The sequence below is a fragment of the Paraglaciecola sp. 2405UD69-4 genome (genome assembly GCF_047525415.1).
In the GTDB taxonomy this organism is placed as follows: domain Bacteria; phylum Pseudomonadota; class Gammaproteobacteria; order Enterobacterales; family Alteromonadaceae; genus Paraglaciecola.
In genome coordinates, this window is record NZ_JBLIXM010000002.1 from 288,358 (window position 1) to 346,028 (window position 57,671).

58 protein-coding genes (2 of these 58 only partly in view) are annotated in these 57,671 nt (G+C 39.2%); 27 read left to right on the forward strand and 31 right to left on the reverse strand.

Features of this window, described 5'->3' with window-relative positions:
* On the forward strand, nucleotides 1-876 hold the 3' portion of the coding sequence (locus ACMUMK_RS07820; RefSeq protein ID WP_414700572.1) for a DUF342 domain-containing protein. It extends 780 nt beyond the left edge of the window; only the last 876 of its 1,656 coding nucleotides appear in the window; its start codon lies beyond the left edge, outside the window; its stop codon occupies nucleotides 874-876.
* 53 nt (nucleotides 877-929) lie between these two features.
* On the opposite strand, the gene ACMUMK_RS07825 is transcribed toward ACMUMK_RS07820, so the two are convergent.
* Together ACMUMK_RS07825 and ACMUMK_RS07830 are read right to left on the reverse strand one after the other, a co-directional pair.
* Complete coding sequence (locus ACMUMK_RS07825) at nucleotides 930-1,691, reverse strand: methyltransferase domain-containing protein (RefSeq protein ID WP_414700573.1); 762 nt, start codon at nucleotides 1,689-1,691, stop codon at nucleotides 930-932.
* 16 nt (nucleotides 1,692-1,707) lie between these two features.
* Nucleotides 1,708-2,469 (reverse strand): Nif3-like dinuclear metal center hexameric protein, encoded by a 762-nt coding sequence (locus tag ACMUMK_RS07830; protein ID WP_414700574.1) that lies wholly within the window; start codon nucleotides 2,467-2,469, stop codon nucleotides 1,708-1,710.
* A gap of 127 nt (nucleotides 2,470-2,596) precedes the next feature.
* On the opposite strand from ACMUMK_RS07830, the gene ACMUMK_RS07835 reads away from it, so the two are divergent.
* The 8 genes from ACMUMK_RS07835 to ACMUMK_RS07870 all read left to right on the forward strand — a co-directional run bounded on the left by ACMUMK_RS07835 (nucleotide 2,597) and on the right by ACMUMK_RS07870 (nucleotide 9,108).
* Nucleotides 2,597-2,905 carry a hypothetical protein gene (locus tag ACMUMK_RS07835; protein WP_414700575.1) on the forward strand — a complete coding sequence of 103 codons (309 nt, stop codon included), beginning with the start codon at nucleotides 2,597-2,599 and terminating at the stop codon, nucleotides 2,903-2,905.
* 171 nt (nucleotides 2,906-3,076) lie between these two features.
* The gene (locus ACMUMK_RS07840; protein WP_414700576.1) at nucleotides 3,077-4,297 is read left to right on the forward strand and encodes a pyridoxal phosphate-dependent aminotransferase; all 1,221 of its coding nucleotides are present in this window, start codon (nucleotides 3,077-3,079) and stop codon (nucleotides 4,295-4,297) included.
* Between the two features lie 2 nt (nucleotides 4,298-4,299).
* Nucleotides 4,300-4,911, forward strand: coding sequence for a 5'-deoxynucleotidase (yfbR, locus tag ACMUMK_RS07845; RefSeq protein ID WP_414700577.1), 612 nt, complete (start codon nucleotides 4,300-4,302; stop codon nucleotides 4,909-4,911).
* Nucleotides 4,912-5,021: 110 nt separating this feature from the next.
* Nucleotides 5,022-6,347 carry an anti-phage deoxyguanosine triphosphatase gene (locus ACMUMK_RS07850; RefSeq protein WP_414700578.1) on the forward strand — a complete coding sequence of 442 codons (1,326 nt, stop codon included), beginning with the start codon at nucleotides 5,022-5,024 and terminating at the stop codon, nucleotides 6,345-6,347.
* A gap of 99 nt (nucleotides 6,348-6,446) precedes the next feature.
* Entirely contained in the window at nucleotides 6,447-7,451 is a 1,005-nt protein-coding gene (gene msrP, locus ACMUMK_RS07855) for a protein-methionine-sulfoxide reductase catalytic subunit MsrP (protein ID WP_414700579.1), read from the forward strand.
* Entirely contained in the window at nucleotides 7,452-8,054 is a 603-nt protein-coding gene (locus tag ACMUMK_RS07860) for a protein-methionine-sulfoxide reductase heme-binding subunit MsrQ (protein ID WP_414700580.1), read from the forward strand. It begins immediately after the preceding gene.
* Between the two features lie 102 nt (nucleotides 8,055-8,156).
* Nucleotides 8,157-8,537, forward strand: coding sequence for a hypothetical protein (locus ACMUMK_RS07865; RefSeq protein ID WP_414700581.1), 381 nt, complete (start codon nucleotides 8,157-8,159; stop codon nucleotides 8,535-8,537).
* 91 nt (nucleotides 8,538-8,628) lie between these two features.
* Nucleotides 8,629-9,108, forward strand: a complete 480-nt coding sequence (locus tag ACMUMK_RS07870; protein ID WP_414700582.1) for a YchJ family protein — start codon at nucleotides 8,629-8,631, stop codon at nucleotides 9,106-9,108.
* 48 nt (nucleotides 9,109-9,156) lie between these two features.
* Here the strand turns inward: ACMUMK_RS07870 and ACMUMK_RS07875 are convergent, their stop codons facing one another.
* The 13 genes from ACMUMK_RS07875 to yceD all read right to left on the reverse strand — a co-directional run bounded on the left by ACMUMK_RS07875 (nucleotide 9,157) and on the right by yceD (nucleotide 19,573).
* Nucleotides 9,157-9,930, reverse strand: coding sequence for a TatD family hydrolase (locus tag ACMUMK_RS07875; protein ID WP_414700583.1), 774 nt, complete (start codon nucleotides 9,928-9,930; stop codon nucleotides 9,157-9,159).
* Nucleotides 9,931-9,951: 21 nt separating this feature from the next.
* On the reverse strand, nucleotides 9,952-10,839 hold the full coding sequence (holB, locus tag ACMUMK_RS07880; RefSeq protein WP_414700584.1) for a DNA polymerase III subunit delta': 888 nt from the start codon (nucleotides 10,837-10,839) through the stop codon (nucleotides 9,952-9,954).
* Nucleotides 10,840-11,469: a dTMP kinase gene (gene tmk, locus ACMUMK_RS07885; protein ID WP_414700585.1), complete on the reverse strand. Its 630-nt coding sequence runs from the start codon at nucleotides 11,467-11,469 to the stop codon at nucleotides 10,840-10,842.
* Between the two features lie 13 nt (nucleotides 11,470-11,482).
* Nucleotides 11,483-12,481 carry an endolytic transglycosylase MltG gene (gene mltG / locus ACMUMK_RS07890; protein WP_414700586.1) on the reverse strand — a complete coding sequence of 333 codons (999 nt, stop codon included), beginning with the start codon at nucleotides 12,479-12,481 and terminating at the stop codon, nucleotides 11,483-11,485.
* Nucleotides 12,474-13,310 (reverse strand): aminodeoxychorismate lyase, encoded by an 837-nt coding sequence (pabC, locus tag ACMUMK_RS07895; protein ID WP_414700587.1) that lies wholly within the window; start codon nucleotides 13,308-13,310, stop codon nucleotides 12,474-12,476. Before pabC ends, mltG begins: the two co-directional genes overlap by 8 nt.
* 112 nt (nucleotides 13,311-13,422) lie before the next feature.
* Complete coding sequence (gene fabF, locus ACMUMK_RS07900) at nucleotides 13,423-14,667, reverse strand: beta-ketoacyl-ACP synthase II (protein WP_414700588.1); 1,245 nt, start codon at nucleotides 14,665-14,667, stop codon at nucleotides 13,423-13,425.
* 74 nt (nucleotides 14,668-14,741) lie between these two features.
* Nucleotides 14,742-14,981 carry an acyl carrier protein gene (gene acpP / locus ACMUMK_RS07905; protein ID WP_133471608.1) on the reverse strand — a complete coding sequence of 80 codons (240 nt, stop codon included), beginning with the start codon at nucleotides 14,979-14,981 and terminating at the stop codon, nucleotides 14,742-14,744.
* A gap of 168 nt (nucleotides 14,982-15,149) precedes the next feature.
* Nucleotides 15,150-15,887: a 3-oxoacyl-ACP reductase FabG gene (gene fabG, locus ACMUMK_RS07910; RefSeq protein WP_414700589.1), complete on the reverse strand. Its 738-nt coding sequence runs from the start codon at nucleotides 15,885-15,887 to the stop codon at nucleotides 15,150-15,152.
* Between the two features lie 17 nt (nucleotides 15,888-15,904).
* Complete coding sequence (fabD, locus tag ACMUMK_RS07915) at nucleotides 15,905-16,831, reverse strand: ACP S-malonyltransferase (RefSeq protein WP_414700590.1); 927 nt, start codon at nucleotides 16,829-16,831, stop codon at nucleotides 15,905-15,907.
* 24 nt (nucleotides 16,832-16,855) lie between these two features.
* The gene (locus tag ACMUMK_RS07920; protein ID WP_414700591.1) at nucleotides 16,856-17,815 is read right to left on the reverse strand and encodes a beta-ketoacyl-ACP synthase III; all 960 of its coding nucleotides are present in this window, start codon (nucleotides 17,813-17,815) and stop codon (nucleotides 16,856-16,858) included.
* Nucleotides 17,816-18,844 carry a phosphate acyltransferase PlsX gene (gene plsX, locus ACMUMK_RS07925; RefSeq protein WP_414700592.1) on the reverse strand — a complete coding sequence of 343 codons (1,029 nt, stop codon included), beginning with the start codon at nucleotides 18,842-18,844 and terminating at the stop codon, nucleotides 17,816-17,818.
* A 20-nt stretch (nucleotides 18,845-18,864) separates the two neighbouring features.
* On the reverse strand, nucleotides 18,865-19,035 hold the full coding sequence (gene rpmF, locus ACMUMK_RS07930; protein WP_414700593.1) for a 50S ribosomal protein L32: 171 nt from the start codon (nucleotides 19,033-19,035) through the stop codon (nucleotides 18,865-18,867).
* A 10-nt stretch (nucleotides 19,036-19,045) separates the two neighbouring features.
* The gene (yceD, locus tag ACMUMK_RS07935; RefSeq protein WP_414700594.1) at nucleotides 19,046-19,573 is read right to left on the reverse strand and encodes a 23S rRNA accumulation protein YceD; all 528 of its coding nucleotides are present in this window, start codon (nucleotides 19,571-19,573) and stop codon (nucleotides 19,046-19,048) included.
* Between the two features lie 130 nt (nucleotides 19,574-19,703).
* On the opposite strand from yceD, the gene ACMUMK_RS07940 reads away from it, so the two are divergent.
* On the forward strand, nucleotides 19,704-20,306 hold the full coding sequence (locus ACMUMK_RS07940) for a Maf family protein (protein WP_414700595.1): 603 nt from the start codon (nucleotides 19,704-19,706) through the stop codon (nucleotides 20,304-20,306).
* Here the strand turns inward: ACMUMK_RS07940 and ACMUMK_RS07945 are convergent.
* Both ACMUMK_RS07945 and rluC read right to left on the reverse strand, forming a co-directional pair.
* Nucleotides 20,303-20,944, reverse strand: a complete 642-nt coding sequence (locus ACMUMK_RS07945) for an HAD family hydrolase (protein WP_414700596.1) — start codon at nucleotides 20,942-20,944, stop codon at nucleotides 20,303-20,305. The genes ACMUMK_RS07940 and ACMUMK_RS07945 overlap by 4 nt on opposite strands.
* Nucleotides 20,934-21,887, reverse strand: a complete 954-nt coding sequence (gene rluC, locus ACMUMK_RS07950; RefSeq protein ID WP_414700597.1) for a 23S rRNA pseudouridine(955/2504/2580) synthase RluC — start codon at nucleotides 21,885-21,887, stop codon at nucleotides 20,934-20,936. Before rluC ends, ACMUMK_RS07945 begins: the two co-directional genes overlap by 11 nt.
* A 597-nt stretch (nucleotides 21,888-22,484) precedes the next feature.
* Between rluC and rne the strand changes: the two genes are divergently transcribed.
* Together rne and ACMUMK_RS07960 are read left to right on the forward strand one after the other, a co-directional pair.
* Nucleotides 22,485-25,418 carry a ribonuclease E gene (gene rne, locus ACMUMK_RS07955; protein ID WP_414701387.1) on the forward strand — a complete coding sequence of 978 codons (2,934 nt, stop codon included), beginning with the start codon at nucleotides 22,485-22,487 and terminating at the stop codon, nucleotides 25,416-25,418.
* Between the two features lie 219 nt (nucleotides 25,419-25,637).
* Nucleotides 25,638-26,948 (forward strand): DEAD/DEAH box helicase, encoded by a 1,311-nt coding sequence (locus tag ACMUMK_RS07960; protein WP_414700598.1) that lies wholly within the window; start codon nucleotides 25,638-25,640, stop codon nucleotides 26,946-26,948.
* 51 nt (nucleotides 26,949-26,999) lie between these two features.
* On the opposite strand, the gene ACMUMK_RS07965 is transcribed toward ACMUMK_RS07960, so the two are convergent.
* The gene (locus ACMUMK_RS07965; protein ID WP_414700599.1) at nucleotides 27,000-27,446 is read right to left on the reverse strand and encodes a YaiI/YqxD family protein; all 447 of its coding nucleotides are present in this window, start codon (nucleotides 27,444-27,446) and stop codon (nucleotides 27,000-27,002) included.
* Between the two features lie 294 nt (nucleotides 27,447-27,740).
* Here ACMUMK_RS07965 and ACMUMK_RS07970 point away from each other — a divergent pair, with 294 nt between their 5' ends.
* Genes ACMUMK_RS07970 through ACMUMK_RS07980 form a run of 3 tightly spaced genes read left to right on the forward strand, consistent with a single transcriptional unit; the run spans nucleotide 27,741 to nucleotide 35,276 of the window.
* Entirely contained in the window at nucleotides 27,741-28,856 is a 1,116-nt protein-coding gene (locus tag ACMUMK_RS07970) for an efflux RND transporter periplasmic adaptor subunit (RefSeq protein ID WP_414700600.1), read from the forward strand.
* Between the two features lie 11 nt (nucleotides 28,857-28,867).
* A complete protein-coding gene (locus tag ACMUMK_RS07975) occupies nucleotides 28,868-32,197 on the forward strand; it encodes an efflux RND transporter permease subunit (RefSeq protein ID WP_414700601.1) in 3,330 nt (1,109 codons plus the stop codon).
* A complete protein-coding gene (locus ACMUMK_RS07980; RefSeq protein ID WP_414700602.1) occupies nucleotides 32,190-35,276 on the forward strand; it encodes an efflux RND transporter permease subunit in 3,087 nt (1,028 codons plus the stop codon). Before ACMUMK_RS07975 ends, ACMUMK_RS07980 begins: the two co-directional genes overlap by 8 nt.
* A 66-nt stretch (nucleotides 35,277-35,342) precedes the next feature.
* On the opposite strand, the gene tmpT is transcribed toward ACMUMK_RS07980, so the two are convergent.
* Nucleotides 35,343-35,987: a thiopurine S-methyltransferase gene (gene tmpT / locus ACMUMK_RS07985; RefSeq protein ID WP_414700603.1), complete on the reverse strand. Its 645-nt coding sequence runs from the start codon at nucleotides 35,985-35,987 to the stop codon at nucleotides 35,343-35,345.
* A gap of 556 nt (nucleotides 35,988-36,543) precedes the next feature.
* On the opposite strand from tmpT, the gene ACMUMK_RS07990 reads away from it, so the two are divergent.
* From ACMUMK_RS07990 to ACMUMK_RS08025, 8 genes are all read left to right on the forward strand, one after another.
* Nucleotides 36,544-37,560 carry an aldo/keto reductase gene (locus tag ACMUMK_RS07990; RefSeq protein ID WP_414700604.1) on the forward strand — a complete coding sequence of 339 codons (1,017 nt, stop codon included), beginning with the start codon at nucleotides 36,544-36,546 and terminating at the stop codon, nucleotides 37,558-37,560.
* A 2-nt stretch (nucleotides 37,561-37,562) separates the two neighbouring features.
* The gene (locus tag ACMUMK_RS07995; RefSeq protein WP_414700605.1) at nucleotides 37,563-38,066 is read left to right on the forward strand and encodes an RNA methyltransferase; all 504 of its coding nucleotides are present in this window, start codon (nucleotides 37,563-37,565) and stop codon (nucleotides 38,064-38,066) included.
* A gap of 189 nt (nucleotides 38,067-38,255) precedes the next feature.
* On the forward strand, nucleotides 38,256-39,554 hold the full coding sequence (locus tag ACMUMK_RS08000) for an ABC transporter permease (RefSeq protein WP_414700606.1): 1,299 nt from the start codon (nucleotides 38,256-38,258) through the stop codon (nucleotides 39,552-39,554).
* A 10-nt stretch (nucleotides 39,555-39,564) separates the two neighbouring features.
* Nucleotides 39,565-40,803, forward strand: a complete 1,239-nt coding sequence (locus tag ACMUMK_RS08005; RefSeq protein WP_414700607.1) for an ABC transporter permease — start codon at nucleotides 39,565-39,567, stop codon at nucleotides 40,801-40,803.
* 104 nt (nucleotides 40,804-40,907) lie between these two features.
* On the forward strand, nucleotides 40,908-42,200 hold the full coding sequence (locus ACMUMK_RS08010; protein WP_414700608.1) for an efflux RND transporter periplasmic adaptor subunit: 1,293 nt from the start codon (nucleotides 40,908-40,910) through the stop codon (nucleotides 42,198-42,200).
* 27 nt (nucleotides 42,201-42,227) lie between these two features.
* A complete protein-coding gene (locus ACMUMK_RS08015) occupies nucleotides 42,228-42,905 on the forward strand; it encodes an ABC transporter ATP-binding protein (protein ID WP_414700609.1) in 678 nt (225 codons plus the stop codon).
* A gap of 47 nt (nucleotides 42,906-42,952) precedes the next feature.
* On the forward strand, nucleotides 42,953-44,269 hold the full coding sequence (locus ACMUMK_RS08020; protein ID WP_414700610.1) for an ABC transporter permease: 1,317 nt from the start codon (nucleotides 42,953-42,955) through the stop codon (nucleotides 44,267-44,269).
* An 11-nt stretch (nucleotides 44,270-44,280) separates the two neighbouring features.
* Nucleotides 44,281-45,528: an ABC transporter permease gene (locus tag ACMUMK_RS08025; RefSeq protein ID WP_414700611.1), complete on the forward strand. Its 1,248-nt coding sequence runs from the start codon at nucleotides 44,281-44,283 to the stop codon at nucleotides 45,526-45,528.
* A 9-nt stretch (nucleotides 45,529-45,537) separates the two neighbouring features.
* Here the strand turns inward: ACMUMK_RS08025 and ACMUMK_RS08030 are convergent, their stop codons facing one another.
* Nucleotides 45,538-46,272 (reverse strand): helix-turn-helix domain-containing protein, encoded by a 735-nt coding sequence (locus ACMUMK_RS08030; RefSeq protein WP_414700612.1) that lies wholly within the window; start codon nucleotides 46,270-46,272, stop codon nucleotides 45,538-45,540.
* A gap of 146 nt (nucleotides 46,273-46,418) precedes the next feature.
* Between ACMUMK_RS08030 and ACMUMK_RS08035 the strand changes: the two genes are divergently transcribed.
* Complete coding sequence (locus tag ACMUMK_RS08035; protein WP_414700613.1) at nucleotides 46,419-46,799, forward strand: hypothetical protein; 381 nt, start codon at nucleotides 46,419-46,421, stop codon at nucleotides 46,797-46,799.
* Between the two features lie 104 nt (nucleotides 46,800-46,903).
* The gene (locus ACMUMK_RS08040; protein ID WP_414700614.1) at nucleotides 46,904-47,698 is read left to right on the forward strand and encodes a DUF2145 domain-containing protein; all 795 of its coding nucleotides are present in this window, start codon (nucleotides 46,904-46,906) and stop codon (nucleotides 47,696-47,698) included.
* A 22-nt stretch (nucleotides 47,699-47,720) separates the two neighbouring features.
* Here ACMUMK_RS08040 and dgcN read toward each other — a convergent pair whose 3' ends face one another.
* The 3 genes from dgcN to ACMUMK_RS08055 all read right to left on the reverse strand — a co-directional run bounded on the left by dgcN (nucleotide 47,721) and on the right by ACMUMK_RS08055 (nucleotide 49,713).
* Nucleotides 47,721-48,719 carry an N-acetyltransferase DgcN gene (gene dgcN, locus ACMUMK_RS08045; protein ID WP_414700615.1) on the reverse strand — a complete coding sequence of 333 codons (999 nt, stop codon included), beginning with the start codon at nucleotides 48,717-48,719 and terminating at the stop codon, nucleotides 47,721-47,723.
* Nucleotides 48,720-49,330: 611 nt separating this feature from the next.
* On the reverse strand, nucleotides 49,331-49,462 hold the full coding sequence (ykgO, locus tag ACMUMK_RS08050) for a type B 50S ribosomal protein L36 (protein ID WP_414700616.1): 132 nt from the start codon (nucleotides 49,460-49,462) through the stop codon (nucleotides 49,331-49,333).
* On the reverse strand, nucleotides 49,462-49,713 hold the full coding sequence (locus ACMUMK_RS08055) for a type B 50S ribosomal protein L31 (protein WP_414700617.1): 252 nt from the start codon (nucleotides 49,711-49,713) through the stop codon (nucleotides 49,462-49,464). Before ACMUMK_RS08055 ends, ykgO begins: the two co-directional genes overlap by 1 nt.
* A 355-nt stretch (nucleotides 49,714-50,068) precedes the next feature.
* Between ACMUMK_RS08055 and ACMUMK_RS08060 the strand changes: the two genes are divergently transcribed.
* Nucleotides 50,069-51,451, forward strand: coding sequence for a DUF2254 domain-containing protein (locus ACMUMK_RS08060; RefSeq protein WP_414700618.1), 1,383 nt, complete (start codon nucleotides 50,069-50,071; stop codon nucleotides 51,449-51,451).
* A gap of 52 nt (nucleotides 51,452-51,503) precedes the next feature.
* On the opposite strand, the gene ACMUMK_RS08065 is transcribed toward ACMUMK_RS08060, so the two are convergent.
* The 7 genes from ACMUMK_RS08065 to ACMUMK_RS08095 form a co-directional block, all read right to left on the reverse strand.
* The gene (locus tag ACMUMK_RS08065; protein ID WP_414700619.1) at nucleotides 51,504-51,893 is read right to left on the reverse strand and encodes a DUF3592 domain-containing protein; all 390 of its coding nucleotides are present in this window, start codon (nucleotides 51,891-51,893) and stop codon (nucleotides 51,504-51,506) included.
* A gap of 180 nt (nucleotides 51,894-52,073) precedes the next feature.
* Entirely contained in the window at nucleotides 52,074-52,271 is a 198-nt protein-coding gene (locus ACMUMK_RS08070; RefSeq protein WP_414700620.1) for a hypothetical protein, read from the reverse strand.
* 76 nt (nucleotides 52,272-52,347) lie between these two features.
* The gene (locus ACMUMK_RS08075; protein ID WP_414700621.1) at nucleotides 52,348-52,731 is read right to left on the reverse strand and encodes a hypothetical protein; all 384 of its coding nucleotides are present in this window, start codon (nucleotides 52,729-52,731) and stop codon (nucleotides 52,348-52,350) included.
* A gap of 463 nt (nucleotides 52,732-53,194) precedes the next feature.
* Nucleotides 53,195-53,485: a DUF805 domain-containing protein gene (locus tag ACMUMK_RS08080; protein ID WP_414700622.1), complete on the reverse strand. Its 291-nt coding sequence runs from the start codon at nucleotides 53,483-53,485 to the stop codon at nucleotides 53,195-53,197.
* A 92-nt stretch (nucleotides 53,486-53,577) separates the two neighbouring features.
* Complete coding sequence (locus ACMUMK_RS08085) at nucleotides 53,578-53,808, reverse strand: hypothetical protein (RefSeq protein WP_414700623.1); 231 nt, start codon at nucleotides 53,806-53,808, stop codon at nucleotides 53,578-53,580.
* 121 nt (nucleotides 53,809-53,929) lie between these two features.
* Nucleotides 53,930-54,397, reverse strand: coding sequence for a hypothetical protein (locus ACMUMK_RS08090; protein WP_414700624.1), 468 nt, complete (start codon nucleotides 54,395-54,397; stop codon nucleotides 53,930-53,932).
* Nucleotides 54,398-54,808: 411 nt separating this feature from the next.
* Entirely contained in the window at nucleotides 54,809-55,210 is a 402-nt protein-coding gene (locus ACMUMK_RS08095) for a hypothetical protein (protein WP_414700625.1), read from the reverse strand.
* A gap of 236 nt (nucleotides 55,211-55,446) precedes the next feature.
* Here ACMUMK_RS08095 and ACMUMK_RS08100 point away from each other — a divergent pair, with 236 nt between their 5' ends.
* Nucleotides 55,447-56,412 carry an integron integrase gene (locus tag ACMUMK_RS08100; RefSeq protein WP_133471801.1) on the forward strand — a complete coding sequence of 322 codons (966 nt, stop codon included), beginning with the start codon at nucleotides 55,447-55,449 and terminating at the stop codon, nucleotides 56,410-56,412.
* 10 nt (nucleotides 56,413-56,422) lie between these two features.
* Here ACMUMK_RS08100 and recD read toward each other — a convergent pair whose 3' ends face one another.
* Nucleotides 56,423-57,671, reverse strand: partial view of an exodeoxyribonuclease V subunit alpha gene (recD, locus tag ACMUMK_RS08105; RefSeq protein WP_414700626.1) — the 3' portion only. The gene runs 725 nt beyond the window's last position; only the last 1,249 of its 1,974 coding nucleotides appear in the window; its start codon lies off the right edge, out of view; the stop codon is at nucleotides 56,423-56,425.

Here is a 57,671-nt window from a genome sequence, read left to right on the forward strand (position 1 = left end):
GAGCAAAAAATGTGGGTAGATGATATTTATACCTGCAAAGGCGTGAACGTAGGCACGGGGAATGTCAATTATGATGGTTCGGTTTTAGTGAATGGAGATGTGACCGAAAAAATGGAGATAGTTGCCACCGGAGACGTCACCATCAACGGATTTATTGAATCTGCCACCATAAAAGCTGGTGGTGACATAATGATAACCGAAGGCGCAATGGGCAAGGTTAACGATGCAGCTACAGAGTATAGTAGTAAGCTCATTGCTAAAGGGAATATTTATGCACAGCATGGTCAAGGTTTAGATATACATTGCCAAGGAAACGTCAATATTGGAAGGCAAATCGCACACAGTAAAATATATTGTAAAGGTAAGGTAACCGTTGGTGCTGCAGACCTGCCAAAAGGTAATATATTTTCTTGTAATATTAGCTGCCAGGGAACAGTAACAGCCGGTACCTTTGGTGCAGTTTCAGGCAGTAGCTTAAACATAGACTTTAGTGAAGGCTTTGAACGTCTTTTAGAGCGTAACGCTACCCTTGAGGACTTACTAGAGCAATTAAAGCAAAATAACGGAAGACACAAAGAAAGAATGAATATTATTAATTCGAAGGTCATTCCTGTGGACATGCAGCAACGGGTAGAAGATGCCAACCAACTGTTTCAAAATGAGACCCAATTATTATATTGGCTAGAAAGTAAAGCCGCCGAAATATCAAAGGCGAAAAGTCACTATCAAACAAATATCCAAATTACAGCCAACAAACGAGTATACCCTGGGGTAACACTGCAATTTAATAATAAAACCTGGCGAGCAGATAAAGAGCTAGACCCTTCTCAAATCTCTTTTAAAGGCCATAAATGGCAGGTTAAATCAGTATCTTAAGGTAAAACAAGCTGAATGGTTTTATCTAAACAGCTAATTTAACGATTAAAAAGCTAGTGTTTTTGTGAGATCACTAAAAAGTACTTACCTAACCACAAATACGGTTCTTGACTACCATATTGAATTTCAAATGCTTTGAGCTCTGAATATAGACTAACCTGCTTATCAAGATCCTTTAAATAATCATGAAAACATCTAATGCCAGCCATTTGCAGAATATCTACAGGCAAAGTCTTTAAATGAGATAAAATATATTTTGGCTTTTGTGGGTTGTTGGGGCTTAACCGTACAATGTTTTTTTTCTTCATTCCTTGTTGTACATAATCAAAGTTACCGTATAGAAGATTACCGAAAAGTTGCGCATCATAATTAAAGAATGATAAAGACATATACCCATTATGTTTAGTTAGGCTAACTAGCTTATTAATGACCGGCAACGGCTCTTGTAACCACTCTAATACCGCATGACAGATGACTAAATCAAATTGCTGGGTATCGGGTAAAGATAAAATATCTCCGTGATGAATGGTTAAATTCTTGTGCTCCCCTAGGTTTTTTTTGGCCATTTGCAGCGCTTCAGAGGATATATCTGTCAAGGTTACCTTATGACCTAGCTTAAGCATTGCTTCGGTCATTTTACCAGTACCACCTCCTGCATCTAAAATTTCTAAAGGGGCCTTAACCCCTTCTACTTTGTCCTGTAAATAATAGAGTAATAACTCATGACGTAACTGACCTTTAGTTGAGCCGTAAATATTCTTATCAAACTTTGAGGCTAAATTATCAAAATTTTTGCCTACTGAAACATTTTCCATAAATACTTCTCTGTACCTAAGCTGGGTTATGGACATCAATAAAGGTAGTTTCGATACCTAATTGACTATTAATGTACTCACCTAATGCTTTTACGCCATACCTCTCAGTAGCATGGTGTCCGGCAGCGTAGAAATGTATGTTCATTTCACGTGCTATATGAATAGTTTGCTCTGACACCTCTCCAGTTATAAAGGCATCTATACCTAAATTGGCGGCTTGTTCTATATACCCTTGCCCACCGCCAGTACACCATGCAACTGTATTTATTTGTTGTTTAGTTGCGCTCTCGAATAAAGGCGTTTTAGAAAGACTTTTTTCAATCTTTTGATGCAAGGACTCAGGGCTAATAGGCTCAGCAAAACGTCCTTTCATGACGATGTTTTGCGGGCTGCAGTCTTCAATTGGCAGAACATCTATGATGTCTAAACGTTTTGCTAGCTGTGCATTATTACCTAAGGTTGGATGGGCATCTAAAGGCAAATGGTAGGCATACAAATTGATATCATTTTTTAACAGAGTACTAATTCTATTCTTTTTCATGCCAGTGATAGATGGAGCCTCGCCTTTCCAGAAATATCCATGATGGACAATTATTGCGTCTGCATCCACTTCTACGGCTTGGTCGATAAGCGCCTGAGAAGCAGTAACGCCGGTAACTATTTTTTTTATATTCGTTTTACCCTCTACCTGAAGTCCATTTGGACAAAAGTCTTTTATTTTTTCAGGAGAAAGTGTGGAATCTAAAAAGTTTAATAGTTCGATATTAGAGATATGCATGGAGTTTCTCGGGTTAAATTATGGTCTATATGATTGAATTTGCAGCAATATTAGACATTATAAATAAAACACGGTATAAAAGCCGACCATATTTTAATTTCATTATATATAAGGCAAAGACCTGACTATGAGTAAATTGGATAAAGACCAAGTAATCGCTGCATTTACAGAAGCCTACACTGCAACAAACGGAAAAGCTCCAACAATTGAAGCAAAAGGCGGTTGGTACAGCGTAGATGGCGGTAAGAACATGCGACTAGCTGCACTAAACGATTTAATATCTGAACTAGGTGCTTCAGATAAAGCACCAGTTGCTACAACAAAAGCAGCGAAGAAAAAAGTGACAGCGAAAACTAAATCATCTGGCTTCTCTGTTAAGTCATTTTATGCTGACAAAATTCAAGCAGCCAATGTAGGTGTAACACTTCCACGTTAATTTTATAACGTTTGAAAAGCCTCTGGTAGTATTTCTCAGTGGCTTTTTACGACTTTTATCTACAATAACTTGCCTTTTTTTATTTCATCTATATAAGCTATTAAATTAAAACCTAACAGCTGCATTACTGATGGTTTACTCTATCAGCAATCCCTAACTATTTGCTATTTCATGAAGTTAATTAATAAATCCAACAAATTAGAAAATGTTTGCTATGAAATTCGTGGTCCCATTTTAACCGAAGCCAAAAAGATGGAAGATGAAGGACACCGAATATTAAAATTGAATATTGGTAACCCTGCCCCATTTGGTTTTGAAGCTCCCGACGATATTTTAAAAGATGTTATCCATAACCTCCCTAGCGCACAGGGTTATTCAGATTCAAACGGCATTTATTCGGCCCGCGTTGCTGTCATGCAATATTATCAACAAAAGAATATTAAACAGGTCAAAGTGAATGATATTTTTTTGGGAAATGGTGTCAGTGAATTAATCGTTATGGCCATGCAAGGCTTGCTTAATAATGATGACCAAGTATTACTACCGGCGCCAGATTATCCTTTATGGACAGCTGCAGTTAGCTTGTCTTCGGGTAAGCCTGTTCATTACAAGTGTGATGAAAATAACGGATGGCAACCAGATATAGAAGATATACGCAGTAAAATAACAGACAAAACCAAAGCGATTGTTTTGATTAACCCTAACAACCCTACTGGGGCTGTTTATTCACTAGAAGTACTTGAGCAAGTCATAGCCTTAGCTCGTGAGTTTTCATTAGCTGTGATTAGTGATGAAATATATGACAAGATTCTTTACGACGACGCGAAACATCACTGCATTGCATCATTAGCTGATGACGTGTTTTTTATAACCCTCGGCGGATTATCAAAAAACTATCGTATAGCAGGGTTTCGAGTTGGATGGTTAGTCGTCAGCGGTAATAAAAGCATAGCCAGTGGCTATATAGAAGGCCTTAATATTTTATCGTCTATGCGTATGTGTGCCAACGTTCCAAGCCAACATGCTATTCAAACAGCTTTAGGTGGATACCAGAGTATCAACGAATTAATCAGTGAGGACGGTCGCTTAAAAGTTCAAAGAGACATGGCAACTGAAATGTTGAATGCCGTTGACGGCTTAGAATGTATTTTACCTATGGGTGCCATGTACTGCTTTGTAAAAGTAGATGCCGAAAAGTTTAATATCACAGATGATGAGCAAATGATTTTTGATTTGTTAAAAGCTGAAAAAATACTTTTAGTTCACGGCTCTGCCTTTAACCTCCATGAGGGCTGTTATTTTAGATTGGTATTTTTGCCCCATGTAGATATTTTAAAGCCAGCGTTAGAAGGTATCGCCAACTTCTTTAGAACCTACAAGCAGATAAATTAATAATGAGCCAGGTTAGTCCAAATAAAAGTCATTTCTTTGCTCATTTATCTCGCATGAAGCTAATAAACAGATGGCCTTTGATGCGCAATGTCCGTACTGAAAATGTTCAAGAGCACAGCTTACAGGTAGCCATGGTGGCCCATGCTCTTGCCCTAATTCGGAATAAATACTTTGATGGCCAGTTAGACCCCAATCAAGTAGCGACTATAGCGCTGTTTCATGATGTATCAGAGGTGATAACGGGTGATTTGCCAACACCTGTAAAGTATTCAAATCCTATTATTCGAGATGAATACAAAAAGATTGAAAAGCTTGCCGAAAAGAAATTAATCAATATGGCACCTGATGAGTTTCGTGAAGATTATGCCAAGCTTATTGATCATCATAACCACAGCGATGACGTTGCGTTTCTAGTAAAAGCTGCAGATGTCATTTGTGCCTATTTGAAAACGTTAGAAGAGTTATCTGCTGGCAATAAAGAATTTGGCCTAGCGAAAAAGCGTTTAGATAAAATGCTTAAGGATTATCACTCTCCAGAAGTGGATTATTTTATAAAAGCTTATGTACCAAGCTTTAGCCTTAGCTTGGATGAAATCACCCAAGAAGATATCTAATTTCTAGCATTGAGATCTGCTTTGACTTACATAGGCTTGCTTTGGGTATTTGATAAACAGCAAGTTAAGTAGTTTTAACATTCATATATTAGTTGGAGTTAGCAAACGTAATGGACATTTGGACAAATCGTAGACACGGTAAGAAGATTCATCGTGACGGTGATCATCGCACCCCATTCCAACGTGATAAAGCCCGTATATTGCATTCAGCTGCGTTTAGAAGGCTCCAAGCTAAGACGCAAGTACTGGGCGCAGGTATGAGTGATTTTTACCGTACCCGTTTAACTCATTCTTTAGAGGCCTCACAGATTGGACAAGGGATTGCCGCTCAACTATTTAACAAATACCCAGATCTCACCAACAGACTTAATTTAAACGACACCTTAATCGAAGCTTTATGCCTAGCTCATGATATAGGCCACCCTCCTTTTGGACACGGGGGTGAAGTAGCCCTTCACTATATGATGCGAGATTATGGAGGGTTTGAAGGAAATGGCCAAACATTTAGAATAGTCACTAAACTAGAGCCCTACACTGCAGCCCACGGTATGAACTTAAGTCGTCGAACTTTGCTAGGCTTAATAAAATATCCCAACTACTTAGATACATTACTAAACAAACCAAATACCGCAGTTTTTCACTCCCATAGAGAAGTTAAGGCCAGTGAATGGCATCCGCCTAAAGGATTGTATCAATGTGATAGTGTGTGGTTTGACTGGGTAATTGAAGCTTTTTCTAAAGAAGATAAAGATAGGTTTATTCAGTTTACACAAAACCATGATAAGCACCATAAAACCAAATATAAGTCTTTTGACTGTTCGATTATGGAACTAGCAGATGACATCGCTTACGGCATTCATGATCTTGAAGATGCCATTGTAATGGGCATAGTTAATAAACAGCAGTTTCACGAAGAGGTTGTGATACCAATTCAAGATATGCAAGACTCTTGGTTAAGTGAGAATATTCAAGGCTTGAGTGACAACCTTTTTAGTGAACAACATCATGAGCGTAAAAATGCCATTGGGGCATTAGTAAATTGTTTTGTTACCCATATAGAAATTAAAGAGTCCTGCCCTGAATTTGACCATGACTTACTTAAGTTCAATGCAGTATTTCCAAGTATCTATCAAGATGCACTGGGATTATTTAAGGGTTATGTGTTTAATCGAGTTATCCAAAAACCTGAAATACAGTTAATTGAATACAAGGGACAGCAAATCGTCATGGAGTTATTTCAAGCATTTGCATCGGATCCAGCTCGATTATTACCAGAAAACACACGAAAACGTTGGCTAGTTGAAAATGAGAATAACAATGGCCACAGAGTAATAGCTGATTATATATCAGGCATGACAGATGGCTTTGCTGCTAAGTTATATAGCAGTTTATTTCTTCCTTCTTCAAATGCTATTAATGAAAAATTTGGGCAATAATCCTATAAATCACGATGTGATAAAAATGTGATGTAATTTTTTTGGTATTTGGCTGTCTTATTTACTAACCACGTTATCTCAATCAGGTGAAAAAGTACTATGTTAATTCGCAGTCCCAAAAGCAGTCAATTAAGTGAAAACCAAGTCACTGACCAAAAGGTGTATAACAATCGCCGAGAAATACTAAAAGGGCTGGGCTATTTGGGTGCGGGCACATTACTTACATCAAATAGCGCGAATGCATTCGGTTTGTTTGGATCTGATGATAAACCTGAATTTCAAACCCAAGCGTTAAGTTTTAAAGAAAGTCCGCAACTTAAAGAACAAACTATTTTAACCCCAGAGCAAAAAGTTACGACCCATAATAATTTTTATGAATTTGGTACTGGAAAGTCTGATCCCGTTGAAGCTGCGAAACACTTTAAGGTAGACCCTTGGAAACTAACAATTGATGGACTGGTGGAAACCCCTGTAACCTTAGGTTACGAAGATCTCTACAGTGCTTTTGACCTAGAAGAACGTATTTATAGATTAAGGTGTGTTGAGGCCTGGTCTATGGTTATTCCTTGGATTGGTTTTCCATTACACAAACTATTGCAAAAAGCTAAGCCTTTAAGCTCTGCAAAATATGTGGCGTTTGAGACTTTATACGACCCACAGCAAATGCCAGGGCAAAAGCGTCGTTTCTCTGGTGGTGGACTCGATTATCCGTATGTTGAAGGCTTAAGATTAGACGAAGCAGCTCACCCTCTTACATTAATGTCTGTTGGGCTGTATGGGAAAACCCTCCCCCCACAAAATGGTGCCCCAATACGTCTAGTAGTTCCATGGAAGTATGGCTTTAAAAGTATTAAATCGGTTGTGTCTATACGCCTAACTGACAAAATGCCCGCCACCACCTGGAATAGGCTTGCTCCATCCGAATATGGCTTCTACGCAAATGTAAATCCAATGGTTGACCATCCTAGATGGAGTCAGGCAAGTGAGAGGAAAATTACCACAGGCAGCTTGTTTAATAGAAATAGAGTACCTACTCAGTTATTTAATGGATATGAAGAAGTTGCGCCACTTTATAAAGGTATGGATTTAGCTAGGTATATCTAAGTGCTTAAACTTAAAAAATACCAACTTAATTTGCTCCAAGTCATACTGCATATTGGAGCGTCTTTACCGCTGCTGTTTTTATATTATAAGGGGTTTACTGATCAGCTTGGTGCATCACCAGTAGAGGAGATCATTCATTTTACTGGTATTGGTGGGTTTAACCTGCTTTTACTTTCACTGATGATATCCCCTCTAGCTATAAAGCTTAAAATGGGGCAATTAATAAGACTTAGACGACCTGCAGGTTTATATGCATTTGTTTATGCATTATGCCATTTCCTAAGTTACCTAGCCTTCGATCTTCAATTTGAGTGGAACTTACTTTTCTCAGAAATCATTAAGCGTCCTTATATTTCAGTTGGGTTTCTGACTTTAATTTTACTAACGGTTTTAGCTGCCACCTCTACAAAATATATTCAAAGGCTTATGGGAAGGCGCTGGCAACTACTCCATAACTGGGTTTACCTTGCTCTATTAGGCGTGAGTCTGCATTACTTTTGGTCAGTTAAATCTGGAATAGCCCAACCACTTGTATATCTAGCACTGGCTGTAGTTCTACTTACATTTAGGCGCAAAAAATTAGGTAAATTTTTAAGAATGTAAGGCTTACTCAATAGATTATAAAAAAAACACTTGCATGTTTTTTTATACAGTAATACTGTATATCCAACCACTGTATATATAATCACTAAAATGAGTTTTATTATGGCTAACTTACATGCATTCACACCAGTAAAAAAAGTAATCTCTAGGTTACCTGTATCCACAGACAAAACGCAGGTATTCAATGAAGTAGATTTTGTATCTTCATTTAAATGGACCTATTTAATTGCTGACAATATTCAATTTACTGAAAAGCGCCCATATAGTATTAAACTCCCTAAACCCGATAGCAAAACACTCGTAAGCTGGATTGAAAAAATAGCGTTAGCACAACAGTGCGCTACCTTATTCGTTGAAGAGTTAGCACTGGATGAAGTTAACTATAAGCGCATTAAACAACTGTGTATGGACAATCAAGTAACCTTAGTTAACCTATTTCAACCCAATAGTACCCAAACTAATGTTGTTCAAGGTCCTTGGTAAAGGTTATAACTCATTTGCTGTACAAGTATTATTGACTAAGTAGTAACAGTTAGCCTAGGCTAGTTTACTTTTTTGAAAATGGGAAGTTTGAGTGGTTGAGGATAATAAAAACTGCTTTTGTTGTAGTCATATACCTTTTAAAAATTGCTGTCAGCCTATTATTGCAGGAAATAAAAAGGCAAAGAATGCAGAAGCTTTAATGAGATCCCGTTTTACTGCCTATGTATTGCAAAATTATTTATATATTTTACATACCTACGCCGAAGCTCAACGACAGCAGTTATCAATAAAAGAATTATCTTTAAGTGCTGAAGGCACGTGCTGGCTATCCCTTGATGTAATAAGTCACAGATATGAGGCAGAAACAGCCCAAGTAGAATTCAAAGCCTTCTATAGAGTTGATAATCATTTTTATGTCATGCATGAGCTATCAGACTTTGTTTTAGAAAATAACTGCTGGCGTTACACGACTGGTGAAATACTTAAAAGCTCTGGGGAGTTTACGCCAGAGCGCAACAGTCAGTGTTTATGTGGCAGTGGTAAAAAGTACAAAAAATGTTGTGCAAGTTAACAAAACATAGAAGCGCCCATGTTAATTAAGATGGGCTAAACTGCTAGTTTATGCTTGTTTGGCAATCGCAAATAAATCGTAAAAGTTTTTGGTGGTTGCTGCAGCTAATTCTTCAACACTTACCCCTTTAAGATTAGCAATAAACTCACCCACTTCTCTTACAAAACCCGGCTGATTGGGTTTACCTCTGTAGGGAACTGGCGCCAACCAAGGTGAGTCAGTTTCAATTAATAATTTATCCAGAGGAATTTTTTTCACAACCTCTTGTAGTTCTGTCGCCGTCTTAAAGGTCACAATACCAGATATTGAAATATACATACCTAACTCAATTGCCGCCTGCGCCATTTCCCAATTCTCAGTAAAACAATGCAGTACTCCTCGAGTTTGAGGTAATTTATGTTCTTTGAGTAAGTCAATGGTATCTTTACGGGCATCTCGTGTATGAATAATTAAGGGTTTATTCAGCGTGTTAGCCACTTTAATATGGTCGATAAAAGACGTTAACTGTACCTCTTTCGTTTCAGCACTATAAAAATAATCCAATCCAGTCTCACCAATTGCGACTACTTTTTCGTTAGCAGCGGTAGCAAGTAACTCATCATATGAACAGGCATCTTCTTGATGTAAAGGATGTACACCGCAGGATATAGACACATCTTCAAAACTAACGACAGTTTCTGCCATAGCTGGAAAGTCTTTAACAGATACTGACACACACAAAAAGTGCTCAACACCTCGGTTACGAGCAAACTGCAGAACCTCTGTTAGCTGTTCATGATTTTTATCTAATCTATCTAAATGACAATGTGAATCTACAAACACAAGTTTACCTATAAAAGTGATTTAATGGAGTGTTAATGTGTTAAAGCTAGTTAGTAGCTCTGCTAAAACTAAGGTTTTATTAACACCAGGGTTCTTAATTTTCTTCAACGCATCAGCGCACCGTAAATTCACATCCCACAAGTCATCTTGCGGTGTAGCCATATAAGATTGTTTAACCCAAACTTGTGACCATTTAATGGCTTTGTCGATATGGCTTTGCCAATCTGCAGCTAGTTGAATTGGGTTCACCCCGCCCGATATAACACCTTGTATGCCAGCTATAAAATCTTGGTAGCTAAAACTTTGTTCTTGCTGTAGCTCATCTAAGAGCGTTAACGGTCTACCTGTAAATAACAAAGCAAAATTTTCATCTAGCACACCAGAGTATTGACTTTGTACCCAGTTGAAGGTTTCTTGTAAGCTAGGAGAAGGCAATACCTGCTTCTCACAGCGGCTAATTATTGTTGGTAATATCCTTTCTGGCTTTTCAGTAATCAGTAAAATAAAAGTGTTATTTGTGGGCTCTTCTAAGGTTTTAAGCAGTGCATTTGCACTTGATTCTGTCATTGAATCAGCACCATATATAATTAACACCTTTGCCCCAGACATATGGGCAGTGTCCGCTAAATTTTTTATGGCTTCTCTTATTAAATCAACACCAATCTGTTTTTCAGACTCAATCTTATATAAATCTGGGTGGGTTTCTGAAGCATTTAGCTTGCAAGATTGACACTGGCCACAAATATTGTCCCCTTGCCTATTTTGACATAAAAGTAATTTTGCCAATGATAGTGCAAATACATCCTTACCAATACCATCTCCACCTTGCAGCAGTAATGCATGGTGTAATTTGTTATTCTGAATTCTTAAGCTTAACTGTGTGAATACAGCTTGCAACCAAGGATACATTTACTGCTCCATATACTGGGTAATGGCAGATTGTATGTCTTGATGCACGCCTTCTATACTTTGCATTGTATTAATGATCACACAATTCTTATCTTCATTAGCCAAGGCTAAATACCGCGCCCGGGTTCTTTCGAAAAAGCTTAGATGTTCTTGTTCAATCCTATCAAGCTCCCCACGCCCCCGAGCCCTATTTAGTCCTTCTTCAGGATCGACATCTAGATACAAAGTGAAATCGGGCCTAAAATCCTTCAAAGTGATTGTACGAAGAGCTTCTATCATTTCTATGTCAATTTGCCTCCCTCCACCTTGATATGCCTGAGAGGACATATCGTGCCTATCCCCTAAGACCCAGTTTCCTTGCTCTAAATTGGGTAATATTATGTTTTGAACTAATTGAGCTCTCGCGGCATACATCAGTAGCAACTCAGCTTCAATTGTAACTTTTTCGGTTGGCCAATTACCCTTAACACATTCTCTGATTGCTTCAGCCATAGGTGTTCCACCTGGCTCTCTAGTATTAACCAAAGAGTGACCCGCATTTTTAATAAGCTCAGACACTATGCTTACGGCAGTACTTTTTCCTGCACCTTCTAAGCCCTCAATAACAATAAACTTGCCCAATGTTTGCAATTCTTATTCAACCTTATTTCTTTAATTGGTATTTACGCACCGCAGTGTTGTGTTCTTGTAGTGTCGCTGAAAATTTATGACTTCCATCACCTTTAGACACAAAATATAGCTCTTCTGTTGCTATTGGGTGAAACGCAGCATCAATGGCAAGTTTACTTGGCATTGCAATTGGGGTGGGAGGAAGACCTTTAATAACATAAGTATTATATGGTGTTGGGGTTCTTAAGTCTTTTCTTCTGATGTTTCCATCAAAATTATCACCCATTCCGTAAATAACTGTTGGGTCTGTTTGTAATCGCATATTTAACCGTAAACGATTTACAAAAACACCTGCAATCCTAGGCCTTTCTTCTGCTACCCCAGTTTCTTTCTCTATGATCGATGCCATAATTAAGCCTTGATATGGAGTATCATAAGGCAAATCAATCGCCCTATTTTCCCAAGCACTTTGTAAATAACTTACCATACTTTCATTTGCTCTAAGTATGACTTCGAAAATATCGGTCTGGTCTACAAAGTGATAAGTATCAGGTAACAGCCACCCCTCTAATGAGCCGCCGGGGAGGCTTTCTCCAAGAGTACGCAAAGAGCCTTGCAAATTAGCATTACTTGTTAGATTAGGATGACTTTTCAATGTAAGAAGCCAGTCTCTCAGCCTCAAACCTTCAACTAAACTCACAGAAAACTGTTTTTCTTTGCCGCTCACCAATAATTGTAATAAATCTAACCCTGTCATCGAAGGGGTTAATAGATAGGTACCTACCTTGATTTGTGCCAATTCAGGCTCTATTTTAAGACGAATTTTTAATCCCAAATTTTCTTTGAGGATCCCTTTGGCCTTAAGACGGTTTAAAATGCCCTTTGCCGAATGACCATTATCAACTCGAAAGACAGTGTCGCTACTAATATTTAAAGGATCATAAACTTGCTGATTAAAGTATGCCATTACCCAAGCCACGAGGAGCCCCACTAGGATAAATAAGAATAATAAACTCTTTACAAACTTACCCATTAAACACCCCAGGAATGTCGTTCAAGTAAGATTGTATTTCATGAACGGGAGAAAGTTGAAAGGATTTAAGCCCAAAAGTATTTTCATCTTCTAAACTTTTTAAAGGGACGACTTTCATTAAAGAGTTACAAATAAATGCAGCTTTAGCGTCACACAAGGCATCTATGGGGGCTTCTATAACGTTTAAGTTTAATCCAAACTCTTTAATTTTGGCCATCACATAGTTACGCATAACCCCTTCAACCCCTGATTGATTAAGGTCTGGTGTAAACCAGCTGCCATTTTCATACCAAAATACATTGCCTATTGATGTCTCAATAACATTGGATTCTGTATCCCGAACAATTACATCGTCATAAGAAGTATCAGCGCATGACTTTTTAATTAAGACTTGCTCTAGGCGGTTTAAGTGTTTTATCCCTGCCAATAAAGGTTGCCTACTCAAAGCAATATCACTCAGGCCAACAGTAATGCCTTCGCGTTGCCAATTTGTGTAATGGTTAGGAATTGGGTGATGAGAAATAATAAATGTGGGGGCATTAGCACCAAGTGGGCTATACCCCCTGCCACCTGAGCCTCGCGTTATAATAACTTTTAAAACACAGCTTTGCTTATCATGCAAAGACTCTAAAATACATTGATTGAGAAATGCCCAGTCTTTGAAAAGTATGGATAAACGTTTACAAGCTTGCTTTAGGCGTTGAATGTGGGCATCAAATAACTCCACCTTGCCATGTTCGTAGGCCATAGTTGTAAAGCAACCATCGCCGTACTGTAAACCGCGATCGCTTAGGGAGATATTTGATTGTCTATGACCATTAACTATCATTTAAATTAACTTAAGCCCTTCAGAATGAGTAAATACGATAATACTTCAGTAACAGAAGGTTTGCTTGATTGAAGAAGGTGATTTTGCCTTCTTCAATCAAATTTAAGTTTTACTAGTCAGTAAACTTTTTAAATAATAAAGAACCATTTGTCCCGCCAAAACCAAATGAATTACACAGTGCATAGTCCATTTCTTTTGGCTTGGCTTGATTGGCAACAAAATCTAAATCGCAGCCATCACCAGGGTTATCTAAGTTTGTTGTGGGTGGCGCTACTTGATCGCGTAAAGCTAGAATTGTAAATATAGCTTCAACCGCACCAGCTGCTCCCAGTAAATGTCCAGTCATAGATTTAGTTGAGCTTACCATTAGCTTTTTGGCATCTTCAGCGAATACAGATTTTATCGCAGCAACTTCTGCAACGTCTCCTGCTGGTGTTGATGTACCGTGAGCATTAATATACCCCACTTCACTAGCATCAATTTTTGCGTCATTGATTGCACTTACCATTGCTGCGGCAGCTCCTTCACCATCAGCAGGAGGTGACGTCATATGATAGGCATCACCACTCATTCCAAAGCCAACCAGCTCCGCATAAATAGTTGCTCCACGAGCAATAGCCATATCGTAATCTTCAAGTACAACGACACCCGCTCCTTCACCCATAACAAAGCCATCTCTGTCTTTATCCCACGGACGACTCGCTGACTCAGGATCATCATTACGTGTAGATAATGCTCGAGCTGCAGCAAAACCACCAATCCCAAGTGGGCAAATTGTAGATTCAGCGCCGCCGGCAATCATCACATCAGCATCACCATAGGCAATAGTACGAGCAGCGATACCAATATTATGTACGCCTGTAGTACAGGCAGTTACAACATTCAGGTTAGGGCCTTTTAATCCTTCAAATATAGAGAAAAATCCCGATATCATATTGGTAATAGTAGAAGGAACAAAAAATGGAGATATCTTTCGAGGTCCAGAACTAAGCATTTTGCTGTGGTTATCTTCGATTAATCCTAAACCACCAATACCTGAGCCTATCGCAACACCTATTCGTGATGCGTTTTCAGGAGTAACTCGAAGACCAGAACTAGCTAATGCTTGTTTACCTGCTGCAATACCAAACTGGATAAACTTATCCATTTTTTTACATTCTTTCTTTGGAATGTATTGTTCAACATCAAAATCTTTTACTTCACCGGCAAATTGAGTTGTAAAAGCTGAACAATCAAAAGAGGTAATTGGAGCAATGCCACTTTTTCCCGCAAGGATATTTTTCCAAGAAGAATCAACATCATTGCCAACGGGGGAAAGCATGCCAAGTCCAGTCACTACTACGCGACGTTTAGACACTAAGGCCTCCGACTATAAACATGGAAATACAAATTGAAAAAGAAACGGCCCAGATAGGGCCGCTTTTAAATAACTTACGCGTCTTTATTAGCGTTAACGTAATCAATAGCAGATTGAACAGTTGTGATTTTTTCAGCTTCTTCGTCAGGAATTTCAGTATCAAATTCTTCTTCAAGAGCCATAACTAATTCAACAGTGTCTAATGAATCCGCACCTAAATCATCAACGAAAGAAGCTTCAGATTTAACTTCCTCTTCTTTTACACCTAATTGTTCGATAATGATTTTTTTTACGCGTTCTTCGATGTTACTCATAATTCTAGTTATCCTTTAAAGTACCTAGATATAAATTTGCGAGTAGTGTATTCAGCAAATCGAGGCCTTGCAAGTAAGTCACTCAACTTTTTATCTGGTCCAACCACTCACGGTTAAATAAATATTCGTTATTACTGTCTGCACATAATACCACATGTGCGACAATCGTTAACCCATGTACATGCCACCATTTACATGAATTGTTTCACCAGTGATATAAGCGGCTTCATCACTGACTAAAAAACCAACCGCTGCAGCAATCTCTTTAGGATCACCTAAACGATTGGCAGGGATATCTTTAAAGATATTCTCTTTTTGTTCATCAGTTAGAGCTTTAGTCATATCTGTATCAATAAAACCAGGTGCAACTACGTTTACTGTTATGCCTCTAGAAGCAACTTCACGGGCCATAGACTTACTAAACCCAATTACACCTGCTTTAGCCGCAGCATAGTTAGCTTGGCCAGGATTACCTGTGGTTCCTACTACTGAGCCAATATTTACGATTCTACCCTTTCTTTTTTTCATCATGCCGCGAAGTACTGCTTTTGACATTTTGAAAATAGAAGTTAGGTTAGTATCTATAATACCTTGCCACTCATCATCTTTCATACGCATAAGAAGGTTGTCACGGGTAATTCCAGCATTATTTACCAAGATATCTACAGGGCCGTATTCTTCTGTAATTTCTTTTAATAGATTCGCCATAGAATCAGGATCAGCAACATTTAATACTTTACCAGTCCCATTTGATTGCAGATATTCACCAATTGCTTTTGCGCCGTTTTCAGAAGTTGCAGTTCCTATAACTACCGCACCATCCGCCACTAGACGCTCTGCAATCGCCCGACCAATACCTCGGCTTGCGCCCGTTACTAAGGCAATGCTGCCATTTAATTTAGACATTTATACTCTCTACTTGACTAGTTTAAGTCTGATACAGACTCTAAAGAACCTATGGCTTTACATGTTAAAGCCTTATTTATACGTTTAGTTAAACCTGTAAGCACTTTACCTGGACCGATTTCACATAGGTTATCGACACCCAATTCATGTAATTGGTTCACTGTTTCAGTCCATCTTACTGGACTATAAAGCTGAGCAATTAGCGCTTTTTTAATTGCTTCTGGTTCAGACTCCATCTCAACGTCTACATTATTGATAACTGGTATTTGAGGAGCATTGAAATGTATATCATTTAATAACGCTGATAACTTATCTGCTGCCGGCTTCATCAACGCACAATGAGAAGGTACGCTAACAGGTAAAGGTAAAGCTCTTTTAGCCCCCTGCTCTTTACATAGCTCTGCTGCACGCTCTGCGGCTTCTTTGTTTCCTGCAATAACAACTTGCCCTGGTGAGTTAAAATTAACCGCAGCAACAACCATATTAGAATCAGCTTGTGCTTGCTCGCAGCTGGCTATGACTTTTTCGTCTTCTAACCCAATTATTGCGTACATGGCACCAACGCCTTGTGGAACAGCTTCTTGCATGAATTGTCCACGTGCTTCAACTAATTTAATGGCATCTTTAAAATCAATTACACCGGCACACACTAAGGCAGAATATTCCCCTAAGCTATGCCCTGCCATATAAGCTGGTAACGGCATATTATTTTCTTGTAGCACTTGAAATATCGCATAACTGGCGGCTAATAAAGCTGGTTGGGTTACCTGTGTTTGCCCTAGCTTAACTTCATCGTTATTTACAACATCCCATAAATCATATTGCAAAACCTCACTAGCGGCTGCAAATGTATTTTCTACAGTTGGGAATTCGGAGGCTAAGTCACTCAACATTCCTAAAAATTGTGATCCTTGGCCTGGAAAAACCCATGCTTGCTTACTCATAAAACACTTCTCTAAATAATTAAATTAATAACGAACTAAGGCTGATGCCCAAGCAAATCCGCCTCCAAAGGCTTCTAACAACAAATTTTGCCCTCTTTTAATACGGCCATCGCGAATCGCAGTGTCTAATGCGGTAGGAACAGTGGCAGCTGAAGTATTGCCATATTTTTCAAGGGTAAGTACCACTTGATCTAACGACATATCTAGCTTCTTAGCCGTTGCTTTAATAATGCGGAAGTTAGCTTGATGGGGTACTAACCAATCTAAATCTGATTTTTGCATATTATTGGCAGCCAAAGTTTGCTCTACCACTTCACTTAGTTTAGTGACAGCCACTTTAAATACTTCATTACCCTTCATGCTTCCCCAGTTTTCATGAACAGATTGTTCATCACCTCTTTGGGGGTTGCCAACTGTAAGTAAATCACCGTATGAGCCAGCAGCATTAATATGAGTGGATAAAATCCCAGGCTCTTCACTTGCTTCAATAATAGTTGCACCAGCAGCATCACCAAACAAAATAACCATAGTACGGTCTTCTGGGTTAATAAGGCGGCTTAAACAATCGGTCCCTACTACAAGTATACGTTTGGCCATACCAGACTTTATATATTGGTCAGCAACACTCAATGCATAGCAATACCCTGCACAAGCAGCAGCAACATCAAAAGCCGGAATACCATCTATATCTAGCGCTTTTTGAATTTCGCATGCGGTACTAGGTAATGCATAGCGACCTGAAGTCGTTGCACAAACAATCATATCTAATGATTTTGCGTCAATACCAGCGGCTTCTAATGCTTTTTTACTTGCCTCGGTCCCCATAGTCGCAGCAGTTTCATGCTGGCCAATAATGCGTCTTTCTTTTATGCCGGTACGATCGGTAATCCATTCGTCAGACGTATCAACCATATTTGCTAAGTCTGCATTTGTTCTTACTTCGCTGGGGTAGTAACTACCCGTACCAATAATTCTGGAATTCATTTATTCGTGACGCTCCATTAAAGCCGCTTCTATTTTATCTTTTATTTTTTTCGGTACCTGCATCTGGGCCTCTTGTATAGACTTTCGAATAGCATACAAAAAAGCCTCTGACGAGGCATTCCCATGGCTCTTAACCACAATTCCGCGCAATCCTACCAGACTCGCACCGTTATACTGGTCGGGTTTCATGCGTAAATACAACCTATGAAAAATCGGCACGGCAATCTTTGCCAATAAAGAGAAATACCAATTCTGTCGTGACACTCTTTTAATTTCTTCAAAAAGAAATTTAGATAGGCCTTCCCATGACTTTAAAGCAATATTCCCAACAAAGCCGTCTGTCACAATAACATCAGCATCATTTGAAAAAATGCCATGACCTTCAACATAGCCAATATAATTTAAACTCTTAGAATCTATAAGTAACCTAGCTGTTTGTTTAACTTGGTCGTTTCCTTTTATTTCTTCTACACCAACATTCAACAAGGCAACTCTAGGTTGCTTAATATTACTCATTTGTTCAGCTAACACTGATCCCATAACGGCATATTGAAACAAGACCTCGGAATCACAGTTGATGTTAGCGCCCAAATCTAAAAGATACACTTTCCCATTATTTTTTGTGGGTATTTGAGACACTAATGCTGGTCTATCAACCCCTGGCAGGGTTTTGAGAACATAAAATGCCATAGTTAATAACGCACCTGTATTCCCTGCACTAACACAGGCATCTGCTTGCTCATCTTGAACAAGTTCTAATGCTCTGCGCATCGAAGAATCTTTTTTGTGTCGCAACGCATGGGAAGGTGAATCGCTCATTAATACTTCTTGAGAGCAATTAGATATTTGAATACGTTTTTGGATTTCAGGTAATTGTTTATCTAGCCATTCAAGCATTAAAGCCTGTGGACCACATAATATAATATTTAAGGTAGGCGTTTCTTGCAGTGCTTTTGAAACCGCAGGAAAAATAATATGGGGGCCGTGATCGCCCCCCATCATATCTAACGCTATGGTTAGATGGCTCAATGTTCTACTACTTTAATAAATTAAAGAGATAAAACTTTTTTGCCTTTGTAGTAACCATCAGCAGTCACGTGATGACGAACATGTGTCTCACCCGACGTTGAATCTACAGACAAAGTTGCAGTACTAAGTGCATCATGTGAACGACGCATACCACGCTTTGAACGAGCTTTTTTACTCTTCTGTACAGCCATTATTTTACTCCTAGTCTCGCTTAAGTTCTTTCAAAACCGCGAACGGGTTTGGACGTTCATCGGCCGGTTCAATTTTTCCGAAACTCATTTCGTCTCGCTTTTGCTTGCAATCCTCCTCTGCATGAAGGGCTACAATTGGCAAAGATAAAATCAGTTCGTCTTCAAGAGTTTGAAATAAATTGATTTCTCCGTGGTCATTGACCTCTACCGGTTCGTAAACATCCGGTAACTCATCTTCTGCTTCTTCTTCAGAACCCTGCACAGGACTGAAACAAAAAGATACATCCATTGGATGTTCAAAGACTTCATTACATCTTTCACAGCATAGTGATGTTAAGCATGCCATTTGACCTTGAAAATAAGTAAGACCCTGCGCGTCTTTTGCAAACTTAATTTCTACATCAATTTCACTGGCAACATCAGCAACCATCCCAAGCAATCTTGGCATGTCAGATGCTAAAATAACTCCCCGATAATCGGAACGTTTATTAGCACTCTTGACTGGATCTAATTGCTTAGGTAATTTCACTTTCTGCATAGCGCGCGCATATTATAGATTCAAACCTTATTAGTCAAAGAAAATATTACAGAAATTATCTCGAGCTTAGCGGCTAGATACTCGTTATCATAAAGGGATATTTTATTACTATTTAAGTTTTTACCAACTAATGAAATTTGTTCTTGCCTCAAGCTCTACCTACAGACAATCAATTTTAAAAAAATTAAGCATTCCATTTACTGCTATGGCGCCTGACATTGATGAATCTCTATATGAAGGTGAAACCATAGAAACCCAAGTAAAACGGCTAGCACAACAAAAAGCTTGTGCAATTGCCAATAAGATCAAAGAGCCCAACACTTACATAATTGGTTCTGACCAACTAGCAAGTATAAACGGCACTATTCTTGGTAAACCTGGTGATTTTCACCATGCAAAACAACAGTTGCTCAAGGCAAGTGGACAAACTGTGCAATTTTACACTGGATTGTGTCTTGTATGCCCCAGCAAAAATCAGCTAGAAACCTTAGTTGATGTTTATCAGGTGTCATTTAGAAAACTCAGCGAGCACCAAATTGATACCTACTTAAATATTGAAAAACCTTTCGACTGTGCAGGCAGTTTTAAAAGTGAAGGGCTGGGCATTGCATTGTTTAGTTCCCTTGAAGGTACAGATCCAAACAGTCTTATTGGATTACCATTAATTCGTCTAATTGAACTGTTTGAGAAAATGTCTATCGATATATTTGACTATATGGAAATACCTACTTAAACAAATTGGGTTAGCTCAGGTAAAGAGTCAATGATAGCGATGGGGTTATGCTTCATTAATGTCTCATGATTATGAACACCAAAGCTGACAGCGATTCGATCCATTCCAATTGTCTCTGCCATTTGCATATCATAACTAGTATCACCAACCATTAATACATCTGATGGCTGTAAGTCTAATTCCGATAAAATCTGTTTAAGCATATCAGGAGACGGCTTGCTGCTTGCGTCATCTGCCGTTTTTGAGGTAGTAAATAAATGACCAGTATTAGAATGTAAAAGATTATGTTCCAATCCTTGCCTTGCTTTACCAGTTGCAACTGCCAATAGATGCCCCCTAGCCTTTAATTCTTCTAATAACTCAACTGCTCCTTCGAACATAGGGCTACATATTTGAGTATGATTTTTGAAATGCTCTTTATAAATAAGCATGAGTTTTACAGCTTCGTCATGATCATCTATAGAAAAAAGCTTTTTAAGTGCAGGCAACAAGCTAATACCAATGACATTTTTAGCTTCATCAAAACTAGGTACTGGTAACCCAAAATGACTAGCACTTGTTTGCATACTATCTACAATTTTAGAAATGGAATCCATTAAGGTGCCATCCCAATCAAAAACAATTGCCTTATACTTCACTTCTTAACCTTTTAAGTACATTTGTTAACTGTAGTTCCAATGGGGCCTTAAAACTGACTCTCTCTGCGGTATTTGGATGTATAAAGGCTAAAGAATGAGCATGTAAAAATAATCGGTTTAATCCAAGACTTTTTGTTCTTGATTCAAAATCTGCATCACCATAGCGATCGTCACACGCTATTGGATGACCAGCATGTAAGCAATGAACGCGAATTTGATGGGTTCTTCCAGTAATTGGAGATGCTTCAACTAATGTTGCTTGGTTAAACAATTCTAAAATTCGGTAGCGGGTTTCAGAAGGTTTGCCTTCGTCACTAACCAAAACCATACGCTCACCAGACTTTAATGTATTCTTTAATAAAGGCGCTTTTACTTTAAAACGATTTGCCGGCCACTCACCTGCCACTAAAGCTTGATAACGCTTGTCTACTTTTCTATCTCTAAGTTGTTCGTGCAAATTTTTCAAAGCAGAACGACGTTTAGCGACTAACAAGCAACCAGAGGTATCTCTATCTAATCTATGTACTAACTCTAAAAATTTTTGCTGCGGTCTTAATGCTCTTAACCCTTCAATTACACCAAAACTTAAGCCACTTCCGCCATGCACCGCTGTACCAGAAGGTTTATTTAAAACAATAATCCAATCATCTTCATAAAGAATGCTCGCCTCTAGGCTTGAGACTTTGTCTAATTTGGTAGAAGGCAAAGCTGTAGGCTCTGAGACTCTGATGGGTGGAATACGTAACTCGTCGTGAGCGCAAAGCTTATATTCAGGCTTCACTCTTTTCTTATTAACTCGAACCTCCCCTTTACGTAAAATACGATAAATGAGGCTCTTAGGTACTCCTTTTAATAAAGTACGCAAATAGTTATCTATCCTTTGCCCTTCAAGGTCAGGATCGACGGTTATAAATTGAACTTTTTCGAATAATTGGTCTGCCATATCAGCGGTATTCTAACTGAATTTTATTAATAGTTGTCTAGTATTTTAATTTCTTGCCAGTATTACCTGTTTAATGTGATAATAACTAAGTTTTCATCCATGAAGTAAATGGGTAAAACAACATAATGAATTAAATGTTCTGTATGCATAAACGACCAAAAGTCGTAAACATAGATTGCTCACCACTTACGGTGAACCAACAGTGAAGTGTGTAACTTTTCGCTGATTATGGTTAAACAGAACGCTTACATCAGCGATATAAATATCTTACTGAACGCATACGATGTAAAGAAAGCGAATTGAATTGACAATATATTTGAATATAACTTAGCCAAACAATAGAGCGAGTTGTTTCGAATATAGTAGGTTTTGAAATAGACATATTTATCTAAGCAGCAACCGCGTTTAGAGCCTATAAAAACATAGGTAAAGTGTTAAAAAACAATGCATTAAATAATTAATGGCAATAACACGCACAGGTAAAACTTAACCTTAAGCATACAGTCGTGAGGCTGAATTAAATAGTTGTCTAATCACTAAGTTGTTCTTTGCTTAGTAGCGGTCGGTATATTACCGAGCTAAATAAGAATGAAAAGAATGTTAATCAATGGTACTCAGCAAGAAGAATTGCGAGTAGCACTTGTAGATGGGCAAAAGTTATATGATTTGGACATTGAAAGTCCTGGTCATGAACAAAAAAAAGCTAACATATATAAAGGTACAATCACCCGCGTAGAACCTAGTTTAGAAGCAGCATTTGTGGATTACGGCGCTGAAAGACATGGTTTTTTACCCCTCAAAGAAATTGGTAGAACTTACTTCCCTAAAGGTTATAAATTTGAAGGACGTCCTAATATCAAGGAAGTCATCAAAGAAGGCCAAGAAGTAATAGTCCAAATTGATAAAGAAGAACGTGGTCAAAAAGGTGCAGCATTAACCACCTTTATTAGCCTAGCTGGAAGTTATCTTGTATTAATGCCAAACAACCCTCGAGCCGGTGGTATTTCTCGCCGTATCGAAGGTGATGAAAGAACAGAACTAAAAGCCGCACTTAGTGGATTAAACCTTCCTGATGGTATGGGACTTATTGTAAGAACCGCTGGTGTTGGTAAGTCTTCAGAAGAGCTAGCCTATGACTTAGATTACCTAGTTTCAGGTTGGGCGCGCATCAAAGAAATGGCAGACTCTCGCCCTGCCCCTTTCCTTATTCATCAAGAAAGTGATGTAGTTGTTCGAGCCATTAGAGATTACCTAAGACGTGATATTGGTGAAATCTTAATTGATAAAACACGAGTTCATGAGCGAGCGTTAAAGCACGTTGAGCAAATGCGTCCAGACTACGCTAATCGCGTCAAACTATACAAAGGTGACGTACCTTTATTCAGTCATTATCAAATTGAAAGCCAAATTGAGTCGGCTTTTCAAAGGGAAGTACGCCTACCCTCTGGTGGCTCAATTGTTATAGACCCAACAGAAGCATTAATTTCAATAGACATAAACTCTGCTCGTGCCACAAAAGGTAGTGATATTGAGGAAACAGCCTTCAATACCAACCTAGAAGCAGCAGACGAAATTGCAAGACAATTACGACTTCGTGATGCCGGTGGACTAGTTGTCATAGATTTTATTGACATGACCCCAGTTCGTCACCAAAGAGAAGTTGAAAACCGCATGAAAGAAGCGGTTAGAGGCGATAGAGCCAGAGTGCAACTTGGCCGCATTTCACGCTTTGGCCTGTTAGAAATGTCTAGACAACGTTTACGCCCTTCGTTAGGTGATTCTGCCCACAATGTATGTCCTCGTTGTAGTGGTCACGGAACAGTACGTGGCACTGAATCGCTAGCCTTATCTGTTCTAAGAATAATGGAAGAGGAAAGCATTAAAGATAATACAGGCCAGATTGAAGCCCAGTTACCTGTTAATGTTGCCACCTATCTATTAAATGAAAAGCGTAAGTCTGTTAGAAGTATTGAAAAGAGACACTCTGTACAATTGGTGATCATTCCTAATCCAAATATGGAAACGCCACATTACAGTATTTCTCGCCGTAGACCGGATGAAGCTATACAGGAAATGAGTTACAACTTGCCATTAATTGAGCAAGAAGAAACCATCACTGATAAAACAGTGGCTCCAGCACTAGCGAAAGAACAACCAGCATTACAAAGTCTTATTGCACCAGATCAAGCAAGACCGGTTAAAACTACTGATAATAAATCAGCTAGTTCAGAAAGTATTCTGAGTAAAATTGGCAAATGGTTCTCCTCTTTATTAAAAGAAGAGCCCAAAGAAGTGCCAAAGAAAACCACTCGCACTCGTCCCCAAGGTAATAACCAGCGTAAGAACAAAAACGGACGTAACGACCGTAATAAACGTAATGGTAAAAACTTCGAGCAAAATGAGAGAAGTGAGCGTACTGATCGTAACGAGAAGTCAACTAAGCGTAATGAACGTTCTGAGCGCAAGCCAAGAAATGATAATCGTAAACCTCGTCGTAACGACAAAAATAACGATTCAGTGCAACCAACGAATCAAGCAAATGATGTTCGTAACAATACACCTGCTAAGAAAAAAGAGAAGGTTGCTGAACGTCGTAAGCGCAGAGATACAAGACGTAGTGTTAGAGTAGATTCAGAGAAAGTTGAAAAGGTAAAAACTGAAGCTGTTGCAGCTAAAGAAGAAACAACTAATCTTGAACAACAAGATACCCAAGTTGTTGATCCTGTAGCGACTAATGCTTTAAACCAAGAAAGCCCTGTAAAATCAGAGCCAAATACTGAAACTTCAGAGTATCAATCAAGTCAACCAGCTAAGTCTACTGACGAAGAGCAAAAGCCTCGTAGTCGTAGCCGCCGCTCTCCTCGCCATGTAAGAGCTGCAGGTCAAAGACAACGTAAAGAAGCTGATGCTCCTGAAGAAACAGCCAATGCTGTCGCTCAAACCGAAGCAGTAGAGAAAGTTGCAGAGCCAATTACAATCTCAGAGCCAGAAGTAAAAGAAGCGCCTGAAGTAAAAGAAGCGCCTGAAGTAAAAGAAGCTCCAGAAGTTAAAGAAGCTGTGGTAACGAAAGAGGCTGTAGCTAAGGAAGCCCCTGAGTCCAAAGGCGCATCAACTGCTAAGCAAGACGAACTGCAGTTTGATGAACCAGCACCTGTAGAAGAGAAATCTACTCCAGAGCAAGTTTCATTAGCTTTATCTGACGATGAGCCAGTTGCTATAGAGCCCAAACAAGAAGCAGTTGTAGAGCCTACAGTTACAGCTCCAGCTCCAGGTGATTCAGATGTAGCCGAAGAGCCGAAAAAAGCAAAAGTGGCTAAATCTCTAAAAGTAGCAGCAAAAGTTAAATCGCAGTCAATTTCTGCCCCTATGGCTAGACCTGCAGAGATAACTGAAGAGTTTGTAGATATTAAGATTGGTTCACTAGCAGATGACGCACGTCCTGCACTAAATCGTTCTGCAAAAACGGCTGCAATCTTAAGTGCGTCTAACAAAGCAACAGCACCAGCCTTTAGGCCAGGTTCTGACGCTTAACGAGAACGTCAAAGAAACCTAGGTTAATTTTCTAATTAACCCAGATCAAAAATAAAATGCCGTGAAGCTCCTTCACGGCATTTTTATTGCAGCCAAAGGTGCTATTTAACACTAATTGCTGTATCCTCCCGCGACTTATTTTTATAGCCGTTCATATTTCAAACAAAGCATGGGCTTAGTTTGACACAGAAGCTAACCACCCTACTTTGAGAATTATCTATGAGTTTTGCCGATCTAGGCCTTTCACCAAAAATTATTACCGCCGTAACTAACAAAGGTTATACCACTCCTTCCCCCATTCAAGCTCAAGCCATTCCAGCCGTTTTAGAAGGCAAAGATGTAATGGCAGCTGCACAAACAGGTACCGGAAAAACCGCTGGTTTTACCTTACCTATCTTGCATTTGCTAAGCCAAGGTAAGCCCGTTAGGGCCAATCAAGCTCGGGCATTAATATTAACCCCAACCCGTGAGCTTGCAGCTCAAGTTGCTGAAAGCGTACAAAATTATGGGCAAGGTCTATCTTTAAAATCAGCAGTTGTATTTGGTGGTGTGGGGATAAACCCGCAGATGCAAAAACTACGAAAAGGGGCTGATGTATTAGTGGCTACCCCTGGACGTTTATTAGATTTATATAACCAAAACGCCGTGAAATTTCATGAGTTAGAAATATTAGTGTTGGATGAAGCTGACAGAATGTTAGACATGGGCTTTATTCACGATATTAAAAAAATAATAAAATTATTACCGCAAAAACGTCAAAACTTAATGTTTTCTGCCACCTTTTCAGATGACATTAGAAAGTTAGCAAAAGGGCTTGTAAATAATCCTGTTGAAGTATCTGTATCGCCTGCTAACACCACAGTTGATCTAGTAGAGCAATGGGTTTACCCAGTTGATAAAAGTAGAAAATCACAACTTTTAACTCACCTAATCAAAGAGAATGACTGGCAACAGGTTTTAGTGTTTAGCCGCACCAAACATGGTGCTAATCGAATTGTTAAACAACTAGAAGGTCGCGGCATTAGCGCTGCAGCTATTCACGGTAATAAAAGCCAAGGAGCGCGCACTAAGGCCTTAGCAGACTTTAAACAAGGTAAGGTTAAAGCCTTAATCGCCACTGATATCGCGGCCCGTGGTTTAGACATAGACCAGCTTCCACAAGTGGTTAATTTTGATCTCCCAAATGTAGCTGAAGATTATGTTCATAGAATTGGTCGAACCGGTCGTGCTGGTGCTAAAGGCCAAGCTATATCTATGGTGACGCAAGAGGAATTTAAAGAGTTAGTTGATATTGAAATACTAACCAAACAGCTAATTCAAAGAAAAATTATTGCTGGATATGAACCAAGTCAAGCTCTACCCGAGTCAAAACCTGGTCAAAAACCAATTAAAGCAAAAAAGAAACCTCAGCAAAATAGACAAAATAGTCGCCCTAGTCGTAACCGTTCAGGTGACGACCGTAACACCAATAGTAAACCCTCTCAAAGGCGTAGAAGTAGGCCTGCAGGCGATAAATCAGGTAACAGATAACAACTATTTATTAATCATTTAAAGGTAGGGATTACTTCCCTACCTTGCTGCTTAATGGTTTGCCGTTAAAATCCTGTCTAAATGATTAGAAAAGTTTTGCCTATCTTTTTGACTTAGCGGAGGTGGCCCACCAGACTGCTCACCGCTGGCTCTCATGGTATCCATAAAATCTCGAATATTTAATCTCGAGCGGATATTCTCTGTTGTAAATAACTCTCCTCGACCACTTAATGCGAGAGCGCCTTTTTCTATCACTTCAGCCGCAAGTGGAATATCACTAGTTATTACTAAATCGCCAGTTTCTACCAGTTTTACTATTTCATCATCTGCTACATCAAACCCCTGGGGGACTTGCATTGAGCGAATAAATTTAGAGGCTGGAGTTCGAATAAACTGATTGGCCACATAAATGGTCTCAACCTCTTTTCGTTGTGCGGCCCGGTTTAATATCTCTTTAATGACTACCGGAACTGCATCTGCGTCTACCCAAATTTTCAATATATATCCTCGACTTTGATTTGTAACTAAGAGTAAAAGTATGCCGTTACAAGTGTCCTTGAGTTTACCATTAAGTTAAATAGCCGTCCTAAACTTAAGGTATTTAGTTATTTAAACCATAAAGTAAGAAAATTCGCTAAATACTTAGAGTTACCACTTATCAAACCCTATTAAAAATAACGTAACACATTGTTTTATATATAAAAAATAACATTGGCACAAGCACTGCTAAAGACGAGTGAACACTATAACAAACACACTATTTGTTTCACTACGTATTTCAAGGGAATCACGATGCAGTCAATAATAACAAAGCCTAGCAACCAAATATTAACCATATTAAGTATTCTACTTAGTGTCAGCTTACTGAGTGCTTGTGGAGATAAAAGTGCAACAGCACAACCCCTTGAACCCATTGAGAAAGTGGTGATATCTGTCCCTGTGGAGGTTAGTTTACTTTCAACTGGTAGTATTTCATCAGACTACACTACCACTGCGGTGTTAGAGCCCAAAGAAGAAGCATTTGTGGTTCCAAGGGCATCAGGCATTATCGAAAACATATATGTGGAAGAAGGTGATTATGTTGAAAAAGGACAAATACTCGCGCAGATAGAGCCTAGTCGTTATCACTTAAATTTGGATCGTGCTAAAGCTGATTTAGTAGGAGTAGAAAAAGAATTAGCCAAAATAAATAAGGTTTATAATCAAAAGCTCGTCAGCGATGATACCTATGACAAACTAAGTGCCCAATATGAATCAGCAAAAGCTACCCTTTCTTTAGCGGAATTAGACCTTAAAGAAGCCACAATTATGGCTCCCATATCTGGTTTTATTGCCGAGCGTAACGCTAAAGTTGGCAACTTAACAGAATCATTCCAAAGAGCCAGAATGTTTCACATAGTTCAACAAAAAGAGCTGTATGGCATAGTGCACCTCCCAGAGAAAGAGTTATCTAAAGTATTTAAAAATCAAAGTGCAACACTGGTGCTCGCTGCTTTAGACAATACTAAAGTAAAGGCTTTTGTAGAAAGAATAAGCCCAGTTATTGACTCTGCCACAGGAACCTTCAAAGTGACCCTTAGGGTACCAAACCTAGATAACCACCTAAAATCAGGTATGTTTGCTGAAGTAAAGTTGAACTATGACACCCATGAAGACGCCCTGCTATTAGCTCGTAAATCATTGATTTCTATCGATGACAGTATCAACGTATTTACCGTAGAAAACGGAATAGCCACCAAACAAAATATAGTGATCGGTTATCAACAAGGAGAGCTAGTAGAGGTCTTAAGTGGTCTAAGTGGTCATGAACAAGTCGTCGTTACAGGACATCAAAACCTAAGAGATCAAGCGCCGGTAGAGGTTATCGAAACTGCAGCAAGCTTACCTAAACAGCTAGTTAAAGGTTAAGGGCGCTAAAAATGAATATAATTGATATTGCTGTAAAACGTCCTGTCACCATTTGGATGTTTACCCTTGCGGTACTTTTATTTGGCATGGTGTCATTATCTCGCCTGGCCATTAATCTGTTGCCAGAGTTATCTTACCCTACCCTTACCATACGTACTGACTATGTTGGCGCAGCTCCGAGTGAAATTGAGCAACTAGTCTCAAAGCCTATCGAAGAAACCATAGGCGTGGTTAAAGGTGTGCATACTGTCACTTCGACTTCAAAAGCGGGTCAGTCAGATGTACTGCTCGAGTTTAATTGGGGGACAGATATGGATCTTGCAAGTTTAGAGGTCCGAGAAAAGCTAGATACATTACAACTGCCGTTAGATGTTACTAAGCCTTTATTACTGCGTTTCAACCCTAGTTTAGATCCCATCATGCGCTTAGGTCTTGCCAGTACAGATACGAGCTCTCAAGGTCAAAACTCATTAAATGAAAAGGGAATAAAGGCCCTTAGGCTCTACGGTGAAGAACAAATTAAACGACAACTAGAATCTGTAGCAGGCGTAGCATCTGTAAAAGTAAGCGGAGGACTAGAAAATGAAATTCAAGTACTGGTAGATCAGCAAAAAACCAATCAACTTAACTTAAATGTAACTGACATTATTACCCGCCTAAAACAAGAAAATGTAAACACATCTGGTGGCCGCGTAAAAGACGGCTCCCAAGAATATCTAGTGCGCACCCTTAATCAATTTAAAAGTTTAGATGATATCCGCAATATTTTTATTGCCACAAAAGACAATAAGAATATTCGCCTAGGTGACATAGCCATAGTAAAAGAAGCCTTTAAAGACCCAAGCTCAATGAATCGTTTCAATGGCTCTGAAGGTGTCGAAATTGCCATATACAAAGAAGGAGATGCAAACACAGTTCAAGTTGCAGAAAACATTCAATACAGCATTAAACAAATTCAAAATGACCTGCCAACCAAATATCAAATGCAACTACTTTATGACCAGTCTACCTTCATTGCCAGTGCTATCAATGAGGTGAAGTCTGCTGGCATCATTGGCGGTTTATTAGCTATGGCGGTACTGTATTTATTTTTGAAGAATATTTGGTCTACTGTGATCATTTCAATTTCAATCCCAGTGTCAATTATTGCTACCTTTAATCTAATGTACAGCAACGATATTAGCTTAAACATCATGAGCCTTGGAGGTATCGCTTTAGCCATTGGTTTACTGGTAGACAATAGTATTGTGGTTTTAGAAAACATCGCTAGGCATAAATCTCTAAATAAAGAGCCTAAAGTAGCGGCGGCGTTAGGCACTAAAGAGGTATCTACAGCGATTATTGCCTCTACACTGACCACTATGGCGGTATTTTTTCCTCTGGTGTTTGTTGAAGGTGTAGCTGGGCAATTATTTAGCGACCAAGCTTTGACAGTCACCTTTGCTCTAGGCGCGTCTTTACTGGTAGCGTTAACATTAATCCCCATGTTAGCGGCTCGGGAAAGAGGCAAGCAAACAAAGTCAGGCAAAGAGAAAATAACCTTTGCGGCTCCACTTCCTAAGTCAAAACCGATCAATAAAGGTGCCCTCGCCCTTTACTATATTGCCCTGCCATTTCATCTGTTTTTTAGAGCAATAGGTTTAATCATTTACTACTTACTCTTAGGTGTTTCGACCTTAGTTATTGGGTTATTTAGGATCCTTGCTAAAGCGAGCAAATTTGCACTGCAGCCAACTATTTGGTTTTTTGAAACTGTTTTTCATTACACAGAACTCGCTTATCTAGCTGCACTGAAACTAGCATTACGGATGAGGGTTGCTGTGGTGCTTGTCATTCTGGTTATTTCTGGTCTTTCCATAGTGTTATTACCTAAAGTGGGGATGGAGCTCATCCCCGACATGTCGCAAGGAGAATTCTATGTGGAAGTTAATTTGCCCACAGGCTCACAATTGCAGCAAACTGACAATATTATTGCTGATTTAGCAATATTTACAGCCAAATTACCGGGAGTGGAGCGTACCTATTCACTGGCTGGAACAGGCAGTTTAATGAATGCAACGGCTAATCAAGGTGGAGACAACTGGGGCAAATTGAATGTGGTAATGGTGCCATCGAGTATCCAAAGCGTCACTTCAGATGTCATGGCTGAAATGCGCACATACCTAGCTAAGCAGCCTGGCATACAGAGTAAGTTTGGTAAACCATCTCTGTTTACCTTTGCGACACCACTGGCAGTTCAACTAGTCGGTTATGATTTAGTAGAGCTAAGTAAATACAGCCAAGCTTTAAAGGATAGCTTACAAAGCGATGATAGGTTTGCCGATGTTGAATCTTCATTACAAGCGGGAAGCCCACAGTTAAAAGTTCAATTTGATCACAGTAGAATGGCCCAGCTTGGCATCAACGCCCCAAGTGTTTCAAAGCTTATAGCAGCTAAAGTAGGCGGTGAAGTTGCCACCCAATATAGTGTTCAAGACCGTAAAGTCGACATTTTAGTAAGAACAATAGAAAAGCAGAGAGATTCAATACAAGATATTGGACAAATCATTGTTAACCCAGGGGCGACACCTGCAGTTCCCTTGCATGCTATTGCAGATATCAGCATGTCTATCGGTCCGAGTGAAATTACCCGTATTAGCCAAGAGCGAGTGGCTTTAGTATCAGCAAACTTAAATTATGGTGACTTAAATGAGGCCGTAGCTGAGGTTAACACACATATAAAACAACTTAAGCTACCTTTGAAGATAAAGGCTAAAGTAGCAGGCCAAAGTGAAGAAATGAAAACCAGCTTTCAGTCTCTGCAATTTGCATTGGCTTTAGCCATTTTTCTAGTGTATTTGGTCATGGCCTCACAATTTGAATCATTACTGCACCCTCTATTGATATTATTTACTGTGCCATTAGCCTGCGCCGGATCAATATATGGACTATACCTATCTGGCACAAACATCAGCGTTGTGGTCTTTATTGGATTAATCATGCTTGCGGGAATAGTGGTTAATAACGCCATAGTGTTAATTGATAGGATCAACCAATTACGAGCGAGCGGCATAGATAAAACCCAAGCAATTATTGATTCGGCACAAAGTCGATTACGTCCAATTTTAATGACAACTTTAACCACTACCTTAGGCTTGTTACCTATGGCAATAGGAATGGGCGAAGGGGCTGAAATTCGCACCCCTATGGCGATAACTGTCATATATGGCCTTTTATTCGCGACCCTGCTAACTCTCATTTTCATACCAGTACTTTACAGTTTATTTGACCGTAAAGCCTTTAATACTGCGAGCACTAAACCAGCCAATGAGACCAAAAAAGGAGACCCAGTATATGGATAAGTTTGAGTCAGCTGGAGCTAGTTTGGCGGACTTTGCAATAAGGCGTCCTGTCACCATAGGTATGCTTTTTTTCTCTATGCTAATTTTTGGATTGTTATCTAGCCAATTACTGCCTTTAGAAAAATTCCCAAGTATAGATATTCCAGAAATAGCCATTCGCATTCCATATAAAGATGCGACACCTGTAGAAGTTGAAAAAATGATCACTCGGCCTGTTGAAGAAGCACTTGCTACTATGTCAGGAATTCAACGCCTTAGTTCGAGCTCATCTGAAGATGCGGCTGAATTACAATTACAATTTTCTTGGGATGAAAACCTCAGAGCAAAAGGCATAGAAGCAAGGGAAAAGATTGACGCAATACGTGATGAGTTACCTCAAGATGTGGAACGGGTGTTGGTATATCAATTTAATACCAATGATATGCCTATCTTTACCCTCAGAGTATCGAGTGAGAAAGACTTATCTAGTGCTTATGACTTATTAGACCGAAACTTAAAACGGCCAATAGAGCGAGTGCCAGGTGTTTCTAAAGTGGAACTTTACGGCGTTACCAAAAAACAAGTATCAATACGTTTAGACCAGCAACTAATGGCAGCATTACAAGTTAACACTAATGAGCTCGCTGCTACCCTAAAAAATGCAAACTTCTCTTTAAATGCAGGCAATTTTATAGATACAAACCTTGATAAAACTATCAAGGTGTCGCCTCAAGGTGAGTTTACTAGCCTGCAAGATATAAGAGATCTTATGGTTAAAAAAGGGGTCCGATTGAGTGATATTGCTCTTGTGCAGTTTGAAAAGCCCAAACGTATTGAAGGTCGTCATTTAGATCAGTCCTACGCCGTAGGTTTTAATATTTACCGTGAATCAAACAGTAACATGGTGGCCGTATCGGATGATGTGATGCAAGTCATAGAAGCAGCCAATCATAACCCAGCATTTAACGGTATCCATTTACTTATCATGGACAACGAAGCCCAAAGTGTAACCAAGTCTCTATCTGATTTACTCGATGCTGGCTTGCTTGGTGCCCTACTCTCATTAATCGTGCTATATGCGTTTTTAAGAAACATAACCAGTACTCTACTGGTGGTATTGTCTGTACCTTTTAGTATTTGCATTACCTTAGGCTGCATGTACATGATGGGTTATACAATTAATATATTATCTATGATGGGCCTAATGTTAGCCGTTGGCATGTTGGTAGATAATGCGGTAGTGGTAACCGAGAGTATCGAACAAGAAAAGCAGTCCACGACTGACATAATTGCCGCTACTAAAGCAGGAGTTGCCAAAGTTAGCCTAGCTGTTATTGCAGGTACCATAACCACTGCCATAGTTTTTCTACCTAACATAGTTGGCGCTAAGGTTAATGTCACAGTATTTTTAGAACACGTTGCCATCGCTATTTGTATTTCTCTATTTGCTTCATTACTAATATCTCAAACCCTTATTCCTTTGTTGGCGACAAAAATAAAACCCAAGGGTGATAGTGGCAAAAATGAAGTCACCAAAGCGCCTAGTAAATTAGCAAAAAAGTATAAAAACATTTTGACTTGGTCACTTAACAATCAAGGAAAAACCTCATTAATCGCTATATTGATTTTAATAAGTACGGCGTTACCTATGCAACATGTCACCAGCGATGATGACAATGATAACGACCAAAATAGAGTCTGGTTAAATTACAATATTCAAGGTAGCTATAGTTTAGAAGAAGTCGAAAAGGCCGTAGATAAAATGGAAACCTATTTATACGCTAATCAAGAAAAATTCTATATTAAACAAGTATATACCTACTTTACAGCTGGGCATGCTATATCAGCAATCACACTGATTGATGATCTCCCTGTGACACAAAAAGCTGTCAAAAAACACATATCAGACAATATGCCTAGGTTTGTTCGAGCTACACCTTCGTTTCAATGGGACCAAGGCAATGGTGGCGGAATACAAATGACATTAACCGGTGATTCTTCTGAAACACTAGAACAAATAGCCAAACAAATACTTCCTGTGCTTTCTAACATTCCAGGCCTGACTGAAGTTAAAACGGATACTAGTCAGCAAAAGCAAGAGCTAAGAGTCGTAATAGACAGACAAAAAGCCTTTAGGTTTGGGTTAAATACTCAAGACATAGCACAGATAATCGCCACGGCATTACGGGGAACAAACTTAAGAAGCTACCGACATAGCGAGAATGGTGAGCTAGCTATACAACTTATGTACGATGAGAAGTTACAAAACTCAGTTGATGCCCTTAAAAACCTAACCATTACGCGCCAATCTCAACAAAACGTCACCTTAGACATGATTGCTACCTTAACGATAGTGCCCAGAGCGTCAGAGATAAAACGCAGTTATAGGCAAACCTCTGTAACTATAGGCGGTAATTTAGAAGAAAATGTCACCCTAGAAGACGCCCAAAAAGCCATAGAGGGCATAATGGAGCATATTCAATTACCAAGTGGTTATGGCTGGACATTTGACGGTAGCATTAAACGACAAAATCAAAATGAAGACGCTATGCAAACCAATATGCTATTAGCCCTATGTATGATTTATATTGTGATGGCTGCCCTATTTGAATCTATATTGTTGCCAACTGCGGTTATTACATCTTTACTTTTTTCAGTAACTGGGGTGTTTTGGGCATTGTTTGTTGCAGGTATTCCCATGTCAATCATGAGTATGATAGGCATGCTGATTTTGATGGGAATAGTGGTAAACAACGGCATTGTATTGGTTGATCGCATTAACCAACTAATCAATCAAGGGTATATGGTGCAGCAGGCAATTATTGAAGGCTGTTTAAACCGAGTAAGACCTATATTAATGACAGTGGCGACCACAATATTAGGGCTGGTCCCATTAGCTTTTGGAAGTACGAGATTAGGTGGCGACGGACCGGCATACTCACCCATGGCAATAGCGATAATTGGCGGGTTACTTTTCTCTACTTTAACCAGTTTAGTATTAGTCCCTTTAACCTACTTATTGTTACTCAAGCTAAGAGCCAAAACCGCTAATATGCTCGAAAATAGTAAGCTACTAGTCAGTAAACTAATAGCAGAATAATCAAGGCACTTAATGTGAACTGGGCTTTGCCCAGTTCACATTAAGTTTCGGTAATAACCCTTAAAGCTACAAAGAAGTAGCTGTCAATAACCATACTTTTTCTAAAATATTTGAATTGCCTTTAACAGGCTCCACAACCTTATCATCTGCTAATAGCAATAATGTATATTGAATGCCGTATAAACTTGATAATTCAGCATCATCAACAGAAAAAGGAGGGCCTTGCATTTCACTTTGATCATAAACAAAACTGATTAGTAGTTGCTTGGCCTGTGCCGTAATAGCGGTTATATGCTTTGCATATTTTTTTCTAATGGTAACTGGCAGCGCAACCAGTGCAGCTCTGTCATATACACAGTCCACTGCCCCTAAAATAGTGGCTGTTAAATCAAAAACATCACCAACATATATTTGTAATTGACCGGCTTGATAGCACCTAAGTTTCCCTACAGTGCTAATGTCTGGGGTAACTTGCAACTCTTCAAATAATTGCACCACTGCTGTTTCAACCATTTCTATGCCCACTACTTCATGCCCTAAAGACAGCGACCATTTGATATCTAAAGTCTTACCACATAAAGGAATGAAGACTCTTGCTCTATCTTGTAACTCTAGCTTTTCAAAATGCGCTTCTAATAGTGGGTTAACCGCAGGTTGATGAAATCCTAACTCATTACTTTGCCACTTGCTGATCCAATATTCTTTTTCCATAGGAACCTCTTAATGTCATTACTTTTGCTAACCTAGCCACCCTGATTATCATACAAGTTAAAGTAAACTTTAGGTCAAGCTTAAATGTCAGATAAATTTTTAACTTATACTGGCGTGATGAAACAGACTCTGCCCTCTGCGTCTACTCTTAGGTGCTAAGGACAACAAGGTTTAATCGCCGCCTTTTCCCAACAAGGTATCATGGGCGTATTCAAAAGCACGGTTTTGTAACAATTGGCACTCATTTTATCAGGCACAGCAGTGTATTTTTCACTAGATGAAAGATCAGACATGACCATAAATGTAATGGAGCAGAGTTAAACAGAGCAAAGCTGCTAACTGTAAGACTGCTACTTAATTTTAATGCCCTACCTTTCAAAGGTTACCTAAGCTCGCTAACAAAGATAAACTCAGGAAATCGAGCCCCAAAGCAAGCTAATAGCAACCTTTGATGCCCCAACCCATTATGTTTTTTCAGTATGAAGTAAGCCTTTAAATTGAGAAAAATATCGCTTTGGTTTAGGCTAGCGGCTGATTTTTTCAAGCTGATACCAAAATGATAACCAACGAACCCAATTCTTTATATTGCGCCGCCAAAAATCGCTATGAGTCTATGCCTTACAGGCGTTGTGGTAAAAGTGGTTTACGCCTTCCAGCCCTTTCATTAGGACTATGGCAAAACTTTGGCGAAGTTGATTCATTTGCTAATGCACAAAGCATGATCCATAGGGCATTCGATTTGGGCATTAACCATTTCGACCTAGCAAATAACTATGGCCCTCCTTTTGGTTCAGCCGAAACCACCTTTGGAAAGGTGATGAATAAGAGTTTAAAGCCATACAGAGACGAGCTACTAATTTCTAGTAAAGCTGGATACGACATGTGGCCTGGCCCATATGGAATTGGAGGTTCTCGTAAATATTTGGTATCAAGTTGTGATCAAAGCTTAAAACGTACTGGTCTTGATTATTTTGATGTGTTTTATTCACATTGTTATGACCCCGACACCCCCCTTGAAGAAACCATGCAAGCACTAGATTACATAGTGCGCTCAGGAAGAGCTCTATATGTTGGGATTTCAAGTTATTCGCCAGTTCACACTAAGCAAGCAGTCCGAATACTACAAGATTTAGGAACCCCCTTACTAATACATCAGCCTAGCTATAATATGTTTGACCGCTGGATAGAAGATGGATTAACTGATGTACTGCTAGACGAAAACATAGGGTCAATTGTATTCTCGCCCCTAGCTCAAGGGTTGTTAACCAATAAGTATCTACAGGGCATTCCTGATGACTCTCGCGCTTCCCGTGAAGAGCAAATTTACTTAAACAAAGACAGTATTAGTCAAGATAAACTACAAAAAGTGATGGAGCTAAATAAGCTTGCTCAAAACAGACATCAATCATTGGCACAAATGGCCCTAGCCTGGGTGCTGAACAATAAGGCTGTAACAAGTGCCATTATAGGGGCAAGTAAAGTCAGTCAAATTGAAGACTGCGTAGCGGCGCTAAATAATAAAGAGTTTACCCCAGAGGAACTCAACGCCATTAATCAAATACTCGAGTCATAACATTGCAAGCACACTTAGCCATAACTAACCCTAAAAGTCCGCAAAATATGGGCAGCATTTTGCGAGCTGCGGGTAACTATAATGTACAAACTATTCGCTACACAGGTGAACGCTACGCCAGAGCAAGTGCCTTTAGTACTGATACTAAAAACGTGCACTTAAACGTACCTGTTAATCAAGTAGACACGATTATAAATCTAGCAACCGATACACATTTAACGAAAGTAGCCATAGAGCTAGTAGAAGGCGCCACACCATTACCTTTATTTACCCACCCAGAAAACGCCTTATACATATTTGGCCCAGAGGATGGCTCTATTGAACAGAAAGTCATTGACCAATGTGACCACGTTGTTTACGTACCAACAATTGGTTGTATGAATCTAGCGGCAACGGTAAATGTATTGTTATACGATAGACTGGCAAAGACCACGACTATGCCCACAGACGATACAGTAATAGCAGCCAGCAGAGACACTAATAACCGCACTAAAGTGAATAAATAATTTAGGTTCACTTTTAATGGGCGTTATGTGCTCCTTAGCTTTCAACATCAAAAGTAGACACACTGGAGAAACTATCTTACCCTAGCTTAAAACAACAACTGTCGTGAACTTGCTGCTAAAAGAAGAAATGTCGTTGAAAACAATAAAAACAAGCAAATCAAATAGCGCCATTATATTAGTGTTATTTCTATGAAATACACCTTTGAACTTGCTGTTAAAAATACACTTAAACAAATTAATTTAAGTGGCCTAATCATAGTTACAATAAGCTTAGGTATTGCCGCTTGCGTCATTACCTATGGGCTAATTCACCTAATGTCTGTGGATCCTTTACCGAATAAAAGTGACCGAGTTTTACACCTTCAACTTGATAACTGGGATCCCAACAAAGCGGCAATAGAGCCCAACCTTCCACCAGAACAAGTTACTTGGCAAGATGCAGTTAATATAGTGTCTGCAAGGCAAGCAAAATATCAAGCGGCCAGCGCTGTAACCTGGGGAATGATAACGCCATCAGAAAAAACAGCGTCTCCCTTTTTAGGTGTGATCCGCGCCACTCACGGCGAATTTTTTCCAATGTTTAACGCGCCTTTTTTGTATGGACAGCCTTGGCAAAACAGCACGGCAAACACTACCCAGTTCGTTACTGTTTTAAGTAAAGCGGTAAATGAAAGAGTATTTGCAGGAGCTAACTCTGTAGGCCGAACCTTACCTATGTTAGGTGAGATTTTTACGGTAGTCGGCGTATTAGATGATTGGAACCCTTCACCTAAAGTATATGACATGGTGTATGGCGCCTTTAGTCCCCCTGAAGACTTATATATCCCCTTTCACGTTAAAGCTGAATTAGCCTTACCCCATGGTGGCCAAAAAAATTGTTGGGAGCCCATAGGTGAGGACTACCAAAGCTTTCTTCAGTCTGAATGCACAAACTTTGAGTTATGGGTAGAAGTAGAGGACACCTCAAAAATTTCTGATTTTGAATTTTACTTGCACTCCTATGTGCAAGATCAAAAACAACTCGGACGTTTTAGCAGGCCAATTAACAATAAACTACTTAATATCAATCAATGGCTTAATTATAAAGAAGTGGTAAATAAAGATATGTACGCGTTTTTCAGCCTTTCTTTATTATTTTTATTTGTATGCTTATTTAACGCAGCCAATTTAATTGGTACAAAATTTACCGCATCAAGTCATGAAGTGGCGCTCAGACGAGCATTAGGGGCAAGTCAGCAGACAATTTTTATTCAGTCACTTATAGAAGCATTATTATACGGGTTACTAGGAGGAATCTTTGGCCTAGTCCTGAGTATATTGGGCCTGCAAGGTATCGGCTACCTCTATCCAAATTTCAGTACCTTCTTAACCCTAGACCTGACATTGGTTAGCTTTGCGTTAGGACTTAGCATGCTTTCAAGCTTACTAAGTGCCATGGTTCCTATTTGGCATTTAAGTCGTACCCCAATTGCCGATCATTTAACCTAGGGCCTTGTCTATGCAAATTAATAACTTAGTTGTTCGGTTATCTATTGGTCCAATTATCAGTACTTTATTACGCCATAAATACACAGTCATAATGCTAGTGTTACAAATAGCAGTGGCCATGGCAGTATTAAGTAATGGGTTATTCATTGCCACAGAGCGCTATAAAACCATACATACTGCTAGTGGTATTGACGAGCTCAACAGCTTTTTCTTAACCAGCTCAGGGTTCAGCGATGACTTTAATCCCCGTAATAGTATTCAATCTGATTTAGCCCTCATTAGAGCCCTACCTGAGGTTATCAATGCTGTAAAAACCGACTCATTTCCCTATAGTAATAGTGGAGTAGAATTTAGTTTATCCACCCATGCAAAAAGTCAAAATGGTCTAGCAGCAGCAAGTTATAAGCTTGATGAAAATGGGCTAGAAGCATTAGGTTTAGAGCTAGTCGCAGGGCAAAACTTCACAAAAAATCAAGTGGTTTGGCAATCAGAGAATGCGACGAGGTTTTCACCCTATGTGTTACTCACCAAGCGTACAGCCGAAGCATTATTCAACACTAATAACTGGCAATCCATTTTAGGAAAACCAGTTTTTATAGAAAAGAATCATATAGTTACAGTTATTGGAATAATAGATAAGCTACACGCCCCTTGGGCCGACTGGGAACATGTAGAGCATAGTTTTATAACTCCATCCGTGGTTACGCATAACTCATCTCGCTATTTTATAAGGGTAAAACCCGGTGCATTACAAACTATGATGAATGAAATTGAACATTCTCTAGCAGCGCATAATAGCTCCCGCGTAATTCGAAAGGTCACCAGTATTTCTGATGCAAAAAAACAGGTTTATGGTCCTGACTTAGCGGCCCTTAGCATATTAACTGTTGTGATGATTTGTTTAGCAGTCATAGTTGCTCTTGGGATTATGGGCGCAACAGCATTAAAGGTATTAAAACAAACCAAACAAATAGGAATTCGCCGAGCATTGGGGGCGACTCAAGTCGACATAATGCGTTATTACTTGTTAGAAACGCTAATAGTGACATCTGTAGGAGTATTATTAGGTGGGATAATTGCTGTTTTTTTAAATATCGTTTTGGTAGAGCATTACGCATTCAGTCAACTGCCAATAGATTATTTAGTAGCAGCATCAGTAACCATGTATTTTCTTAGTATTTTAGCGACATTAAAGCCAACGTTAAAAGCAATAAAAATCTCTCCAGTTACAGCCACTCAAAGTCATTAGCATTATTGTTATCTTTAGATAATGAAAATAAATTTTTAACACATTTAAACTTTTTAACCAAAGCAATCGACTTATGCATTGATTGTTCAATTTTAGGAAAATAAATGAAAATCGCAGACACCAGCGGTCAAGATACTCTTGTTCAAAAGAAGAATAACAATAAAACAGTTTGGATAGTTTTAGGCTTGGTGATACTCGCGATTATTCTCTATTTTACATTCGCTCCCTCGGTAAGTAATTGGTCTAACTCAGATACCAGTGTGTCATCTCAAAGAATTAGAACCGCTGTAGTGTCAAAAGGAGATTTAATTCGAGACTTGTCTGTACAAGGTCGCGTAGTAGCAGCTGTCAGCCCCAAGTTATATAGCCCAGCACAAGGAACGATATCTTTTGATGTTGATGCCGGAGACACTGTGGTCAAAGGGCAAACATTAGCCATAATCGAAAGCCCAGAATTAACCAACCAATTAAAACAAGAAGAGTCTGCATTACAGAGATTGCAACTAGAGCTAGATAGACAAAAAATACAATCCAACAAACAGGCCCTTGTTAATCAAAAATCCGTAGACCTTGCTAAAGTGGCACTAACTGCCGCAGACAGAGAAAAACGCCGAGCTGACAAAGCCTTTGAAAGTCAATCAATAAGCCAAATTGATTATGAAAAAGCCCAAGATGAGCTAGAAAACGCGAAATTAGTATATAAACACTCTGTAAAAGATGCAGAATTAAACCTTGAAAGCCTTGCCTTTGAAGTAAAAGCCAAAAAGTTATTTGTAGAGCGCCAAACTCTGCTTGTAGAAGATTTAAGCCGTAAAGTCGCTGAACTGACATTACGCTCACCCGTTAATGGCATAGTAGGTAACTTATCTGTCGAGCAAAAAAACCAGGTCGCTAAAAACCAAGCCATATTGAGTGTTGTTGACTTATCTGAATTTGAGCTTGAGGTAGATATTCCAGAAAGCTACGCAGATGATCTAGCAATAGGCATGACTGCAGAAGTTACCTTAAACGGCGAAACCCACCTAGCTAAGCTAGTTACCATATCCCCAGAAATAGAAAATAATCAAGTTAGCGGCCGAGTGCGCTTTATGGCTTCTAGCGACAACACCATCAGCCAGCCCAAAGGATTGCGCCAAAACCAAAGGCTAACCACCCGCATTTTAATGGAAAATAAACAAAACGTACTCATGGTTCAACGGGGCCAGTTTTTAGAAACAGGCAATGGTCGGGTCGCCTACAAAATTAATAATGACATGGCAGAGCGAATTAGCATTTTAACCGGAGCAAGAAGCTTATCCAGTGTTGAAGTTTTAGAAGGATTAGCAGAGGGCGATACCATAATAGTATCGGGTACAGATCAATTTAATGGCGCTCAACGTGTCCTTATTACTAATTAGAACAATAAAAATAACTAGGATTTCACAATGTTAAAAATGACTGATGTAAAAAAAGTTTTTCGTACCGATTTGGTAGAAACCCACGCTTTAAGAGACTTCAATCTTGATGTTGGTGAAGGTGACTTTGTTGCGGTAACCGGCCCATCTGGATCGGGTAAAACAACCTTTTTGAATATTGCTGGGTTATTAGAAACCTTTGAAGGCGGGACCTATGAACTCGATGGGCAAGATGTAAGTAACCTAAACGACAAACACCGCAGCCAACTTAGAAACGAAAAGATAGGGTTTATTTTTCAGGGGTTTAACTTAATACCCGATTTAAACCTGTTCGATAATGTAGATGTGCCACTAAGATATCGCGGGTTCAACAGTGCAGAACGTAAAAAACGCATAGAAAACAGTTTAGAAATGGTGGGCCTAGCTCAGCGTATGAAGCACCTCCCCTCTCAGTTATCTGGTGGTCAACAGCAACGAGTAGCCATTGCAAGAGCGCTGGCGGGTGAGCCTCGTTTTTTGCTAGCCGATGAGCCCACAGGTAACTTAGACACCCAGATGGCTAATAGTGTTATGGAGCTATTAAGCACCATAAATGACGCCGGCACTACTATCATAATGGTGACCCATGACCTTGATTTAGCCAAGCAAGCCAGACGTAACATTTACGTCAGAGATGGCCAAGTAAGTGAACTTGGAGCGGCTGAATAAATCACCATTCAGCATCAATGTAATAACGTTTTACTAGGAACACCTCCATGCTCAATTACTATATTAAATTAGCCATTAAAAGCATTAAAAGAAATCCTATTTTAAGTGTATTAATGGTCACCGCCATTGCCCTTGGAATTGGGGCAAGCATGACAACCATTACGGTTAACTATCTAATGTCAGCTGATCCCATTCCCCACAAAAGCCACCAGTTGTTCCATATCCAAGTCGATAACTGGGATCCAAATAACCCGTTTGACGATGACGAAGATGCTCTGCCCAATCAATTAACCTGGACAGATGCAACCAACTTAACCCATGCTAAAAAAGCGTTTAGACAATCTGCTATGAGTATGTCTGGCGCAATCATAGAGCCCCCTGCTCGCGACTCAAAACCTTTTGAAGCATCAATACGCCTTGCCTACACTGATTTTTTTGGAATGTTCGATGTGCCCTTTCTATTTGGAGCGCCTTGGAGCAATGATTCAGATAATAACCACGAACAAGTGGTAGTCCTTAGTAAGCGCATCAATGAAAGCGTGTTTGGGGGAGAAGACTCAGTAGGTAGAGATATCATTATAGCTGGAAGGCATTTTCAAGTGGTGGGAGTGATAGATACCTGGGAAGTCATGCCAAAATTCTATGATGTAAATAACGGGCCCTTTAATGAAACCGAAGAGCTATTTATGCCTTTTTCTTTAAAAGAAGATCTAGAGCTACCTAACTGGGGAAATAACAATTGCTGGAAAAGCCCTGACGGAGAAGGTTACGCCGCATTTTTACGTTCTGAGTGTATAAACACTCAAATGTGGGTAGAGCTACCCGATGCCCAAGCAGAGGCTGATTATTTAGCGTTTCTGAATAACTATGTGCTATCGCAAAAAGAGCTGGGCCGCTTCCCTCGCCCTCTAAACAATCGATTGAACGATGTAATGGAATGGATGGAGCATAGAGAAGTAGTAGAAGAAGATGCCAAAATGATGATGTGGCTGTCCTTTATGTTTTTACTTGTATGCCTGTTAAATACCATAGGCTTACTGCTTGCAAAATTTACTGGTAAGTCTTCAGAAATTGGTCTTCGACTCGCTGTTGGCGCTTCTAAAGCAGATGTTTTTAAACAACACATAGTAGAAACCGCATGCATAGGATTAGTAGGTGGTATAGCAGGCTTAGGACTAACTGTAATTGGATTGCAGGGTATTAAAACCTTGTATGGTGATTTTGTTGATGACCTCGCCACCTTAGATTTATCCATGATCTTGGTGGCGCTAGCCATAGCCTTAGTTTCAAGCATAGCTGCAGGTTTATACCCAACTTGGCGCGCTTGTAATATTTCTCCCGCTAGCCAACTTAAAAGTCAATAAGGAGCGCGCTCATGAAACAATCACCACCGCAAACCTCAACCAATTGGGAGCTTGGCCCAATTTTAAGAGCCATGTTCCGTAACAAGGTCGGAGCGATTCTAATCGCTTTGCAAATAGCCATCACTATGACAATCATAGTGAACTCTGTGTATATCATTGTTGAACGTTATAAAGATATGCAAAGGGATAGTGGTATAGATAACGAAAACAGCTTTTATCTCACAAGTATAGGATTTGGAGAAAACTTTAATGTTCCTAACACAGTAGAAGAAGACCTTAATATGCTGCGTGCCTTACCTGGAGTAGTAGATGCCATTCAAACTAATGCTATTCCTAATAGTGGTAGTGGCTGGTCTATGGGGTTAAAAACCCAATCAGGGGCAGAATATGATGCTGTAGGGACAGCGGTATACATGGTAGATGATCACGGTGTTAACGCCCTAGATGTTGAAATCATCGCCGGCGAGAACTTTACGCCTAGTGATATAAGCCTTAGAACGGTTGGACAAATAGACTGGCCTAACAAAACGATTATCACTAAAGCCATGGCTGAAAACCTATTCCTAGACATTAACTACAATGAAGTTGTTGGGAAAACAGTGTACATAAACGACATAGATCCAATGGTGGTTATTGGCATTATTGATAAGTTACAAGCTCCTTGGGTTAATTGGAGCAATGTAGAAAACGTGATGCTATCCCCTGAAAGACAGTCATATAAAGGTAGCCATTACTTTATTCGTACAGAGCCCGGCCAAAGAGATACCTTGATGAAGCATGTTGAAGACTTATTAGCCAATAGCAATACGCAAAGGTTAATTAAGGGAATGCGCAGCATAGAAGAAACAAGAGAGCGCAGTTACCGCAGCCATACTGCTATGATCAAAATTTTAACTACCGTGATGATAATTCTAACCATTGTTACTGCTTTAGGTATTGTTGGTCTAGCTAGCTTCAGTGTAAATCAAAGGAAAAAACAAATAGGTACTAGGCGAGCTTTAGGCGCAACTCAATCCGCCATAGTCCGTTATTTTATGTTCGAAAACTTTTTGATTAGCACCATGGGCGTAATACTAGGTGCAATCCTAACCATAGTATTAAACGTAATATTGGTTAATGCTTTTGGGCTGGACAGATTAGATTGGTTCTACATACCCATTGGAATGCTTGTACTTTGGATGGTTGGACAAGTAGCTGTTTTGGGGCCTGCTAAAAAAGCAGCAAACATCGCCCCAGCTCTAGCAACTCGAACGGTGTAACACCCTTAATTACATTCTGCGCATATTTTCAAATAGTGATGGCTCCCATGGACGCATAGCCATTAATAACCCTATATGCTGCCGCTTATTTAGAGGTAAATCCGAATCCTCTATATTTAACTCGGCAGCTTCTTTTGTAAGCTGATTTAGTTTTCGTTGAATAATATCAATCGATGATTGAGAGTAGCGGCCTCGCAAATAGAACCTAAACAACCACTGTTCGTTTTGCCTAGGTGCCATAAACTTTACCAATACCTCTTGTTCCATAAAACGCTCTAATGGTCCGCCGGGTATCCATCTGAAGTCTTGGGCAATTAAAGATTTAAAGTGGTTATTTGGCAGTAAATCTATAATTTTCAATTTGTCTAATCTAGCCAACAACCTAATACACTCGAGTTTATCTATGTCATAGTAGCTGATAATTTCATCAAACTTCCAAGCATCACGCACACAAACAGCAATTAAAAGTAGTTTAGGATCAGCTAAAAGCTCGCTCTCTTGCTCTACGGTTAACTGGCTGATTTGCTGTACTTGCTTTTGAGTTAATGCAAACAAGTCGGCCATAGTCATATTCAGCACATCACATATTTGCTCTAAACGTTGCAGTGTAAAACTCTGAGTAGAGAAAATACGTTTAATGTTCGCCTCACTCATACCTAGCTTCTCAGCAATCTCTTTATAAGTAATTTGCTGCTGCCTAAGTAACGACTTTAACGTTTGACTAACTTGACTTATTTGGCTCATGGTTGTCCTTAAAAACACCTAAAGTATTAATAAACTATACCAAAAGTGTTTTTCAAGTATACAAAATTTGTATCTGTTTACGTTTTAAATACCCAAGTCTAAAGTGACTGTGCGTTTCATAAGCGAGTAACTATTAAGGACTAACAATGAAATTAACAATTAAAGCGCTAATACTTTCTCTATCAGTCATGGCTTTACCAACTTTAGCAAACGACTCAGCACACCATACATCAAAGGCAAGTAAACACTCTGCCCTCGCTGTCACTCATGGTTTAGCTTCAACGGCAACGGTTGCTAGCGCAGTTGTGGCCACACCAGTTATTGTGGTAGGTAGTGCAACTGTTTTAGCAGGAGCTGCTAGTATTGAAGCGGGTTCTGTTATTGCCGACTCTGCACATCATAGTTCTAGGCCAGCCCATCACCATACAGGCCCCCTAGTTATCACCGAAACCACAATAACAGCGGATCCTGCACCAAACCAAACGCTGCAAATTCAACAAAAACAAACTATAAAAACCATCCACTAAACATTCGAGTTTCATCCGAGCAAGTATTTAACCAGTAATTATGCGACTTAAATATATTGATCCTGCTAGCGAATTTTCTAGCAGGATTTAATAAGGAACTAATCATGAAAAATTATTTATTAATGGTGTTAATTACCCTGTTTAGCCTCAGCGCCAATGGAGGAAGCCAAGCTAATAAAGAGAGCACAATCGAACCTGAAAAAATTATTAAGTTTGCAAAGGACGTTGAAAAATATGCAGCCAATCAAGGAGCGAGAGCTTTTATTATTGCCCGTGTAGGAAGACCCGAAAACCAATTACCTAAAGGGATCCACTATACCCATACAGCTATCGCTGTGTACTCTAGTATTCAACTTGATAATGGAGAAACTGCTAAAGGATATGCTATTCATAACCTTTATCAGGTAGAGGGCAAGCCAAATAAAAGCCAGCTTATGCAAGACTACCCAGTAGACTTTTTCTGGGGGGCACAACAACTTAAAGCTGGGATCATAATACCCAACGAAGAACTCCAAACCAGGCTAATTAAGCTGATTGCTACTGGTGAAAATCAAAAACTACACAACCCCAAGTACTCGGTTATAGCTAACCCCATGAATAGCCAAAGGCAAAATTGCACCGAATATACTTTAGATCTTATAAATGCGGCAATTTACCAAACATTAGATACCAATCAGCTTAAAGCTAACACACGCGCCCACTTTACAGCACAAAAAGTGAAAACAAGCCCCTTTAAACTGATGTTTGGCTCGTTATTAATGGATGACGTCACCACAAAAGACCACAAAGGCAAAGTTGCTACTGCTACCTTCAGCTCAATTTACACTTATTTAGACAAGTACCAGTTAGCGAATTCTGCCGTATCATTTTATGAAAATGGTACAACAGAATTACTATAACCCCTCCCCTAGTAGTTAGTGGTTAAGGCAAGTTATCTATGATACTTGCCACCCCATGACGAATAGGATCGCAACATGGTAAACCGGTTTGCTCACTTATTTCTTTACAAGCTTGCAAGGCCGCAGCGTCGTCAACTGAGGAGGTGTTTACTGCTACCCCTACAACTTTTGCGTTGGGGTTAGTGAGTTTTGCATGTGTTAAGTTAAGCTCTATGGTTTCTATTACAGTGGGAAACCCTTGATGGGGTAAGCCTCGCATGTGGGTTCGGCCTAAGGCATGACACACCACCAATGCATCTGGTTGAGAGCCATGTAATAGACCCAAGCTTACGCCTGCAAAAGCAGGGTGAGACAAGGACCCTTGCCCCTCTATAATATCCCAATGCTCTGCTTCATTGTCTGGGCTTATACTTTCAGCGGCCCCTGAAATAAAATCGGATATCACACAATCAATAGCCACACCATTACCAGAAACTAATATTCCACTTTGGCCAGTCGCTCTGAATGTTGCTAATAAATTGCGAGACTTTATCTCTTTTGTGAGGCTTAGTGATGTGTACATTTTACCAACGGAACAGTCAGTGCCCACCGTTAAAAGGCGCTTACCTTGGCGCTTTTTTGCTGTACCCGTTTTAAAACGTGTATTTGGATGACGTATATCAATAAGCTGTAAATTAAGGGCTTTGGCTCTTTCGGTTAGCTCAGGAAAATCTGTGAGTTTATCGTGCAAACCGCTCACAATATCCATACCAGCATCTAATGCTTCAAGTATGGTTGGGATCCATTGTGGATCTAATATCCCGCCACTATTGGCAAAGCCTAAAACAAAACTTTTTGCTCCTGCTGCTGCCGCCTCTTGAATATTCATCTCAGGGCAACCCGTGGATACAGTACACCCTGGCAACCTATATTCAGCCAAGCATTTTTCTGGACTCCAGTCAGCGGCACTTCGCGCCATTTTAATGCTCAGCGAATCAGTCGCATCTCCGATAAATAATAAATACGGATAATTAATATTCATTAATATTCCTTAAAAATAGGGTTGGTTTTATACCAATAAGGGATTGAGTAAACAAAAATCGGTATGACCTACAAAGTACATAACGCTAGGCTTTTTACTGTGCGTAGTCTGTAGTCATTTAAACGAAAGATATATCAATTTAAGGTACACATATAATTGCAGTGTTTAAATGTCCTAGAGCTTGGGATTGTACAACATCCTAGTCCCTGATCCACCACAACAATTAGCCAAATAGAAAATTTAAAGACGCTAATAAAAACTAAGCTACTTATACTACAACTGCTTCTATTGTTAGTTGTATGCACAGTCCTAATTATTAAAATATGTTAGCTGCCTAGATACTATTTAAAGAAGTAAATTGTGCTTAAGTATTTTTCAACCTTGGTGACCATAAATCACAATTTTTAAAACTCATTATCGTGTTTTATATACTAGGTGCCAGTGAGTGTTGAGGGTATGAATGAAGCGGTACCGCTGAAGTATTTGGCGTTAAAGGGCTATTAATCTTTGCTATTTAAGTACAGAGCTTTGACCAGCGCCTTCAGGTCAAAGCCCCCTATTAGATCATCACAATCCTTGTAAGGGTAAAACCAATCAATACCACTTTTGGGCTAGCTTTTACCTTGTACGGCTTTAAACCTTGGATTTGATTTACAGATAACAAATATACGGCCTTTACGCCTTACAATTTGACAATCTGGGTGGCGATTTTTAGCGCTTTTAAGGGAGCTCAATACTTTCATTATTTCGAACTTAAGCCGCCAAACCGCTTATTGAATTTAGAAACTCTGCCATCTTGCTTAACCGAACGTTGCTCGCCGGTATAAAAAACATGTGACGCACTTGAAACATCAAGTGTCACATAAGGGTAGGTTTTTCCCTCATGCTCAATAGTACGATCAGTCTTAATGGTTGAGCCAACTAAAAAAATCTTATCTGCAGCGGTATCGTGAAAAACGACTTTTTGATATTCAGGGTGAATGTTTGGTTTCATATTAAACAGCCTTATATTGTTACATTATAACATCACTGTAGCAGTTGGCTCACAACAAAGCAACACTAATGAGAACCATTTGCATTTGATGTCAAAGATCCACTCCACAAATTCAAGTTTTAATAAAAAATTATGAGTATCCCAATCAAGTTTAAGGTAAGCATATACTCTATGATTTATTAACGATAAACCAAATACGGCTACAGAGTTTTAGAGGTGTTTAATCATTAGTCGCCCCCATTTAACAAACACTTTATAAATAGATGTCGTAATTGGTAGATACATGATTTAATTTCTATCCGATGAAATATTGAAAACTAAATTGGTTACAGTTTTCAAAGGTGCTTATCTATACATGCTTAGTACTTGTTTAAGTATTGATACACCTAAAAACAGATTTGAGATTATATTGAAGATTACAAAATTCGCATCAACCATAGAAAAAATACGCGCAAACTTTTGGTTTGTACCAAGTCTTATGGTTGGAATGTTTTTAATGGTGGCGATATTGGCTGTTTACATCGACTACCATAGGCTTTTACCTTCTTTTAGCTTCACAAATTTACTATATAAAACAGACACAGCCGTTATTCAATCATTGTTAGGCACTATGGCAGCGGCGATGATCACAGTAACTAGTATTGCATTTTCTATCACTATCGTTTCATTAACCTTAGCGTCATCTCAGTTTGGCCCAAGGCTAATGCGAAACTTTATGATGGATAAAAGCACACAGTTTGTTTTAGGCACCTTTACCTCAACTTTTTTGTTTTGCCTTTTCATATATTGCACCCTTAGTTTCAAAGATCCCTATGCCTATCAACCTGGTTTAACAATATTAATTGCCGTACTTTTAACTTGCTTTAGTGTTGGGGTTTTAATTTTTTTCATACATCATGTCGCCAAGTCTATACAGGCCGAAAATGTAATTAATGATGTTTATCTAGAGTTGAACGAACGGGTTGACCAGTTATTCCCAAACTCTCAGCAAACCGAACCCTCTAATGGTAATTGCGCCCCAATTGAACTACACGATTACAATTGGGAGTTTGAAGCCACCGCGCAAGATAACGGTTACATTCAAATTATAGTAATCGATAATTTAAAAGAGCTAGCAGAAAAATTGGATTTGCTGATTGAGCTACATTTTGTCGCAGGAGACTTTGTTGTTAAAGGGCAAGTTTTAGCCACAGCGTATGGCAAAGACATACATACAAAAACAACACAGAATATAGAGCCTGACTTGTTATCTTCAATAGAAATGGGCCCAGCAAGGACACCATCACAAGACCCTGTGTTTGCCATTCACCAACTGGTAGAGATTGCACTTAGAGCCCTTTCTCCTGGTATAAACGACCCTTATACAGCCATTACCTGTGTTGAAAAATTAAATGCTATTTTGTGTAGGCTTTGTACCGAGTCTTTCCCTGTTAGCCAATTACAAGACGCTAAGGGAGTAGTAAGAATAAAACGCAAAGTACTTACATTTACGGATTTAGCTGGGGCTGCATATGATCAAATACGTCAAAACTCACAGCAAAATGTTGCCGTCACCCTTACCATTATAAAAACATTAACAGCTTTAATGACTTTTACGAAGAATCCATCACAAATTGAATTCGTAAAAGGCCAATGCCTTTTGTTAATGGCACAACAAAAAGAAACAAAGTTTGTGGGCGCAGATAAAACTCTAATTGATGACAGGCTCAAATACCTGCAAAGTCTAATAATGGTCTAAATCCATTACCTTAAAGGAACGCCCCACCAGAAATAAAAACCTCAAACAAAGGTCAAAATAGACCAAGGTAGATTGCAGGTATAGAAATAACTATAAACACTATACCCAGCCAATAATTATTCCCTTGGTTTAGCCGAGCATTAGCTTCATCACCCTGCTGATATAAAACCGCTACATTTTGACCCACTGGAATAATTTGATTTGCATATGAGGTACTAGACTTAACCTCATAGACCCTATCATTTACCGTAAATGAAAAGTAAGGCCTATACATTGTCCGCATAATATTATCAGTATCTCTTGATTGATACGCATGGTACCGGAGTATGGTGCCTTGGACTTTTATAGCCCCATCATTAAAGCGGTAGTAGTCGAATATTATATATCCCCCTAGCCCAGCAAAAATAAAACCAGCCAACAACGGGATAAAAGCAATTTCCATAATACATCCTTAGAATGGTTGTCTTTGTAAGTTTTGAAGATGGAGTTATGCAGTAATTAACATGACTGTCCAGTTAGTCGCTGTTCTACTGAATATGAGCTTTATCCAGCGCAAAAGTCCTATAATCGGGTAGCTGGAGGTTAGACACCTCGGGCTACCCGATTAGTTTACCGATACATCTTACTTTACATCTTTGTCTGATGGATTGTTAAAACCACCCGGAGCATTGTCTTCGACATCTGCCACAATAACAATTATAAACATTGCAACAACAGTAACACCAAATACAACCCAAAAGCTAAGCCCAGAAAAATACGAAATAACTCCCGTAACACAACTCGCAATTATAATACTCACTGTCATAGTTGGAATATGCATATTTATTTCACTGGTAAACTAACACTTACTTAAGCGGCGAAAATTGCTTTTTATTTTTGTCCGCTTCGAGTTTTTGTTATACATGCGATTCGCCTCGATTTTGGAAGTCCTTATAATCACTTCTAAGCGAGATAAGGAACAATGATGCTATTAGTAACCAATAGCAAGTTCCAAATAATTCCGAAAAACCATTCAAAGTAACGTTTGTAACCGTAGCAATAATTAAAACAATCATTTCGATGACACCAAGTGCGACTGCCCAATTTTGGCGGCGTTTTAGACCATAAACTATAAAGGCATTTAAAATAGCTACTGCAACAAAAATTGCTGAAATGAGAATTAGGTTAAGAGCGGTATCGTTGCCAAGCAGCCCGCCTATGAAAATACCCATATGTGCTAAAACTGCAGCAATCACTGAAAACAAAGTCAAAAAACTAAAACCTACCGCTGATCCTTTCAACCTAACCTCCATTGTCTAGTAGTATGTATAACGCTTTTTATAAATGGCGCGCGTTGTTTGCGCGTCCAGTGAAGGCCGTTTTTTGGCCGTAACGAAATTTAATAAACTTGTTATATGCCCGCATATTTACTGCCATTAAAGTTTTGCTTTAAGTTTTAATAAGTAAAAAGTAACACCCAAAAATGTAGCCAGAGATGCTAACCCAAGCCAGAAGGATAACAAATAATAAATGACGGTTGCGCCTCCACTGTGGAGTGTAAATATACCGCAGTCATAACCACATATTTCCATCCGATAAAATGACCAAAGAAAAACTACAAAACAAAAAATAAAGACAGATAATGCTAGTTTTCTAAGTTTCATAATATTCATTTAAAGTAACTAGAACCCCATGGGCATATAACGCCTTGGTCACCGGGAAATTAGGAGCGCAGCGAGTAATTTATCCGAGTGCAGCAACTTGTTATGATTCTTCCTGAGTTAACTTTTCAGATTTCTTGCATCCGAAGTAAAAAGCTTGGAACAGACCAACAAATGGAATAATCGCCCATAATGCCAACCAAGGATTACTACCAAACCCTCTAATGCGGTTTGCTAGAACATGAATAAGGATTACGAGAAAAACTAATGATGGTATTGCATCGGCACCTTCTCCAGCTACCGCCTTAGCCATTCCCATAACAAATGAACCAACTAAAATAATTGGTATACTTAATAACCAAAATTTCATTCTACTATATTCTGCACCAAACATACTTTCTCCAATTTTAATGATCATAACGATTTGCATATGGGGATTTTAGGAGCGCCTTTTCAGCGAGTAAAATTCCCACCATAATGCGCTTGTTAGTTGTACTTTGGAGATATTTTTAACTTTTTCATAGTTCTGAAAAACTCAAATACTCCCCAAAAACCAGAGCCAATTATGCCCACTTGCCAAATTTCAATTGAGTTAAAACTAAATGTATCGGAGTAAATGGCAAGACCAACCAATTTACCTAGCTGAAAAATACCCGCTAAAATTACGAGTAAACAAATAGTTAATAGAAACCACTTTAAAAAATTTGATTGATGCACGATTGCTCCTTAAATGCGTGTACAACTAACGCCCCAATAAGGGGCTGATAATGCTTGGCTAAACTTGTGTAGCGAAGCGGAACCGAGCCAAGCTTTAGCAGTCCCGCGCTTAATTGGCTTGTTAGCTATACTTTTCCACCAAATGTTCAGTTAGGCTTTTTACTAGCCAAAAGTATAAAAATTCCATTGAGAAAAATAGTAACCAAATCAATATAAAGCCTTGAAATATTGCCCCCTCTTTAAAAGGTGTACTCTCTGGAGCAAATATTGGTAAAGTACTAAAGCTATAAATCATCGGCGACATAATTGTTAATAGTAAAATAAGCTGGACAATTACAGCGATAAAGCCTTTTGCAAGAAACTTAATAAAGGGGGATTTAGGCAAAAATGGATCGAATAACTTAACCAAAGAAGAATGATCTTTTATTAAGCCAAATATCATTATAAATCCCAAAACCATTGCAACAATATGCAATGGCCAAAAATACTTTATTAATTCATCAGTGAGCAGTTCAAGATTAACAACTAATGCCATTGTTATAATAACGGAAATTAGTGAAACTGATTTTAGAATAGTTTGCTTCTGCATACTTTCCCTGTATAGCTAACGCCCGCAGTATAGCTAACGCTTAAGCTAAGCAGAAAACACGAAGCGTTTTGGCCGAAGGCCAGCGAGTGGTTTTCTGATTGAGCTTTTTGTTAGCAGCCGCATTGCGTACTGCTGTTTGATTTGATTGATGAACTAACAAACTGTGACTTCCTTTGTTGAATTGTATTGCTGCATATCCCTGCCTTTTGGTTTGTCAGTATTTGATGATTTATATTGCCAGAACTTACCGATTAGGTGAACTACTTTTACCGACCGTGATGCGCTAAAAAGCTAACCGCTTTGCACACCACTTTTAGGTAACCAACTAAGAATAAGCTTTGGCATGCTAACACCGCGTTAAGCGGCGAAAATTGCTTTTTATTTTTGTCCGCTTCAACGTTTTGTTAGGCGTCAATTCAACCATTTTGACTTATATCCTTTCATCAGCATCGAATATGACATCATGCCTGCCATAATACTCGCAAATCCAGTGAAAACACTAAAATCAGATTTACCAGAAAGAAAATGAGTAAAAACAATTCCTAATCCAAAAAGTATTACTCCTAAAGAAACTAGGAAACTAATATGAATAAGTATTCTGCAAAATGTCTTTATTCCTGGCTCATCAGAATAGCAAATTACAGCTGCCAGAGTTGCTAAACAAACAGGGATTATTATTGTAAAACGGATGGGGAAATTTCCAAACTCAATTAGCCCGTTGATTACATGGTAAACACTCACAGGCAGCATCACACATGACATGTGCAATCCAAGTGCTAAACCAATTCTCAGCCAATCAGACTTGAGAGTCATACAAAACGCCTAACAATATTAATAAGTAGCAAACACCCGTGTTTAAACACGGGTCTTTGCCGTATATATACATGAGGTTATTTTAGGCATGTAGGATAAGTTATTGCAACGAAAACGCTTTTTTTAAATCTGTGATCGGGTGATGTAGAAATACGGCGATTACACAAGATCTTGCATATATACGGGTTTAGCACTAAAACTGTAATTATATACAGTTAATTGATTGGAAAAATCTAATGAATAAATCACCGTTTTTAATTCATATTAAGGAAGTCATGTATCAGCGCAACTATGCCAAAAAGACCATAGAAAGCTACATCCATTGGATTTACCGTTTTATTTGCTTTCATAAAAAACGTCACCCAGCACAAATGGGAGATAATGAAGTTGAGGAATTTTTAAATCACTTAGTCATAAAATTAGATGCAGCCCCTAGTACGCAGGCAAGTGCCCTTAATGCATTGGTTTATCTTTATAAGGACATTATTGATAAACCGTTGAAGATAAAGCTCAACTTTGTAAAAAGTACTCGGCAGAGGAAATTACCTGTAGTGTTGACAGTTGAAGAAGTTAAAGCACTTTTCTCTTACGTCAATGCAAATAATAAACTATTAGTATCCTTACTTTATGGTAGTGGGTTGCGATTAATGGAGGCGGTTCGTCTGCGGGTTAAAGATGTAGACTTTGATTTTTCATGTATAAAAATTTGGTACGGAAAGGGTGGTAAACATAGGGTTGTGACTCTAGCTCCAGAGCTTCACAAAGCTCTTCGTAGTCAAATTGTTTCGGTAGAGCAATATCTTATCTCAGATCTCACACATCCAGAATATGCTGGGGTTTACCTACCAAATAGATTACGAATGAAGTATCAAGGAGCAACTCGAAGCCTTCAATGGCAATATTTATTTCCAAGTGTAAAACTCTCTATAGATCCTGAAAGTAACCTATTGAGGCGACATCATTGCGATGAAACAACCATACAAAAAGCAGTACGAAATGCCGCCAAAAAAGCTAACATACCTAAAACAGTGACACCTCATACGTTACGCCACAGTTTTGCCACTCACCTATTACAGTCGGGTGCCGATATTCGCACCGTTCAAGACCAGCTAGGCCATGCAGACTTGCGTACCACTCAAATATATACCCATATATTACAACGTGGCGGCAACTCAGTAGTCAGCCCTTTATCTAGGCTATAAAACCGCAGCATCACACCAACCTCACCGCCAAGCCACTACCGCGAACGCACTGCTGTTTAAGGCTTAGCATTAGTGCTTTTTGCTCTGCAAATAACATAAACTGCTTTTTAGCTCGGGTAAGGCCTGTGTATATTAGCTCACGGTTTAACCCTCGCCCTTGGTTATTAGGGGTAAGTGGCGGTAAACATAAATATACTGACTCAAACTCTGAACCTTGGCTTTTGTGTATAGTCATGGCGTAAAGGGTTTCTACACTTGGTAAACGGCTTGGTAGTAATCCCCTTATTTCACCATCTGGGGTGATAAACCATATCTTAGTAAGACTAGGATTATTTGGATCAGCCATAACTAGGCCTATGTCGCCATTAAACAGCTTTAATTGATGGTCATTCTTAGCGAGCATAACTGGGCGACCTATGTAAAAGTCTTTGCTGGTATCTATCAAGCCTTGCTTAGATAACTCATTTTCTATTAGTGCATTTAGTTGATTAACGCCCCAGAAACCATTTTTTTGAGCACATAATACTTGCTGGGTTTGTAACAGTTTAAAGCTTAGGTGAATGTCTCCTTGAGACAGGGCTTTAAGATAAGCTTTGTAAACAGGTAATAGCTTAACAATTAAGGTATTAAGTATTTCATTGGCCACAGCTTGTGTATTGGTTTGGCTGGGTTGATACCAATCTATATCGTTAAACTCTGTGCCACTTAACAAAGAAACACACTTTGCCCCCTGCCCTTTGTTTATATGTTTGGCTAACTGACCAATGCCGCTGTCATCTTTAAACCTGTGACTTTTTAGCAAGGTCACTAGGTTATTTTGTATAAGACTGGTTTTAATAGACTTTGGCTCTGCCACCGTATAATTCGCTAAATCCATCAACTCTGACAAGGTTTGCTGCAGAGGTGCCCCGTACAAGTTCAGTGACTCTATTGAATCTGTGGGTGATTCGCATGCAGCGCAAATATCTGATAACACACTTCCGGTTTCAACCGAGGCAAGTTGGTCTTTATCACCAAGCAAAATAACGTGGGCGTGAGTGGGTAGTGCAGCAAATAATTTAGTCATTAGTGGCAAATCAACCATAGATGCTTCGTCTAACACTAAAACATCTAAATGCAGCGGATTACTGGCATTGGCTTTGAAGTACGGGCTTTGTGGTTTAGCGCCCAATAACCTATGAATAGTTTGACACTTTTCAGGTAAATCGTTTTGTAGGTCCGCTGGGAGTTTTAGTTTAGCGGCACTGATAGACTCGGTT

Excerpts from the sequence above, each read along its gene's own strand:
- ACMUMK_RS07825 (WP_414700573.1), bottom strand. The coding sequence starts at position 1,691 with ATGGAAAATGTTTCAGTAGGCAAAAATTTTGATAATTTAGCCTCAAAG.
- ACMUMK_RS07830 (WP_414700574.1), bottom strand. The coding sequence starts at position 2,469 with ATGCATATCTCTAATATCGAACTATTAAACTTTTTAGATTCCACACTT.
- ACMUMK_RS07835 (WP_414700575.1), top strand. The coding sequence starts at position 2,597 with ATGAGTAAATTGGATAAAGACCAAGTAATCGCTGCATTTACAGAAGCC.
- ACMUMK_RS07840 (WP_414700576.1), top strand. The coding sequence starts at position 3,077 with ATGAAGTTAATTAATAAATCCAACAAATTAGAAAATGTTTGCTATGAA.
- yfbR (WP_414700577.1), top strand. The coding sequence starts at position 4,300 with ATGAGCCAGGTTAGTCCAAATAAAAGTCATTTCTTTGCTCATTTATCT.
- ACMUMK_RS07850 (WP_414700578.1), top strand. The coding sequence starts at position 5,022 with ATGGACATTTGGACAAATCGTAGACACGGTAAGAAGATTCATCGTGAC.
- msrP (WP_414700579.1), top strand. The coding sequence starts at position 6,447 with ATGTTAATTCGCAGTCCCAAAAGCAGTCAATTAAGTGAAAACCAAGTC.
- ACMUMK_RS07865 (WP_414700581.1), top strand. The coding sequence starts at position 8,157 with ATGGCTAACTTACATGCATTCACACCAGTAAAAAAAGTAATCTCTAGG.
- holB (WP_414700584.1), bottom strand. The coding sequence starts at position 10,839 with ATGTATCCTTGGTTGCAAGCTGTATTCACACAGTTAAGCTTAAGAATT.
- mltG (WP_414700586.1), bottom strand. The coding sequence starts at position 12,481 with ATGGGTAAGTTTGTAAAGAGTTTATTATTCTTATTTATCCTAGTGGGG.
- pabC (WP_414700587.1), bottom strand. The coding sequence starts at position 13,310 with ATGATAGTTAATGGTCATAGACAATCAAATATCTCCCTAAGCGATCGC.
- acpP (WP_133471608.1), bottom strand. The coding sequence starts at position 14,981 with ATGAGTAACATCGAAGAACGCGTAAAAAAAATCATTATCGAACAATTA.
- fabG (WP_414700589.1), bottom strand. The coding sequence starts at position 15,887 with ATGTCTAAATTAAATGGCAGCATTGCCTTAGTAACGGGCGCAAGCCGA.
- fabD (WP_414700590.1), bottom strand. The coding sequence starts at position 16,831 with ATGAGTAAGCAAGCATGGGTTTTTCCAGGCCAAGGATCACAATTTTTA.
- ACMUMK_RS07920 (WP_414700591.1), bottom strand. The coding sequence starts at position 17,815 with ATGAATTCCAGAATTATTGGTACGGGTAGTTACTACCCCAGCGAAGTA.
- rpmF (WP_414700593.1), bottom strand. The coding sequence starts at position 19,035 with ATGGCTGTACAGAAGAGTAAAAAAGCTCGTTCAAAGCGTGGTATGCGT.
- yceD (WP_414700594.1), bottom strand. The coding sequence starts at position 19,573 with ATGCAGAAAGTGAAATTACCTAAGCAATTAGATCCAGTCAAGAGTGCT.
- ACMUMK_RS07940 (WP_414700595.1), top strand. The coding sequence starts at position 19,704 with ATGAAATTTGTTCTTGCCTCAAGCTCTACCTACAGACAATCAATTTTA.
- rluC (WP_414700597.1), bottom strand. The coding sequence starts at position 21,887 with ATGGCAGACCAATTATTCGAAAAAGTTCAATTTATAACCGTCGATCCT.
- rne (WP_414701387.1), top strand. The coding sequence starts at position 22,485 with ATGTTAATCAATGGTACTCAGCAAGAAGAATTGCGAGTAGCACTTGTA.
- ACMUMK_RS07960 (WP_414700598.1), top strand. The coding sequence starts at position 25,638 with ATGAGTTTTGCCGATCTAGGCCTTTCACCAAAAATTATTACCGCCGTA.
- ACMUMK_RS07970 (WP_414700600.1), top strand. The coding sequence starts at position 27,741 with ATGCAGTCAATAATAACAAAGCCTAGCAACCAAATATTAACCATATTA.
- ACMUMK_RS07975 (WP_414700601.1), top strand. The coding sequence starts at position 28,868 with ATGAATATAATTGATATTGCTGTAAAACGTCCTGTCACCATTTGGATG.
- ACMUMK_RS07980 (WP_414700602.1), top strand. The coding sequence starts at position 32,190 with ATGGATAAGTTTGAGTCAGCTGGAGCTAGTTTGGCGGACTTTGCAATA.
- tmpT (WP_414700603.1), bottom strand. The coding sequence starts at position 35,987 with ATGGAAAAAGAATATTGGATCAGCAAGTGGCAAAGTAATGAGTTAGGA.
- ACMUMK_RS07990 (WP_414700604.1), top strand. The coding sequence starts at position 36,544 with ATGATAACCAACGAACCCAATTCTTTATATTGCGCCGCCAAAAATCGC.
- ACMUMK_RS08000 (WP_414700606.1), top strand. The coding sequence starts at position 38,256 with ATGAAATACACCTTTGAACTTGCTGTTAAAAATACACTTAAACAAATT.
- ACMUMK_RS08005 (WP_414700607.1), top strand. The coding sequence starts at position 39,565 with ATGCAAATTAATAACTTAGTTGTTCGGTTATCTATTGGTCCAATTATC.
- ACMUMK_RS08010 (WP_414700608.1), top strand. The coding sequence starts at position 40,908 with ATGAAAATCGCAGACACCAGCGGTCAAGATACTCTTGTTCAAAAGAAG.
- ACMUMK_RS08015 (WP_414700609.1), top strand. The coding sequence starts at position 42,228 with ATGTTAAAAATGACTGATGTAAAAAAAGTTTTTCGTACCGATTTGGTA.
- ACMUMK_RS08020 (WP_414700610.1), top strand. The coding sequence starts at position 42,953 with ATGCTCAATTACTATATTAAATTAGCCATTAAAAGCATTAAAAGAAAT.
- ACMUMK_RS08025 (WP_414700611.1), top strand. The coding sequence starts at position 44,281 with ATGAAACAATCACCACCGCAAACCTCAACCAATTGGGAGCTTGGCCCA.
- ACMUMK_RS08030 (WP_414700612.1), bottom strand. The coding sequence starts at position 46,272 with ATGAGCCAAATAAGTCAAGTTAGTCAAACGTTAAAGTCGTTACTTAGG.
- ACMUMK_RS08035 (WP_414700613.1), top strand. The coding sequence starts at position 46,419 with ATGAAATTAACAATTAAAGCGCTAATACTTTCTCTATCAGTCATGGCT.
- ACMUMK_RS08040 (WP_414700614.1), top strand. The coding sequence starts at position 46,904 with ATGAAAAATTATTTATTAATGGTGTTAATTACCCTGTTTAGCCTCAGC.
- dgcN (WP_414700615.1), bottom strand. The coding sequence starts at position 48,719 with ATGAATATTAATTATCCGTATTTATTATTTATCGGAGATGCGACTGAT.
- ykgO (WP_414700616.1), bottom strand. The coding sequence starts at position 49,462 with ATGAAAGTATTGAGCTCCCTTAAAAGCGCTAAAAATCGCCACCCAGAT.
- ACMUMK_RS08055 (WP_414700617.1), bottom strand. The coding sequence starts at position 49,713 with ATGAAACCAAACATTCACCCTGAATATCAAAAAGTCGTTTTTCACGAT.
- ACMUMK_RS08060 (WP_414700618.1), top strand. The coding sequence starts at position 50,069 with ATGCTTAGTACTTGTTTAAGTATTGATACACCTAAAAACAGATTTGAG.
- ACMUMK_RS08065 (WP_414700619.1), bottom strand. The coding sequence starts at position 51,893 with ATGGAAATTGCTTTTATCCCGTTGTTGGCTGGTTTTATTTTTGCTGGG.
- ACMUMK_RS08070 (WP_414700620.1), bottom strand. The coding sequence starts at position 52,271 with ATGCATATTCCAACTATGACAGTGAGTATTATAATTGCGAGTTGTGTT.
- ACMUMK_RS08080 (WP_414700622.1), bottom strand. The coding sequence starts at position 53,485 with ATGTTTGGTGCAGAATATAGTAGAATGAAATTTTGGTTATTAAGTATA.
- ACMUMK_RS08090 (WP_414700624.1), bottom strand. The coding sequence starts at position 54,397 with ATGCAGAAGCAAACTATTCTAAAATCAGTTTCACTAATTTCCGTTATT.
- ACMUMK_RS08095 (WP_414700625.1), bottom strand. The coding sequence starts at position 55,210 with ATGACTCTCAAGTCTGATTGGCTGAGAATTGGTTTAGCACTTGGATTG.
- ACMUMK_RS08100 (WP_133471801.1), top strand. The coding sequence starts at position 55,447 with ATGAATAAATCACCGTTTTTAATTCATATTAAGGAAGTCATGTATCAG.